This window comes from Mesorhizobium sp. ESP6-5 (assembly GCF_020164695.1).
Taxonomy (GTDB): domain Bacteria; phylum Pseudomonadota; class Alphaproteobacteria; order Rhizobiales; family Rhizobiaceae; genus Mesorhizobium; species Mesorhizobium australicum.
Genome location: NZ_JAIUGR010000013.1, coordinates 55,670 through 113,340, shown reverse-complemented (window position 1 = coordinate 113,340; position 57,671 = coordinate 55,670). Strand labels below are relative to the sequence as shown.

General features: G+C 62.7%; 54 protein-coding genes, 1 tRNA gene and 2 pseudogenes (2 of these 57 running past the window's edge). 43 read left to right on the top strand and 14 right to left on the bottom strand.

Translation table 11 applies throughout. The features are described 5' to 3' along the window. A protein-coding gene (gene aztA, locus LB524_RS21605; protein WP_224529942.1) for a zinc ABC transporter ATP-binding protein AztA crosses the window boundary here: on the bottom strand, positions 1-593 show its 5' portion. 220 nt of this gene lie to the left of the window's left edge; only the first 593 of its 813 coding nucleotides appear in the window; the start codon lies at positions 591-593; the stop codon falls past the left edge of the window. A 220-nt stretch (positions 594-813) separates the two neighbouring features. Here aztA and LB524_RS21600 point away from each other — a divergent pair, with 220 nt between their 5' ends. Then, positions 814-1,158, top strand: a complete 345-nt coding sequence (locus LB524_RS21600) for a RidA family protein (protein ID WP_023773346.1) — start codon at positions 814-816, stop codon at positions 1,156-1,158. Positions 1,159-1,199: 41 nt separating this feature from the next. On the opposite strand, the gene hutC is transcribed toward LB524_RS21600, so the two are convergent. Together hutC and LB524_RS21590 are read right to left on the bottom strand one after the other, a co-directional pair. After that, positions 1,200-1,940, bottom strand: a complete 741-nt coding sequence (hutC, locus tag LB524_RS21595; RefSeq protein WP_224529940.1) for a histidine utilization repressor — start codon at positions 1,938-1,940, stop codon at positions 1,200-1,202. An 11-nt stretch (positions 1,941-1,951) separates the two neighbouring features. Further along, a complete protein-coding gene (locus tag LB524_RS21590) occupies positions 1,952-3,307 on the bottom strand; it encodes a formimidoylglutamate deiminase (protein ID WP_224529939.1) in 1,356 nt (451 codons plus the stop codon). A gap of 98 nt (positions 3,308-3,405) precedes the next feature. On the opposite strand from LB524_RS21590, the gene hutI reads away from it, so the two are divergent. The 8 genes from hutI to LB524_RS21550 all read left to right on the top strand — a co-directional run bounded on the left by hutI (position 3,406) and on the right by LB524_RS21550 (position 21,165). Next, complete coding sequence (gene hutI / locus LB524_RS21585) at positions 3,406-4,641, top strand: imidazolonepropionase (RefSeq protein ID WP_140617106.1); 1,236 nt, start codon at positions 3,406-3,408, stop codon at positions 4,639-4,641. Further along, positions 4,638-6,179: a histidine ammonia-lyase gene (gene hutH, locus LB524_RS21580; RefSeq protein WP_015318308.1), complete on the top strand. Its 1,542-nt coding sequence runs from the start codon at positions 4,638-4,640 to the stop codon at positions 6,177-6,179. The genes hutI and hutH overlap by 4 nt, the downstream gene beginning before the upstream one ends. Beyond that, complete coding sequence (gene hutG, locus LB524_RS21575) at positions 6,179-6,997, top strand: N-formylglutamate deformylase (protein WP_224529938.1); 819 nt, start codon at positions 6,179-6,181, stop codon at positions 6,995-6,997. The genes hutH and hutG overlap by 1 nt, the downstream gene beginning before the upstream one ends. 28 nt (positions 6,998-7,025) lie before the next feature. Next, positions 7,026-8,696 carry a urocanate hydratase gene (hutU, locus tag LB524_RS21570; protein WP_224529935.1) on the top strand — a complete coding sequence of 557 codons (1,671 nt, stop codon included), beginning with the start codon at positions 7,026-7,028 and terminating at the stop codon, positions 8,694-8,696. 3 nt (positions 8,697-8,699) lie between these two features. After that, complete coding sequence (locus LB524_RS21565; protein ID WP_224529933.1) at positions 8,700-9,278, top strand: HutD family protein; 579 nt, start codon at positions 8,700-8,702, stop codon at positions 9,276-9,278. A 288-nt stretch (positions 9,279-9,566) separates the two neighbouring features. Next, a complete protein-coding gene (locus tag LB524_RS21560) occupies positions 9,567-18,155 on the top strand; it encodes a GH36-type glycosyl hydrolase domain-containing protein (RefSeq protein ID WP_224529931.1) in 8,589 nt (2,862 codons plus the stop codon). 371 nt (positions 18,156-18,526) lie between these two features. Next, on the top strand, positions 18,527-20,299 hold the full coding sequence (locus LB524_RS21555; RefSeq protein ID WP_224529930.1) for a glucan ABC transporter ATP-binding protein/ permease: 1,773 nt from the start codon (positions 18,527-18,529) through the stop codon (positions 20,297-20,299). Between the two features lie 104 nt (positions 20,300-20,403). Beyond that, positions 20,404-21,165 (top strand): heme ABC transporter permease, encoded by a 762-nt coding sequence (locus LB524_RS21550; protein WP_140792953.1) that lies wholly within the window; start codon positions 20,404-20,406, stop codon positions 21,163-21,165. Positions 21,166-21,173: 8 nt separating this feature from the next. On the opposite strand, the gene LB524_RS21545 is transcribed toward LB524_RS21550, so the two are convergent. Beyond that, complete coding sequence (locus tag LB524_RS21545; protein WP_224529927.1) at positions 21,174-22,232, bottom strand: D-TA family PLP-dependent enzyme; 1,059 nt, start codon at positions 22,230-22,232, stop codon at positions 21,174-21,176. 198 nt (positions 22,233-22,430) lie between these two features. Between LB524_RS21545 and LB524_RS21540 the strand changes: the two genes are divergently transcribed. Together LB524_RS21540 and LB524_RS21535 are read left to right on the top strand one after the other, a co-directional pair. Beyond that, positions 22,431-23,117: a D-lyxose/D-mannose family sugar isomerase gene (locus LB524_RS21540; RefSeq protein ID WP_015318300.1), complete on the top strand. Its 687-nt coding sequence runs from the start codon at positions 22,431-22,433 to the stop codon at positions 23,115-23,117. A 72-nt stretch (positions 23,118-23,189) separates the two neighbouring features. After that, positions 23,190-23,591, top strand: coding sequence for a hypothetical protein (locus tag LB524_RS21535; RefSeq protein WP_224529925.1), 402 nt, complete (start codon positions 23,190-23,192; stop codon positions 23,589-23,591). A 30-nt stretch (positions 23,592-23,621) separates the two neighbouring features. Here LB524_RS21535 and LB524_RS21530 read toward each other — a convergent pair. After that, positions 23,622-25,308 (bottom strand): annotated as a pseudogene (locus LB524_RS21530) (hypothetical protein). 134 nt (positions 25,309-25,442) lie between these two features. Further along, positions 25,443-26,075, bottom strand: a complete 633-nt coding sequence (locus LB524_RS21525; protein WP_224529920.1) for a hypothetical protein — start codon at positions 26,073-26,075, stop codon at positions 25,443-25,445. A gap of 545 nt (positions 26,076-26,620) precedes the next feature. On the opposite strand from LB524_RS21525, the pseudogene LB524_RS28910 reads away from it, so the two are divergent. From LB524_RS28910 to LB524_RS21510, 3 genes and pseudogenes are all read left to right on the top strand, one after another. After that, positions 26,621-27,071, top strand: a pseudogene (locus LB524_RS28910) (YidB family protein). Positions 27,072-27,080: 9 nt separating this feature from the next. Continuing rightward, on the top strand, positions 27,081-27,557 hold the full coding sequence (locus LB524_RS21515) for a hypothetical protein (protein ID WP_224529919.1): 477 nt from the start codon (positions 27,081-27,083) through the stop codon (positions 27,555-27,557). Between the two features lie 519 nt (positions 27,558-28,076). Next, positions 28,077-28,358, top strand: coding sequence for a hypothetical protein (locus tag LB524_RS21510; RefSeq protein ID WP_224529918.1), 282 nt, complete (start codon positions 28,077-28,079; stop codon positions 28,356-28,358). A 312-nt stretch (positions 28,359-28,670) separates the two neighbouring features. Here the strand turns inward: LB524_RS21510 and LB524_RS21505 are convergent, their stop codons facing one another. After that, complete coding sequence (locus LB524_RS21505; protein WP_224529917.1) at positions 28,671-29,231, bottom strand: EF-hand domain-containing protein; 561 nt, start codon at positions 29,229-29,231, stop codon at positions 28,671-28,673. Positions 29,232-29,808: 577 nt separating this feature from the next. Here LB524_RS21505 and LB524_RS21500 point away from each other — a divergent pair. The 22 genes from LB524_RS21500 (at position 29,809) to LB524_RS21395 (ending at position 47,113) form a co-directional block, all read left to right on the top strand. Next, positions 29,809-30,084 (top strand): hypothetical protein, encoded by a 276-nt coding sequence (locus LB524_RS21500; RefSeq protein WP_140617092.1) that lies wholly within the window; start codon positions 29,809-29,811, stop codon positions 30,082-30,084. 225 nt (positions 30,085-30,309) lie between these two features. Further along, the gene (locus LB524_RS21495) at positions 30,310-32,100 is read left to right on the top strand and encodes a site-specific integrase (RefSeq protein WP_224529916.1); all 1,791 of its coding nucleotides are present in this window, start codon (positions 30,310-30,312) and stop codon (positions 32,098-32,100) included. Positions 32,101-32,266: 166 nt separating this feature from the next. Next, positions 32,267-33,460: a phage portal protein gene (locus LB524_RS21490; RefSeq protein ID WP_224529915.1), complete on the top strand. Its 1,194-nt coding sequence runs from the start codon at positions 32,267-32,269 to the stop codon at positions 33,458-33,460. Continuing rightward, on the top strand, positions 33,460-33,873 hold the full coding sequence (locus LB524_RS21485) for a gene transfer agent family protein (protein WP_224529913.1): 414 nt from the start codon (positions 33,460-33,462) through the stop codon (positions 33,871-33,873). Before LB524_RS21490 ends, LB524_RS21485 begins: the two co-directional genes overlap by 1 nt. Beyond that, positions 33,870-35,396: a phage major capsid protein gene (locus LB524_RS21480; RefSeq protein ID WP_224529911.1), complete on the top strand. Its 1,527-nt coding sequence runs from the start codon at positions 33,870-33,872 to the stop codon at positions 35,394-35,396. The genes LB524_RS21485 and LB524_RS21480 overlap by 4 nt, the downstream gene beginning before the upstream one ends. Positions 35,397-35,401: 5 nt before the next feature. After that, on the top strand, positions 35,402-36,028 hold the full coding sequence (locus LB524_RS21475) for a hypothetical protein (protein ID WP_224529909.1): 627 nt from the start codon (positions 35,402-35,404) through the stop codon (positions 36,026-36,028). After that, positions 36,025-36,378 (top strand): HNH endonuclease signature motif containing protein, encoded by a 354-nt coding sequence (locus tag LB524_RS21470; RefSeq protein WP_224529907.1) that lies wholly within the window; start codon positions 36,025-36,027, stop codon positions 36,376-36,378. The genes LB524_RS21475 and LB524_RS21470 overlap by 4 nt, the downstream gene beginning before the upstream one ends. Beyond that, a complete protein-coding gene (locus LB524_RS21465) occupies positions 36,375-36,749 on the top strand; it encodes a hypothetical protein (protein ID WP_224529905.1) in 375 nt (124 codons plus the stop codon). The genes LB524_RS21470 and LB524_RS21465 overlap by 4 nt, the downstream gene beginning before the upstream one ends. After that, positions 36,742-37,155 carry a hypothetical protein gene (locus tag LB524_RS21460; RefSeq protein WP_224529904.1) on the top strand — a complete coding sequence of 138 codons (414 nt, stop codon included), beginning with the start codon at positions 36,742-36,744 and terminating at the stop codon, positions 37,153-37,155. Before LB524_RS21465 ends, LB524_RS21460 begins: the two co-directional genes overlap by 8 nt. Next, positions 37,152-37,457 (top strand): head-tail connector protein, encoded by a 306-nt coding sequence (locus tag LB524_RS21455; protein WP_224529903.1) that lies wholly within the window; start codon positions 37,152-37,154, stop codon positions 37,455-37,457. Before LB524_RS21460 ends, LB524_RS21455 begins: the two co-directional genes overlap by 4 nt. After that, the gene (locus LB524_RS21450) at positions 37,447-37,878 is read left to right on the top strand and encodes an HK97-gp10 family putative phage morphogenesis protein (RefSeq protein WP_224529902.1); all 432 of its coding nucleotides are present in this window, start codon (positions 37,447-37,449) and stop codon (positions 37,876-37,878) included. Before LB524_RS21455 ends, LB524_RS21450 begins: the two co-directional genes overlap by 11 nt. Beyond that, a complete protein-coding gene (locus tag LB524_RS21445) occupies positions 37,875-38,288 on the top strand; it encodes a DUF3168 domain-containing protein (RefSeq protein WP_224529901.1) in 414 nt (137 codons plus the stop codon). The genes LB524_RS21450 and LB524_RS21445 overlap by 4 nt, the downstream gene beginning before the upstream one ends. A 1-nt stretch (position 38,289) precedes the next feature. Next, the gene (locus LB524_RS21440; RefSeq protein ID WP_224529899.1) at positions 38,290-38,604 is read left to right on the top strand and encodes a phage head closure protein; all 315 of its coding nucleotides are present in this window, start codon (positions 38,290-38,292) and stop codon (positions 38,602-38,604) included. Beyond that, the gene (locus LB524_RS21435) at positions 38,601-39,233 is read left to right on the top strand and encodes a hypothetical protein (protein WP_224529886.1); all 633 of its coding nucleotides are present in this window, start codon (positions 38,601-38,603) and stop codon (positions 39,231-39,233) included. Before LB524_RS21440 ends, LB524_RS21435 begins: the two co-directional genes overlap by 4 nt. Then, entirely contained in the window at positions 39,230-39,634 is a 405-nt protein-coding gene (locus tag LB524_RS21430) for a phage terminase small subunit P27 family (protein WP_224529884.1), read from the top strand. Before LB524_RS21435 ends, LB524_RS21430 begins: the two co-directional genes overlap by 4 nt. Further along, positions 39,634-41,256: a terminase large subunit gene (locus LB524_RS21425; RefSeq protein WP_224529882.1), complete on the top strand. Its 1,623-nt coding sequence runs from the start codon at positions 39,634-39,636 to the stop codon at positions 41,254-41,256. Before LB524_RS21430 ends, LB524_RS21425 begins: the two co-directional genes overlap by 1 nt. A 10-nt stretch (positions 41,257-41,266) precedes the next feature. Then, entirely contained in the window at positions 41,267-43,930 is a 2,664-nt protein-coding gene (locus LB524_RS21420; protein WP_224529880.1) for a hypothetical protein, read from the top strand. 1 nt (position 43,931) lies between these two features. After that, positions 43,932-44,285: a phage tail protein gene (locus LB524_RS21415; protein ID WP_224529878.1), complete on the top strand. Its 354-nt coding sequence runs from the start codon at positions 43,932-43,934 to the stop codon at positions 44,283-44,285. A 553-nt stretch (positions 44,286-44,838) separates the two neighbouring features. Next, complete coding sequence (locus LB524_RS21410) at positions 44,839-45,312, top strand: hypothetical protein (RefSeq protein ID WP_224529876.1); 474 nt, start codon at positions 44,839-44,841, stop codon at positions 45,310-45,312. Positions 45,313-45,414: 102 nt separating this feature from the next. Beyond that, positions 45,415-46,005: a hypothetical protein gene (locus LB524_RS21405; protein WP_224529873.1), complete on the top strand. Its 591-nt coding sequence runs from the start codon at positions 45,415-45,417 to the stop codon at positions 46,003-46,005. Between the two features lie 534 nt (positions 46,006-46,539). Continuing rightward, positions 46,540-46,710: a hypothetical protein gene (locus LB524_RS21400; protein WP_224529870.1), complete on the top strand. Its 171-nt coding sequence runs from the start codon at positions 46,540-46,542 to the stop codon at positions 46,708-46,710. Between the two features lie 88 nt (positions 46,711-46,798). Further along, a complete protein-coding gene (locus LB524_RS21395) occupies positions 46,799-47,113 on the top strand; it encodes a hypothetical protein (RefSeq protein WP_224529867.1) in 315 nt (104 codons plus the stop codon). Positions 47,114-47,243: 130 nt separating this feature from the next. Here LB524_RS21395 and LB524_RS21390 read toward each other — a convergent pair whose 3' ends face one another. The 5 genes from LB524_RS21390 to LB524_RS21370 form a co-directional block, all read right to left on the bottom strand. Beyond that, a complete protein-coding gene (locus LB524_RS21390) occupies positions 47,244-47,489 on the bottom strand; it encodes a hypothetical protein (protein WP_224529865.1) in 246 nt (81 codons plus the stop codon). 194 nt (positions 47,490-47,683) lie between these two features. Next, positions 47,684-47,983, bottom strand: coding sequence for a hypothetical protein (locus tag LB524_RS21385; protein ID WP_224529864.1), 300 nt, complete (start codon positions 47,981-47,983; stop codon positions 47,684-47,686). A 285-nt stretch (positions 47,984-48,268) separates the two neighbouring features. Further along, positions 48,269-48,342: transfer RNA gene (locus LB524_RS21380), tRNA-Gln, on the bottom strand. A 13-nt stretch (positions 48,343-48,355) separates the two neighbouring features. Continuing rightward, positions 48,356-48,517 (bottom strand): hypothetical protein, encoded by a 162-nt coding sequence (locus LB524_RS21375; protein ID WP_181171197.1) that lies wholly within the window; start codon positions 48,515-48,517, stop codon positions 48,356-48,358. A gap of 3 nt (positions 48,518-48,520) precedes the next feature. Next, positions 48,521-49,453, bottom strand: coding sequence for a lysylphosphatidylglycerol synthase domain-containing protein (locus LB524_RS21370; RefSeq protein ID WP_140617091.1), 933 nt, complete (start codon positions 49,451-49,453; stop codon positions 48,521-48,523). Positions 49,454-49,748: 295 nt separating this feature from the next. On the opposite strand from LB524_RS21370, the gene LB524_RS21365 reads away from it, so the two are divergent. Continuing rightward, the gene (locus tag LB524_RS21365) at positions 49,749-51,167 is read left to right on the top strand and encodes a Ppx/GppA phosphatase family protein (RefSeq protein WP_263485708.1); all 1,419 of its coding nucleotides are present in this window, start codon (positions 49,749-49,751) and stop codon (positions 51,165-51,167) included. Between the two features lie 25 nt (positions 51,168-51,192). Further along, complete coding sequence (locus LB524_RS21360; RefSeq protein WP_015318290.1) at positions 51,193-51,990, top strand: RlmE family RNA methyltransferase; 798 nt, start codon at positions 51,193-51,195, stop codon at positions 51,988-51,990. Positions 51,991-52,119: 129 nt separating this feature from the next. Here the strand turns inward: LB524_RS21360 and LB524_RS21355 are convergent, their stop codons facing one another. After that, on the bottom strand, positions 52,120-53,541 hold the full coding sequence (locus tag LB524_RS21355; RefSeq protein ID WP_140617090.1) for an MFS transporter: 1,422 nt from the start codon (positions 53,539-53,541) through the stop codon (positions 52,120-52,122). A 239-nt stretch (positions 53,542-53,780) separates the two neighbouring features. On the opposite strand from LB524_RS21355, the gene LB524_RS21350 reads away from it, so the two are divergent. From LB524_RS21350 to LB524_RS21330, 5 genes are all read left to right on the top strand, one after another. Further along, a complete protein-coding gene (locus LB524_RS21350; RefSeq protein WP_140617089.1) occupies positions 53,781-54,026 on the top strand; it encodes a type II toxin-antitoxin system Phd/YefM family antitoxin in 246 nt (81 codons plus the stop codon). Continuing rightward, positions 54,023-54,478, top strand: a complete 456-nt coding sequence (locus tag LB524_RS21345; RefSeq protein WP_140617088.1) for a PIN domain-containing protein — start codon at positions 54,023-54,025, stop codon at positions 54,476-54,478. Before LB524_RS21350 ends, LB524_RS21345 begins: the two co-directional genes overlap by 4 nt. 135 nt (positions 54,479-54,613) lie before the next feature. Then, on the top strand, positions 54,614-56,116 hold the full coding sequence (gene guaB, locus LB524_RS21340) for an IMP dehydrogenase (protein ID WP_015318286.1): 1,503 nt from the start codon (positions 54,614-54,616) through the stop codon (positions 56,114-56,116). 31 nt (positions 56,117-56,147) lie between these two features. Then, positions 56,148-56,690, top strand: coding sequence for a hypothetical protein (locus tag LB524_RS21335; protein ID WP_015318285.1), 543 nt, complete (start codon positions 56,148-56,150; stop codon positions 56,688-56,690). 25 nt (positions 56,691-56,715) lie between these two features. Further along, entirely contained in the window at positions 56,716-57,135 is a 420-nt protein-coding gene (locus LB524_RS21330) for an MAPEG family protein (protein ID WP_224529863.1), read from the top strand. 46 nt (positions 57,136-57,181) lie between these two features. On the opposite strand, the gene rnd is transcribed toward LB524_RS21330, so the two are convergent. After that, positions 57,182-57,671, bottom strand: the end of a protein-coding gene (rnd, locus tag LB524_RS21325; protein ID WP_015318283.1) for a ribonuclease D. The gene runs 662 nt beyond the window's last position; only the last 490 of its 1,152 coding nucleotides appear in the window; the start codon falls outside the window, past its right edge — the gene reads right to left on this strand; the stop codon is at positions 57,182-57,184.

The following is a 57,671-nucleotide window of genomic DNA, read 5'->3' as shown; positions in this document are numbered from 1 at the left end:
TTCTGGCGCACCAGGTCCAGATCATGGACCACCACCATGATGGTGCGCTCTTCGCCATGCCAGCGCTTGATCAGGGCAATGAGGTCACCGACCGTCTTGGCGTCGACCGCGTTGAAGGGCTCGTCGAGCAGGATCAGGTCGGCATCCTGCAACAGCACGCGGGCAAACAGCGTGCGCTGCAGCTGGCCGCCCGACAGCGTGTCGATCGGCCGCTTCTCGAAGCCGCCGAGGCCGACGGCCATCAATGCTTGGCTGACGGCTTCGCGATCTTCCCTGGTGTAGCGGCCGAGCATGCCGCGCTTCGGCCACAGGCCAAGCGAGACCAGATCGACGACGCGGGCGGGAAAGGAGCGATCGAGTTCCGACTGCTGCGGCAGATAAGCTGCCCGCACGCCCGACGCGCGGATGACCTCGCCGGCCATTGGCTTCAGCACGCCGACAATACCCTTGATCAGCGTCGATTTTCCGGAGCCATTGGCCCCGACCACGGCCGTCAGCGAACCCTTGCGGATCGTGCCATCGAGGTGATGGATCGCGGGATGGCTGTTGTAGCCCAGCGTCAGGTCACGGAAGGTTAGGCAGGTCTGGGTCATATCGTTCCGTTGGGAAGTCGAGCCTGGCCGCGATAGTGGCCGTTGGATATGTGATGTTATTACATTAGTCAACAGGCCAATCCGGTGGATTTGCGACCCGGCGGCTCAACTTGCCGTGAGTTTCTTCCGCGCTGGTCCAAGGAGATTTGGCGCCGGCGGCCTTGCCCGAAGCCCACGCCGACTCTAAACAGGCGCAACCCTCAAACGAAGGAACCTCGCAATGAGCATTCGTCGCATCGATGTTGGCCCGCGCATGAGCCAGATCGTCATACACGGCAACACCGTCTATCTGGCCGGCCAGGTCGGCGAGCCCGGCGGCAACGTCGCCGCGCAGACCCGCGACATCCTCGCGACCATCGACGAATTGCTGGCCAAGGCCGGCACCGACAAGACCAAGATCGTCCAGGCGATCATCTGGCTGGCCGACATGGGCACCTTCGCCGAGATGAATTCCGAATGGGACAAATGGGTGCCGCAGGGCCACACACCCGCTCGCGCCACCGGCGAGGCGAAGCTCGCCGGCCCCGAATATCTGGTCGAGATTATTATTACGGCTGCGCTGTAAAGCGGCTGTAGGTGCCGATCTTCCCCAAGCGGGAGATCGGCTTACCCCTGCGACGGCGTGAACCTTGCCACCAGCGTGTGGCTTTCCGCCGGATAGATGAAGCGCACGTGTGTAACCGGGTGCTCCGCGCTCCAGGTGCGGCGCTCCACGACCAGGCAAGGCGCGCCAGGATCGATATCGAGCACGTCGGCGATAGTCTCATCGGCGGCCATGGCGCGTATCCGATGTTCGGCCTCGCTCCACGGCACGCGGCCGATCAGCCATGGACCCGCCGCGATTTCCAGAAACTCTTCGTCCCCGGCTTCCGCGACCGCCGAAAGATTGATCAGACGTTGCTCGAGTGCGAATGGCCGTTCGCCGGCAAAATGAAGGCCTTCGACCGCCAGTACCGAACCCGCTGCGGACAATCCGAGCAACGCCCTGTCCTCCACGTTGCTGCGCCGCCTCAGGCGTTCCAGCCGTTCGTAGCGATAGGGCAGGCCGAGCGCCTCGACCTCGATCCTGATGTCGTGAAGCTCCAGCACCGCTGCCTGCGATTGCGGGTGGCGGACAAAACTACCCGACCGGCGGCGGCGTTCAATCAGACCTGCCTTGGCCAACTGCGAGAGAGCCTTGTTCACCGTCATGCGTGAGCATTTGTATTCGGCGGTCAGCTCATGTTCGAACGGGATACGGTGGCCGGGCGCCCAGGTGCCGGACAGGATCTTTTCACGGATATCGGACAGGATGCGCTGATGCAGCGAGACGGTCTCGCTGTCGTCTATGTCCGTCCGTTCAGCCATGCTCATCTGCGTTAACCCTCGGAAAGCGCAGTCATCACGCTGCGAAACCGTGCGGCGATAGCCCCGCGCTTGGCGTGTCTGCCAGCGCTGACCTGTTTCTTGCCATGCACCCAGACGCAATCGACCTTGCTGCCATTGGCAAAGATCCAGGCATCGAGGATCGCGTCGCCGGTCTTGCCAGCCAGCGAGGGATTACCGACGTCGAGCGAGACGAGATCGGCGGATGCCCCAGTCGCGATTTGCGAGGCGCCGGCACCAAGGGCGACGCCACCGCCGTCAAGCGCTGCGTCGAACAGGGCGCGGCCTGTTGAGCCGCCGGCTACCGCAAGCACATTGCGGGCGCGGTGCGCGAGGCGCTGCGAATATTCGAGCTGGCGCAATTCGTCGGGCAGGCCGATCAGCACATTGGAATCGGAGCCGATGCCGAAGCGGCCGCCATGCTCCCTGAACAATGGCGCGGCAAAGGTGCCGTCGCCGAGATTGGCCTCCGTGATCGGGCAAAGGCCGGCAATGGCGCCGGTCTTCGCCATGCCGATGGTCTCGGCATCCGTCATATGGGTGGCGTGAATCAGGCACCAACGCTGGTCGACAGCGGCAGCCCCAAGCAGAAATTCGACCGGACGCGCGCCGGACCAGGCAAGGCAGTCCTCGACTTCCCTGACCTGTTCGGCGATGTGGATGTGGATCGGTCCGTTTGGCGCCATGGCGGTGACTTCGATCAGCTCTTCAGGCGTCGCGGCGCGCAGACTGTGCGGCGCGACGCCGACGACAGCTTGATTCAGCGCGCGAACCGATTCACGGCTTTTCTCCACAAGCCGGGCGAACCGGTTCACATCGTTGATGAATCGGCGCTGGCCCTCATTCGGAGCTGCGCCGCCGAAAGAGGAGTGGGCGTAAAACACCGGCAGCAGCGTCAGGCCGATACCCGTTTCGCCAGCCGCGGCAGCGATGCGCTCGGCCATCTCGGCTGGGTTGGCATAGGGTTGTCCATCCCGATCATGGTACAGATAATGAAATTCGCCGACGCGGGAAAAACCGGCCTCCAGCATTTCGACATAGAGCTGCGCCGCCACCGCCTCGACCTGGTCGGGAGTCATCGACAGCGCGAAGCGGTACATCACCTCGCGCCAGCTCCAGAAACTGTCGGCGGAGGGGCCTCGCAACTCGGCAAGGCCGGCCATGCCGCGCTGGAAGGCGTGGCTGTGCAGGTTGGGCATGCCTGGCAGCAGAATGGAATGGCGTTCATCACCGGGCAAGGCGGCGGCTTCAGGCTCCACGGCCGTAATGCGCCCATTGGCAAAAGTGATCCGCACATTGTCGTGCCAGCCGTTAGGAAGAAGCGCCTGTTCCGCAAAGATATCGGTCACTTTTCTCTCCGCTTTCCGGTCTCGTATGTGATGATGGCACTTGCAGTGCGTTTCAATATGTATATACATAATCGCCACCGATTGAAACGGAAAAGATGATGGCCGTAGAGAGCAGCAAAAACCACGCAGGGGGGCTTCGCCTGTGGCGCAATGCGCGTCTGGCGACCATGGCTGAAAATTCTGCCGGATTGGGTATCGTCGAGCATGGTGCGCTCGCCGCGCGCGACGGCCGCATTATCTATGCCGGTCCGCAATCCGAGATGCCCTCGGCTTTTGCCCAAGGCGAGATCATCGATTGCGAGGGCCGCTGGATTACGCCCGGCCTGATCGACTGCCACACCCATCTGATCCATGCTGGCAACCGCGCCAACGAATTCGAGATGCGGCTGGCCGGCGCCACTTATGAGGAAGTCGCCAGGGCCGGCGGCGGCATCGTCTCGTCGGTCAAATCCCTGCGTGCTGCCAGCGAGGGCGACCTGGTTGCCCAGACGCTGCCGCGCCTCGATGCGCTGATTGCCGAGGGCGTAACCACAGTGGAAGTAAAGTCGGGCTATGGCCTCGATCTCGAAAACGAGAAGAAATCGCTGCGCGCCGCGCGACAGCTGGGCAATGAACGCCCGGTGACGGTTCGCACCACATGTCTCGCAGCCCACGCGCTACCGCCCGAAGCCAAGGGCGACAAGGATGCCTTCATCGATCTCGTCGCCAAAACGATCCTTCCCGGCGTCGTCGAGGAAGGCTTGGCCGATGCCGTCGATGGGTTCTGTGAAGGCATCGCCTTTTCGCCGGAGCAGATGGCGCGCGTTTTCGATGTCGCCCAGGCGGCTGGCTTGCCCGTCAAACTCCACGCCGACCAGCTGTCCAATCTGCATGGCGCTGAACTTGCCGCCCGCTATGGCGCGTTGTCGGCCGACCATCTCGAATATACCGACGAGGCAGGCGCGGTGGCAATGGCCAAGGCGGGGACCGTGGCGACGATCCTGCCCGGCGCCTACTACTTCATCCGCGAGACCAAGAAGCCACCGATCGGCCTGTTTCGCCAGCATGGCGTCAGAATGGCTGTTGCCACCGACAACAATCCCGGCACATCGCCGCTGACCTCGCTGCTTCTGACCATGAACATGGCGGCCACCCTGTTTGGCATGACGGTCGACGAATGTCTTGCTGGCGTCACCCGCGAAGCCGCGCGTGCGCTGGGCCTGCTCGGCGAGACCGGCACGCTGGTATCAGGCAAATCCGCCGATCTGGCGATCTGGGACATCGAGCGTCCCGCCGAACTCGTCTACCGCATGGGCTTCAACCCGCTGCATGCCCGCATCTGGAGAGGACAATGACCGAACTGACCCTGAAGCCCGGCAATGCGACGCTGGCCGACTGGCGCGCCATATACCGTGGCGCCGTGCCGAAACTGGACGATGCCTGCCGTCCGAAAATCAAGGCGAGTGCCGAAGCTGTCGCGCGCATCGTTGCCAAGGGTGAGCCGGTCTATGGCATCAACACTGGTTTCGGCAAGCTGGCCAGCGTGCGCATCCCCGCCGACGATCTCGAGACGCTGCAGCGCAACATCGTGCTTTCGCATGCCGCGGGCGTGGGCGAGCCGATGCCCGTTGCCGTTGCCCGGCTGATGATGGCGCTGAAACTTGCGAGCCTCGCGCAGGGCGCCTCCGGCGTGCGCTCGCAGACCATCGAGCTGCTTGAAGCGATGCTGGCCAACGACGTCATCCCGGTCGTGCCGGCGCAAGGTTCCGTCGGCGCCTCCGGCGACCTTGCCCCGCTGTCGCATATGACGGCGGTGATGATCGGCGTCGGCGAATGCTTTACTCCGCATGGCCGTTTCCCGGCCAAGGTTGCCTTCGTCTCGCACGGGCTGGAGCCCGTGACATTGGGTGCCAAGGAGGGCCTTGCGCTGCTCAACGGCACGCAGTTTTCGACGGCCTATGCACTGGCCGCTTTGTTCGATGCCGAGGTGCTCTACCAGTCGGCGCTTGTCGCCGGCGCGCTTTCGACCGACGCGGCAAAGGGTTCCGACGCGCCGTTCGACCCGCGCATTCATCTGCTGAGAAAGCACCGTGGCCAGATCGAGACCGCGGACGCGCTGCGCGATTTGATGGCCGGCAGCGCCATCCGCGAGTCGCACCGGGTCGGCGACGAGCGTGTGCAGGATCCCTATTGCCTGCGTTGCCAGCCGCAAGTGATGGGCGCGGCGCTCGATGTGCTGCGCAAGGCCGCCGATACGCTCGAAACCGAGGCCAATGGCGTCACCGACAACCCGCTGATCTTCGCAGAAGACGATACTGCTCTGTCCGGCGGCAATTTCCACGCCGAGCCGGTGGCTTTCGCCGCCGACATGATCGCGCTGGCCGTCTGCGAGATCGGCTCGCTGTCGGAACGCCGCATCGCCATGCTGGTCGATCCCGCGCTGTCAGGCATGCCCGCTTTCCTGACGCCCAAGCCCGGTCTGAACTCCGGCTTCATGATCCCGCAGGTTACGGCGGCCGCGCTTGTCTCGGAAAACAAGCAGAAGGCCTATCCGGCCAGCGTCGATTCCATCCCGACCTCGGCCAACCAGGAAGACCACGTCTCGATGGCCGCGCATGGCGCACGCCGCCTGATCGGCATGGTCGAGAACGCAACCGCGGTGATCGGCATCGAGTTGCTGGCCGCCGCGCAAGGCTGTGATTTCCATCAGCCGCTGGCCTCGAGCGCAGCACTGGAAGCCGTGCGCAAGCTGGTTCGCGCCGAGGTGCCGCATCTCGATAACGACCGGCACTTCCATCCCGACATGGAAAAGGCGATCGCCATGGTGCGCAGTGGTGCGGCTGTGAAAGCCGCGAGCGCGGTGGCACTGCCCTCGATTGCCGGAGCGGCGTGATGACTGCCGCCCCTTGGCTCACGGTCACACGCGGCACGGCGCCGCTGCTGGTGTCGATTCCGCACACCGGTATCGACCTCGCCGGCCTCGAAAACCGGCTGGTCTCGCATTGGCTCGGCCGTCGTGATTGCGACTGGTGGATCGACAATCTCTATGATTTCGCCGCCGGTCTCGGCGCCACTGTCGTGCACACCGCGATCTCGCGCACCGTCATCGACGTCAACCGCGATCCATCCGGCGCCTCGCTCTATCCCGGCCAGGCAACCACCGGCTTGTGCCCGACCGAAACCTTCGACGGCGACCCGCTCTACCGCGACGGCGAAGAGCCGGGGCCATCGGAGATCGACGAGCGCCGGCTGAAGTTCTTTGCACCCTATCACGCCGCCTTGCAGGCCGAGATCGACAGGTTGCGCACCTTGCATGGCAAGATTGTCCTCTATGACTGCCATTCGATCCGCTCGGTGCTGCCACGCCTGTTCGAAGGCACGCTGCCGGTGTTCAATCTCGGCACGAATGACGGCAAGAGCGCCGATCCGACGTTGCAGGCGATGGTCAACCAGACCATGGCCGAAACCGGCGAGACTTTTGTCGTCAACGGACGCTTCAAGGGTGGGTGGATAACGCGCCATTTTGGCCAGCCGCTACAGGGCGTGCACGCGCTGCAGATGGAGCTCTCCAATCGAGGCTATATGCGCGAGCCCGAGGGGAAGGGCACGCCGGACAATTGGCCGGTGCCCTACGACGCCGCGTTCGCCGCTCCGATCCGCGCCACGCTGACGCGAATTCTTCAAACCGCCATTGACTGGGCCGGGCACTGACGCGCCGCCTCGTCCGAAAGGGACAATGATGAACAATCCCCGTCACAACATACGCGAAGTGCGCGCCCCGCGCGGCGACAAGCTCAATGCCAGGTATTGGACCACCGAAGCGCCGCTGCGCATGCTGATGAACAACCTGGACCCGGACGTTGCCGAAAACCCCAACGAACTGGTCGTCTACGGCGGCATCGGCCGGGCGGCGCGGACCTGGAACGATTTCGACCAGATCGTTGCTTCGCTGAAGATGCTTGGCGAGGACGAGACGCTGCTGGTGCAGTCGGGCAAGCCGGTCGGCGTGTTTCGCACCCACCCGGACGCGCCACGCGTGCTCATCGCCAACTCCAATCTGGTGCCGCACTGGGCGACCTGGGAGAAATTCAACGAGCTCGATAAAAAGGGCCTGATGATGTACGGCCAGATGACGGCCGGCTCCTGGATCTACATCGGCACGCAAGGCATCGTGCAGGGCACCTACGAGACCTTCGTCGAGGCCGGCCGCCAGCATTATGGCGGCAATCTCAAGGGAAAATGGATATTGACCGGCGGCCTCGGCGGCATGGGCGGCGCGCAGCCGTTGGCCGCCGTCATGGCCGGCGCCTGCTGCCTGGCGATCGAATGCAATCCCGACTCGATCGATTTCCGCCTGCGCACCCGCTATGTCGACGAGAGAGCCGAGACGCTCGACGAAGCCATGGAAATGATCGAGCGCTGGACCAAGGCCGGCGAGGCGAAGTCCGTCGGCCTGCTCGGCAACGCTGCCGAGATCGTACCCGAAATGTTCCGTCGCGGCATCCGCCCCGACATGGTCACCGATCAGACCTCGGCGCACGACCCCATCAACGGCTATCTGCCGAAGGGCTGGACAATGGCCGAGTGGCGCGAAAAGCGTGTCAGCGACCCCAGGGCGGTCGAGAAGGCGGCTCGCGCCTCCATGCGCGAACATGTCGAGGCGATGGTGGCGTTCTGGAACGCCGGCGTGCCGACGCTCGACTATGGCAACAATATTCGCCAGGTCGCCAAGGACGAAGGGTTTGAAAACGCCTTTGCCTTCCCCGGTTTCGTGCCGGCCTATATCCGTCCGCTCTTTTGCCGCGGCATCGGCCCGTTCCGCTGGGCGGCACTCTCCGGCGATCCGGAGGACATCTACAAGACCGATGCCAAGGTCCGCGAGCTCACCCCCGGCAACACCCATCTGCACAATTGGCTGGACATGGCCCGCGAGCGGATTTCCTTTCAGGGGTTGCCGGCGCGCATCTGCTGGGTTGGCCTCGGCGACCGGCACCGGCTGGGTCTCGCCTTCAACGAGATGGTGGCCAAGGGCGAACTGAAGGCGCCCGTCGTCATCGGCCGCGATCACCTCGATTCCGGTTCGGTCGCCTCGCCAAACCGCGAGACGGAAGCGATGAAGGACGGTTCGGACGCCGTGTCCGATTGGCCGCTGCTCAATGCGTTGCTCAACACAGCTTCGGGCGCCACCTGGGTGTCGCTGCATCATGGTGGCGGCGTCGGCATGGGTTTCTCGCAGCATGCCGGCATGGTCATCGTCGCCGACGGCACGCCGGATGCTGCAAGGCGCCTGGAACGGGTGTTGTGGAACGACCCGGCGACCGGCGTCATGCGCCACGCCGATGCCGGCTATGACATCGCCATCGAATGCGCCAAGGAGCACCAGCTCAACCTGCCTGGCATTTTGGGCTAAGCCATGCGCGTTCTTCGTGCCGCCGACTACCGCGTCATGCCGTGGAAGAACGGCGGCGGTACGACGACCGAGATCGCCGTCTCGCCCGCTGGCGCTGGGCTCGACGATTTCGACTGGCGCGTCTCGATGGCCCGGGTCGAGACGAGCGGGCCGTTCTCCAGCTTTGCCGGCATCGACCGCACCCTGTCGGTTCTGGAAGGCGAGGGGATCGTGCTTGACGTCGCCGGCCTTCTGCCCGAGCGGATGACAGCGGCTTCCCAGCCTTTTTCCTTTCCAGCCGACCAGCCGACGAGTGCCGCGCTGATCGCCGGCCCGATTACCGATCTCAACGTCATGACCCGCCGCGGCCGCATGTTGCATCAAGTCGAATGCCTGCCGGTTTCGGCGCCTGTGGAAATCTCGACCGAGGCCTGTTCCACCCTCATCCTTTGCCACAGAGGCCATGCCATTTTCGCCGGTGCCGCGCCTATCCGCCTCGGGCCGCTAGACACCCTGCTGCTCGGGCCGGATGTTTCTGTCTCGCGGGTTGAGCCCGCCCCGGATGCGACCCTTTTCGTGGTCCGTATAATCGGGGCCGCCTGACGCGTTTGCCGCCAACGGTTACCGCCTGTTTCCAAACATGATCGTGATGCCGGCGAAATATAGCGTAAGCTGACGGTGGCATCACGAAAAAGCCCGAATCCTCTCCGTCGATCGGTCCCGACGGGAGCGAGGGGCGCTCGTCTTTGAGTTGGTCGAAAGATGACGCTCCGTCGTGGTGCGGAAACAAACTTTCGGCATAGGGGTTGATGCAGCCGATTGCATTTGAACCGGTTTTAGGGCCATTGCCGTGGCGGTGACGCCGCTGAGTGCCCGCTTACGGAATTTTCAATGAATATTCAGACGAACCCAGCCCAGATCGAGAAGACAAGCGCGAGCTTCCCGGCCATCACGGAAGAGCCGATACGATCGGTATTCCTGCCGGAGGAACGGCTCCGGCTGCTCGGCGAGAGCCTGGCCAAGGGCGATCTGACGGATCTGTTCGGCTTGATCCCGTTCGACTTCCAGGCCCGCATCCGTGACAGCGCCAAGAAGATCCTCGAAGTCTACCGGTCGACCAATGCCGCGCAGGGGAGGGGCGAAACCATCACGCCGGCCGCGCAGTGGCTGCTCGACAACAACTATCTGATCGAGGAAACCATTTTCCAGGTCAAACGCGACCTACCGCGCCGCTTCTACCGGCAATTGCCAACGCTGAAACTGCCCGACGGCGGCACCGTGCCGCGCGCATTGGCTCTGGCCTGGACCTATGTCGCGCATTCCGACAGTTCCGTCTCGGCGACCATGTTCAAGTCCATCGTCCAGGGTTTTCAGTCGGTCGAGCCGCTGAAAATCGGCGAACTCTGGGCACTGCCGTCCCTTTTGCGCTTCGTGCTCATCGAAAACCTCCGCCGCCTGGCGGTCAGGGTCAACCGCACCCGCCAGATGCGCCAGATCGCCAACGACGTGGCCGACAAGGTGCTGGCGACCGACGACAATCCGGACCGGCAGGCGATCCTTGCCAATTTCAGCGCGCATGCACAGGACACCACCTTCGCCACTCAGCTGCTCTATCGCCTGCGTGACGGATCGCAGAATGCCGGCAAGGCGCTGGAGTGGCTGGAAGGCGAACTCGAAAAGACCGGCTCGGATGCCGAGGAAATCATCATTTCCGAGCACCAGACGCTGTCCAGCGGCAATGTGACCACCGGCAACATCGTTCGCGGCCTGCGCCTCATCAACGACGTCGACTGGACGGTGTGGTTCGAGGGCGTCAGTCGCATCGATACCGTGCTGCGCGAGCGCACGGATTTCGCCGCGCTCGACTTCTTCTCGCGCGATCAATACCGCACCGCGATCGAGGAACTGGCACGCCGCTCGAACCTGTCGGAGTACCGTGTCGCCGAAAAAGCCATCGAACTGGCCGGCCATGCTGTCAGCGAAACCGTCCCGGAGAGCGGTGAGGGGGTTGATGCCCAGGCTGCATCCGTTCACACCGATGTCGGTTTCTATCTCGTTGGCCCGCGTCGGCTGGAACTCGAAAAGACGATCGGTTATCGGCCCACGATCAGCCAGATCGTCAAGCGGACCTTCGCCAAGACCGGATGGCTTGGCATCGTCCTGCCCGTCTTCGCCCTGACCGTCCTGCTGCTCGTCCTGTCGGGCAACGCCCTTTCCAATCTCGGCCTGTCGGTGCCGTCCATCGTGCTGATGCTGGCCCTGTTTGCCGTGCCGGCCAGCGAAGGCGCGCTCGCTTTCTTCAACACCGTGGTCTCGCTCTTCCTCAAGCCGACACGCCTGATCGGCTATGACTACAGGCACGGCGTGCCGCCCGAGGCGCGCACCCTGGTGGTCGTGCCGTCGCTGATCGGCTCCCGTGACGATGTCGAGGAAAACATCCGTAACATCGAAGTGCATTACCTTGCCAATCTGGCGGACGAGATCCATTTCGCGCTGCTCTCGGATTGGCCCGACAGCAAGATCGAGATCGATGCGGCCGATACCGAGATCTTAGACTTCGCTCGCGCCGAAATCGCCCGCCTCAATGCGCGCTATCCCTCCGAAGGCGCGCCGCGCTTTTACATCCTGCACCGCCGCCGGCTCTACAATGCCGCTCAAGGGTCCTGGATGGGTTGGGAGCGCAAGCGCGGCAAACTGCACGAACTCGATCTCTTGCTGCGCGGCGACAGCGATACCACCTTCCTGCCGCTCGAAGTGCCGCTGCCGGAAAAAGTCGTCCATGTGATGACGCTCGACGCCGATACCCGCACCACCCGTGATGCCGTATCGAGCCTTGTCGGCAAGCTATGCCATCCGCTCAACCGCCCGCATTTCGACGCCACCAGGCGCGTCGTCACCGCCGGCTACACCATCCTGCAGCCGCGCATCACCGCTTCGCTCACCAGCGGCGACGAAGCCTCGTTCTTCCAGCGCGTCTTCTCGGCCAATCGCGGCCTTGATCCTTATGTCTTCGCTGTTTCGGATCTCTATCAGGACGTCTTCAGCGACGGGTCCTTCACCGGCAAGGGCCTCTATCATGTCGATGCCTTCGAGGCCGCTTTGCAGGGCCGCATCGAGGAAAACACCATTCTCAGCCACGATCTGCTCGAAGGCGCGCTGGCGCGCGCCGCGCTGGTCACCGACGTCGAACTGGTCGAGGATTACCCGACCCGCTACTCGGTCGATGCCTCGCGCCACCATCGCTGGGCGCGCGGCGACTGGCAGCTTTTGGGGTACATCTTCAACCCGCGCTCCGGCGTTCCGGCCCTGTCGCGCTGGAAGATGGTCGACAATCTGCGCCGCTCGCTGACGCCGATCTTCTGGGTGATGGCGGCGATCGCCGGCTGGACCTTGCTGCCCTTCACGCAGGCCGCGCAGTGGCAGGCCTTGCTGATCCTGAGCCTGTTCATGGCGCCGACCTTCGACGTCGTCAACGCCATCCTGCCCAAGAGCGGCGACCAGACGCCGCGCGGCCATTTCTCGGCGCTGGCGCGTGACGTCGCCTTCGGCACCGCCATGGTGGCGCTGAAGATCGTGCTGATGGCACATAACGCCTGGATGATGGGCGATGCCATCGTGCGCACGCTCTACCGGCTGTTCGTCAGCCGGCAGAACCTCCTGGAATGGCGCACCGCCTCGCAGGCGCACAAGGCCGGCGACAACGATGTCGGCTCCTATTACGGCATGATGTATGGCGCCGTGATCATCGGCTTTGTCGGCCTCGCCATTCCGGTGCTGGCCGATTCCACCGGTGCCTTCGTCGCCTTTTTCTTTGCCTTGTTCTGGATCGGCTCGCCGGCGATCGCCAGCTGGATCAGCCGCTCGGCTGAAACCGAGGATCGGCTGCGCATATCGCAAGCCGACATCCACACGCTGCGCACCGTGGCGCGCCGTACCTGGCATTATTTCGAGAGCTTCGTGACGGCAGAGCATCACAATCTGCCGCCCGACAATTTCCAGGAGAGCCCCGCGCCAGTCGTGGCGCCGCGCACCTCGCCGACCAACATCGGCGTCTACTTGCTCTCGGTCGTCTCGGCACGCGATTTCGGCTGGATCAGCCTGTCCGATGCCATCACCCGCATCGACGCCACCATGACCACCATCGAGAGTATGCCGCGTCATCGTGGCCATCTCTTCAACTGGTACGACACCACGACGCTGAAGCCGCTCTATCCGCTCTACATCTCGGCTGTCGACAGCGGCAATCTCGCCGGCCACCTGGTGGCGGTGGCGGCTGCCTGCGCCGAATGGGCGGAAGCCCCTTCCGTCCACCTGCAGGGCGATTTCGAAGGCATCCTCGATACGGTGACCATCCTGAGCGAAAGCCTCGATGAACTGCCCGACGACCGCCGCCAGTTGCGCCCGTTGCGCCAACGCCTTGTCGATCGCCTCGACGGCATGCGTCGCGCGGTTGAGACGATCAAGGCACAGCCGGAAATGGCCTCGATCCGCACCATCAACCTGGCGGTGCTGGCCGGCGAAATCCGCAAGCTTGCCACCGCCATTCACACCGAAGCCGCATCGCCGCAAAGCGACGTCATCGTCGACTGGACGGCAAGGCTCGAAACCACCTGCGAGGCGCACGTCCACGACGCCCACAGCGACGAGAACGCCGTCGAGGCTCTGCGTGCCAAGCTGCTCACCTTGCGCGAGCGCACCCGTCGTTTCGCCTTCGAGATGGAGTTCGCCTTCCTGATGCGGCCGGAGCGCAAGCTTTTGTCGATCGGCTACCGGGTCGAGGAACATCAGCTCGACGAAAGCTGCTACGACCTTCTCGCCTCCGAGGCGCGGTTGACCAGCCTGTTCGCCATCGCCAAGGGCGATCTGCCGACCGAACATTGGTTCAGGCTTGGCCGCCCGATCGTCGAGATCGGCTTCCAGGGTGCGCTGATGTCGTGGTCCGGCTCGATGTTCGAATATCTGATGCCGCCGCTGGTGATGAAGGAGCCGCAAGGCTCGATCCTCAACCAGACCAGCAAGCTGATCATCAAGCGCCAGATGCAGTATGGTCGCCAGAAGAACGTGCCGTGGGGCATTTCGGAAGCGGCCTACAACGCCCGCGACCGGGAACTGACCTATCAGTACACCAATTTCGGCGTGCCCGGCCTCGGACTGAAGCGTGGCCTTGGCCAGAACACGGTGATTGCGCCTTACGCGACTATCATGGCGGCGCAGTTCAACCCGCGCGAAGCGGTGCAGAACCTGACCCGGCTGCGCGAGATCGGCGCGCTTGGCCGTCATGGCTATTATGATGCGGTCGACTTCACGCCGCAGCGCGTACCGGAAGGCACCAACCACGCGGTCGTGCTGAACTACTATGCCCACCATTCGGGCATGTCGATCGCTGCCGTCGCCGACGCCATCTTCGAAGGTCGCCTGCGCGATCGCTTCCACAGCGATCCGGTCATTGAATCGGCCGAATTGCTGCTGCAGGAGAGGGCGCCGCGCGACATTCCGACCGCCACCGTCCGCACCGAGGCCGACGAGCGCTCCAAGGACGAGACGGAGACCGAGAGCCCCGACACCCGCATCGTGCTCGATCCCGCGCGGGCGCTGCGTTCGACCAATGTGATGTCGAATGGCCGCTATTCGGTGATGGTGACCGCGACCGGCTCCGGCTACAGCCGCTGGGGCGATCTTTCCGTCACCCGCTGGCAACCCGATCCGGTCGAGGATCGGCTTGGCTCCTACATCTTCCTGCGCGATGCCGCCACTGGCGACTGGTGGTCCGCGACTTCGGAACCCAGGCGCGCGGCCGAGGAAAAGACGCAGGCCCTGTTTTCCGATGACAAGGCGAGCTTCGTGAAGCTGGTCGGCACGCTGCGCTCCGAAGTGGAGTGCATCGTCATCTCCGAGGGCAATGGCGAAGGCCGTCGCATCACGCTCTACAATGAGAGCACATCCGACCGTCACATCGAGGTGACGTCCTTTGCAGAACTGGTCCTGGGTTCGGAAGCTTCCGACAACGCGCATCCGGCCTTCTCGAAAATGTTCGTGGAAACGGAAATCGCCGCCAACAAGGGCGCGATCTTCGCCACGCGCCGCAAGCGTGAAACCAGCGAACCGGATGTGACGCTGGTGCATTTCGTCACCGATCCGTCGGGACCGGCGCGTGATGCCGAGGCCGAGACCGACAGGCGCGCCTTCATCGGCCGTGGCCGCACCATCGTCGATGCCGCCGCCTTCGATCCAGGCGCCAGGCTTGGCGGCCATTCCGGCTTCACGCTCGATCCCATCGCCTCGCTGCGTCGTCAGGTGCGCGTACCCGCCAACAAGAAAATATCGCTGACCTTCTGGACCGTCGTCGGGGCAAACCGTGCCGAGCTGGAGGAGGCGATAAGCCGGCTCGACCATCAGGAGAGCTTTGCCCGGCAGGCGATGCTTGCCTGGACGCGTAGCCAGGTGCAGACCCGCCATATGGGCCTCAGTCTGACCGACGCGGCCAATGTGCAGAAACTGGCGCGCTATCTGATCTATCCCGACCCGTTTTTGCGGCTGCCGGCCGAGTCCATCGCTTCCGGGTTGGGCAAGCAGTCGAGCCTGTGGCCGACCAGTATTTCGGGCGATTACCCGATCTTCCTGGTCAGGATCGGTGACGTTGCCGATCTCGAGATCGTAGCCCAGGCGTTGCGCTTCCAGGAATACATGCGCACCCGCGGCATGATGATCGACTTCGTCGTCGTCAACGAGCAGGCTTCGTCCTATGTCCAGGATCTGCAGCGCGCGGTCGAGACGCTGTGCGAAAACAGCCGCTTGCGCGGCAAGGAACTCGGACCCCGCCAGCACATTTTCGCGGTGCGCCGCGACCTGATGGAGGAAACCACCTACAAGACGCTGCTCGCCGTCGCCCGGGTTGTGCTGCATACACGTAACGGCACCATCTTCGACCAGATCGAACGGGCCGAGGCGGCCGCGCTGCAGGCGCGCGATGGCTTGCAGCCGGCAGGATTGCCGGGTTCGCGCGAAATCGCGGCGCTCGCACCGCAGATGCATGCATTTGCCTCGCAGGCTGTGGCCGACGTCAGCGCCGATGGCTCCGGCCTAAGCCTGTGGAATGGTTTCGGCGGCTTCGACGGCGACGGGCGGCACTATGTGGTGCGCCTGGCTGGCCGGCGCACGACGCCGCAACCCTGGATTAACGTCGTCTCCAACGCGTCGTTCGGCTTCCACACCTCGGCCGAGGGAGCGGCCTTCACCTGGAGCCGCAACAGCCGCGATTACCAGCTGACGCCATGGTCGAACGATCCGGTGTCCAACCGGCCGGGCGAGGGCATCTATATTTACGACCAGGCCAGCGGCAAGGCGTTCTCTCCGCTCGCAGCGGTGGTGCGCGATCCCGCGATGACCTACGAGGCCTGGCATGGCCAGGGCTTCTCGACCTTCCGCTCGAAGCGCGGACCGTTGTCGATGGACCTGACCCATGTCGTCGATCCCATCGATCCGGTGAAGATCACGCGGCTGCGCATCCAGAATTCCGGCCCGGTACCGGCTCGGCTGCGCGTCTATGCTTACGCCGAATGGGTGCTTGGCGGGCATCGGTCGCGCACCGCGGCAACCATAGTGCCGTCCCGCGACGGAGCCACCGGCGCGTTGCTAGCGCAAAATCCCTACGGGCTCGATTTCAGCGAGCGGGTGGCCTTCCTCGCCGCCGACACCGGCGTCCACTCGGTGACGTCAGACCGGGCCGAATTCCTCGGCCGGCACGGGTCCAGCGAGCTGCCACAGGCGGTGCTGAGCGGTTCGGCCCTGTCGGGTCGCGTCGAGGCCGGAGATGATCCTTGCGCGGCGATCGCTCGCGACGTCGAGATTCCGGCCGGCGCCGACGTCACACTTATCTGGCTGCTCGGCGATGCCGATTCCGCCGCGCAGGCGAGCGCGTTGGTGCAGACGCACCGGGGCAAGGACTTCGACCAGCGCCTGGCCGACAATGAGCGCGAATGGCGCGCCTTCCTCGACACCATCCAGGTGGAGACGCCGGACAAGGCACTCGATGCCATGGTCAATCACTGGCTGCCCTATCAGAGCCTTGCCTGCCGCATCCGCGCCCGCTCGGCCTTCTACCAGGCAAGCGGCGCCTTCGGCTTCCGCGATCAGTTGCAGGACACGCTCGCCTTGCTGGCGCACGACCCGACGCTGGCGCGCGACCAGATCCTCAACGCCGCGCGGCGGCAGTTCCCGGAGGGTGACGTGCAGCATTGGTGGCTGCCGCGCACCGGCGCCGGCGTGCGTACCTTGATCTCCGACGACGTGGTGTGGCTCGCCCACGCCACGGCCCGCTATCTCATGGTGACCGGCGACGCCGCCATCCTGAAGGAGCAACTGCCATTCCTCGACGGACAGGCGCTGGGTGAAGGCGAGCACGACGCCTTCTTCACCCCTGAAATCTCGAAGAAGACGGTGTCGCTCTACGACCACTGCGCGCGTGCGCTCGACCTTGCCATCAAGCGCAGCAGTCCAGCCGGCCTGCCGCTGATCCTTGGCGGCGACTGGAACGACGGCATGAACCGTGTCGGCGAACACGGCAAGGGCGAGAGCGTGTGGCTGGGTTGGTTCCTGTTGAAGACGCTGGGCGACTTCGCCGCGGTCGCCAAGACCGAGGGCGACACCAAGCGCGCACAGGCCTGGGCAAAGCATGCCGACGCGCTGAAGCGGGCACTCGAAAGCACGGCATGGGACGGCGAATGGTACCGGCGCGGCAGTTTCGATGATGGTACGCCTTTGGGCTCGCGTACATCGCAGGAGTGCAAGATCGACTCCATCGCCCAGTCCTGGAGCGTGCTGTCGGGCGAGGGCGACCCGGCGCGGTCGACCACGGCCATGCAGCAGGCGACGAAGCTGCTCGTCGACGACCGTCTCAAGATCGTCAAACTGTTCACGCCACCCTTCTCGAAGACACAGAAGGACCCCGGCTACATCAAGAGCTATCCACCTGGCGTGCGCGAGAATGGCGGCCAGTATACCCACGCGGCGACGTGGTTCGTCATTGCGCTGGCCGAGATGGGGCAGACCGATGAAGCTTATCGCTGCTTCTCGATGCTGAATCCGGTCAACCACGCGTTCGACGAGGCCTCGGCCGAGCACTACCGCGTCGAGCCCTACGTGGTGGCGGCCGATATCTACGCCGGCGATGACAAGGGAGGTCGCGGCGGCTGGACCTGGTACACCGGCTCGGCGGGCTGGCTTTACCGGGCGGCGGTCGAAGGCATCCTGGGCATCGAACGGCGCGGCAAGCAGATCACATTCCGGCCGAAGCTGCCCAGCCACTGGGATGGCTACCAGGCTTCACTCAAGATGCTGGGCGCCGAGATCAAGGTCCAGGTCATTCGCGACAAAAAGGCCAAGACGATCTCGCTCGAAGTCAATGGTTCGAAGACAAAATCGACGTCCTTCGCACCCAAAGCTGGTGACCAGACCGAGGTCGTGGTCAAGATACCGGCATGAAATCAACCGTTTAGTGATTAGATCGCGCGTCCTCCGGGACGCGCGATGCCGTGCATTGTTTACTTGCGCGCGGGGTGCCGACGACGTTGGCCAGCCGCCCGGACGAAGTCGTGCCGGCCTGCCGTGATTAAAAATGTGGCACAGCTCGACCACTGCCATGATTTTGCCGCAAGGCTGACATTTCACCTTTTATCTCAAACTGTTAGGTGATCACGCCAGATTTCGTATCGTCGTCATCTTTTGTTCGCTAAATGGGAACGGAAGAGATAGACGGGCATTGTTTTGCGACGCATCAACCGTTACGTGTCAGGAAATGGTGCGGTGCACAATATTGGTATTGGGCACAATAGAACGTTGGCGGAGTAGCTGAAGTGTCACTTCTGCAGATCTATTGGAGAGCGCTGGGGTATCTGGCTGCCGACAAGAAGCGCGTCGCGCTGATCTGTTCGGCCAACGTCGCTCTTGCAGCCATCGCGATCCTTGAGCCGATCATGTTCGGCCGGGTCATCGACGCGATTTCCGCGCACGGTTCGGTTTTCTCCACGCTCGCCGTGTGGGCCGGCATCGGCGCCTTCAATGTCATGGCTTTCGTCCTGGTGGCGCGCGGCGCCGACCGGTTCGCGCACGCCCGGCGCAGCGAAGTGCTCTGTCAGTCGTTCGAGCGCGTCATAACCATGCCGCTCGCCTGGCATCATCAGCGTGGCACCTCGAATGCCCTCCACACGCTGCTGCGCGCCGTCGAGACTCTGTTCAGCCTCTGGCTTGAATTCATGCGCCAGCACTTGTCGACCGCTGTCGCGCTCGTTCTGCTGGTTCCGACGGCGCTCAGCATGGATGTGCGCATGTCGATGGTTCTGCTCGTGCTCGGCGTGCTCTATGTCGGCATCGGCCGCCTGGTGATGAAGCGCACCAAGGAAGGCCAGGCCGCGGTCGAGCGTCACTATCACAAGGTATTCGCGCATGTGACGGACTCGGTGAGCAACGTCGCCGTGCTGCAGAGCTACAACCGTCTCGGCTACGAGGCCGAGGCGCTGCGTGGCTACGTCAAGAACCTGCTCGACGCGCAGAACCCGGTGCTCGACTGGTGGGCTATCGCCAATGCGCTCAATCGGCTGTCGTCGACGATCTCGATGATGGTGGTGCTTCTGATCGGCGCTTACCTGGTCACTCATGGCCAGCTGCGCATCGGTGACGTCATCGCCTTCACCGGCTTCGCCACGCTGCTGATCTCACGGCTCGACCAGATGTCGGCTTTCGCGAACCAGATTTCGGAAGCTCGCGCCAAGCTCGAGGATTTCTACAAGCTCGAGGACTCGGCCGCCGATACCGCCGAGCCGGATGGTCTGCGCGACCTTGCCAACGTCACCGGCCATGTTCGTTTCGAGGATGTCAGCTTCGAGTTCGCCAATTCGGGGCAGGGCGTCAGCGACGTGTCCTTCGAGGTGCAGGCCGGCCAGACCGTCGCCATCGTCGGACCGACGGGTGCGGGCAAGACCACGCTCATCAACTTGCTGCAGCGCGTCTTCTCGCCGTCCAGTGGCCGTATCCTGATCGACGGCATCGATACCCGCACGGTGACCCGCAAGTCGCTGCGCCATTCGATCGCCACCGTGTTCCAGGACGCCGGGCTTTTGAACCGCTCGATCGAGGACAACATCCGCGTCGGCCGCGCCGATGCGACCAACGACGAGATCCATGCCGCCGCCACGGCGGCCGCGGCGCAGGATTTCATCCTAGCCAAGAGCAATGGCTACGACACGGTGGTCGGCGAACGTGGCGGCCAGCTCTCGGGCGGCGAGCGCCAGCGCATCGCCATTGCCCGTGCCGTGCTGAAGGATGCCCCGATCCTGGTGCTCGACGAGGCGACCAGCGCACTCGACGTCGAGACCGAGGACCGCGTCAAGGAAGCGATCGACGAATTGCGCCGCGACCGCACCACTTTCATCATCGCCCACCGCCTGACCACCGTCCGCGACGCCGATCTGGTCGTGTTCATGGACAAGGGCAGGGTGGTCGAGATGGGTGGCTTTGCCGAACTGTCGCTGCGCAACGGCCGCTTCGCCAGCCTGCTGCGCGCCGGCGGCCTGCTCAACGACGAGGAAGTCCGGCGCCTCAGCCGGTCGGTGCAGGGCGAGGCCGCCTGAGCCATTAACGGTTCCGCCTCCTCCCGAACGGGAGGAGGCAAGACCAGAGCTGCGACACCGCCGCTCGATTGCCCCAAACGCATCGGCGGTCTATGTAAAGTCGCATGAGTGACATCACCTCACGCCTGAGCGGCTTGACCGATCTCGCCAATCCAACGCGGTTCGTCGGGCTTGCAGACAAGCTTGTGCCGTGGCTGGCGGCGCTCGCCGCGCTCACCCTCGCGATTGGCCTCTATATGAGCTTCACCGCGCCCGAGGATTTCCAGCAGGGTATCACCGTTCGCATCATGTACATCCACGTGCCTTTCGCCTGGCTCGCCATGATGTGCTACACGCTGATGGCGGTCTCCGCGCTTGGCACGCTGGTCTGGCGCCATCCGCTGGCCGATGTCGCGCTGAAATCGGCCGCACCCATTGGAGCGGTGTTCACCGCGCTGGCGCTGATCACCGGTTCGATCTGGGGCAAGCCGATGTGGGGCACCTGGTGGGTGTGGGACGCCCGCCTGACTTCTGTCTTCGTGCTGTTCCTGATGTATCTCGGCATCATCGCGCTGACCCGTGCGCTGGATGATGCCAGCCGCGCCGCCTGGGCCGCCGCTATCATCACGCTGGTCGGCTTCATCAATATCCCGATCATCAAATTCTCGGTCGACTGGTGGAACACGCTGCACCAGCCTGCCTCGGTGTTCCGGCTCGGCGGCCCGACCATCGACCCGAGCCTGCTCTGGCCTCTGCTGGTGATGGCTGGCGGGTTTACCGTGCTGTTCTTCGCGCTGCACCTGATGGCAATGCGCACCGAAATCCGCCGCCGCCGGGTGATAGCCATGCGGCGGGTGGCAGCGCGGCAGGCGGAGCGTCCGGTCTAGCTAGAATCTCATGTCATCAGCCCGCGTGCCGCCACCGGCAGCGTTTCGAGAACCTTCTCACCGTCTATCAGATTGACCTCGTTGAACAGGTTGGTGACGACGCAGCAGTGGTCTGGCACGACGCGCACGCGTTCGCCAATGCGCAGCCTGCCGTCGGCGGAAAGCGTGACCGTGCCGTGCTCCTCGCTCAGGCCCGTCACCAGTGCTCCGGGGACGCCCATCAACTCTCCAAAATCCTTTAGCCCTAGCGTATCGCTGGACAGGGCCTTGCTGCCGCTATCGAGAATGGCGCGCGTCGCTGTCGGATGGCTGACCACGGTCGCAAGCACCGTCAGCGCGCAATCGTCGAGGCTGCCGACACCTTTGGCGACTTGGTAGCGGTCGAGATAGATGTAGGTGCCGGGCCGGTATTCGGTGACGACGGAGGTATCGGCGGAACGCCACATGTCGGGCGTGCCGCCGCTGGAAATGCGCTCACAGGCGAGCCCTGAAGCCGCCAACGCCTGTTTGGCGTCGGCAAGCCAGGCTTCGGCCTCCACTGCCCGGCCGGCGGCCGGATAGGTCATCAGCCCGCCAAGGGCAAGGCCGCCCGCCTTGTCGATCATCTTCGCCAGCGCTACCGCTTCATTGGCTGTCTGCACGCCGCAGCGACCCATGCCGGTATCGCATTCGACCAGCACGGGCAGAGGATGGCCGGCATCGGTGAAAGCTGCCGCGAGCCCTTCCAGCGTGTCCATGCTGTCGGCCGTCACCGACAGGGTCACGCGGCCATGCAGCGCCTTCAGCCGCTCGAGCTTGGCGCGTCCCAGGATGTTGTAGGGAAGAAAGATATCGGTCAGCCCGGCGTCGGCCATTACCTCGGCCTCGCCGATCTTCTGGCACGTGATGCCGACTGCACCTGCCGCCATTTGCTTCTTCGCCCAATAAGGCAGCTTGTGCGTCTTGATGTGCGGCCTGAGCTTCAGTCCGTTCTTGTCGGCATGAGCCTGTGCACGAGCAATGTTGGCTTCGGCGCGCGCGACGTCGATCAGGATCGAAGGCGTATCGAGGTCATGGATGGTCGGCATCGGCTATCCCTGTGCAATTCGCAAGGGTTATGAGCCTCAAAGCACGCGATGTCACGCGGCCAGCGGGCCGCGATCTGTTGGCCATGGGTGGCACGCGCAAGGCTCCAACAGGCAGGGCTCGATCAGGCAAGGTGGATCGACACCGCACCGGCGTTCGGCTATGCGATTGTCGGAAAAATCGACACGAGGGTCATCATCATGAAACGCTCCGCCATCAACGACATCATCCGCGAAGCCGACGCTTTCATCCGCTCGTTCGGCTATATCATGCCGCCCTTCGCCTACTGGTCGCCGGAAGAGATGAAGGCGCGCCAGGTCGATTCTTCGGCCATCTTCACCTCGCGGCTCGGCTGGGACATCACCGACTATGGCCAGGGCAAGTTCGACGATCTCGGCCTGTTCCTGTTCACCGTTCGCAACGGCCGCTACGAGGACATGAAGAAGGGCATGGGCATGCTCTATGCCGAGAAGATCATGATTTCGCGCAAGGAGCAGATGTCGCCGATGCACCGCCACAACATCAAGGCCGAGGACATCATCAACCGCGGCGGCGGCAAGCTGGTGCTTGAACTGTTCATGCATGATCGCGACGGCGGCATCGACCCCAAGGCCGAGGTTTCGGTGCCGGTCGACGGAACTATCCACAGGCTGCCGGCGGGCGGACTGCTGAAGCTTGATCCGGGCCAAAGCGTCACGCTCTTGCCCGGCGTCTGGCACGCCTTCTGGGCCGAGGGCAAGGATGTCCTGATCGGCGAGGTGTCGACCGTCAATGACGATCGCACGGACAACGTCTTCCGCGAGCCGATCGGCCGTTTCGCCGATATCGAGGAAGACACACCGCCGTTGCATCTATTGGTGGCCGACTATGACAAATGGCTGGGCTGACGGCATCCGTCCTCAACCCCGCTTTGACCCCGATTTGCGGGGCCAGCACCCAAGCCCGAGGAGAAATAAGTCTTGAAATCAGCTCTGGTTCTAGCCATTGCCGCCTTGGCGGCGCTCAGTTTCGGTATGCCGGTCCAGGCGGCGGGCTTCACCAATATCGTCCTTTCCGCGACGAAGGACGGGGGAACGCCTCAGAGCAACTTCCCTGTCGAGACACCGGTGATCTACGTCTCGGCTGACCTAGTGGATATCGCGCCAACCTCGAAAATCACATTCTCCTGGGTCTCGGTTGATTCCCACGGCGCCGCGCCGGAAAACTATACGATCGACAAGGTCGACCTCGACGTAGGAGCCAACAATCAGGCTGATTCACAGCTCAGCAAACCCACGGCGGGATGGCCGGAGGGCACCTATCGGGTTGATTTGGCCATTGATGGAACGGTTGCTGAATCGGTGCCCTTCAGCATTCCATGATTGAACTGCCCGGGAAGGGCGCAATGGGCATCAATGACAACAGCTGAGTGCCGATTGCACGCCCGTCCCGGCACAGGCACGATGAGCTGATCGGCACATCGGCCTTGGCCAGCGCCGTGGCGAGTTTTGCCTGCAGTAAAGGCAGCTCTTGGCTCGCGCCGCGCCGCGCCAAACATTCCACCAGCCCGTGCAGCGCCCAGACATTGTCCGGGTGCCGGGCGCAGCGCTGGACATTGCCGCTCAGGCCGAGATCGTCGCGATAGACCTGCTCGGCCTCTTGCGCGTGGCCCTGGTCGAGAAGCAGCGCCGCCAGCGCATGGCGCGGCGGGTGCATCCATGCCCAGGGCTCGGTGTAGGACAGATTGTCGTCCAGCTCGACCGCTTGCCTGAGATGGCCATAGGCCTGCTCGTGCCGGCCCTGATGGTAGGCAAGCTCGCCGTCGAGCAAGGCGGCACCGACGGCAAGCGAGGCGCGGGCCGGGTTGCTGAGAAAACGCCGCTCGGCTGGAATGCCTTCGAGATGCTGGTGGAAGCGTTCACGCTCGCGCTCGGCGTCGGTGAATTGCCTAAGCGTCGCATGCGCCACGCCCTTGGCATAATGCTGCATGGCCGCGGTCAGCACATAGAGGCCGGGCTCTTCGGTTGCCGGCTCGTCGATGATTTCCCGCCAGCGACCGAAGCGCACCAGCACGTGCGATTTCATCGCATGATAGCCTTCCACGGTCTGGGTGAGTTTGGGCCGATCCTGGATGGCGACCACGTCACGCGTCACCAGGCTGCGCACCTTGTCGGCGGCCCACAGCGCCGCCTGGTACTGGCCCGACAACATGCAGGTGAACATCATCAGGTGCAGATCGTGGCAGCAGCCGAGCAGATAATAGGTCGGCTCATTGGCGTAGGCGAGATAAAGGTCGTTGGCCCGAACCGCCTTTTCGCTGGCGAGCTTCGCCTTCTCATACTCGCCGCACAGCACATAGATATGCCCCGGCATGTGGTTCATGTGCCCGGCATCGGGGCACATCTCGCCGAGCAGATCGGCCGAGCGCATGCCGCGCTCCGGCTGGGTCGACATTTCCAGCAGATGGATGTGCAGGTGGACGATCGCCGGATGCTGCGTGATGCCGGCTTCGTCTGCGAGCCGGATTGACCGCTCGCAAACCTCCAGCGCCTCGACGACATCGGAATTCGGCGCCGGTTCACCGGTCTTGAGGTTCCACAGGCGCCGCACCGTGCGCATCATCAGCGCCTCGACGAGAAGCGCCATCACATCATGATCATCGGGAAAACTCTGATAGACCCGCCGCATCGTGGCGGCATAGGCGTCGTCCCATTGCTCGAATTCCTGTGGCGTCACCCGGTGCGGTTTCCGGAAGCGGCAAGCCAACGCCTCGATCAATTGTCTTTCGACCTCGCTGGCTGCAGCCGCACTGGCGCGCGCGAGCTGGACATGCTCGAAGCAACGCTTCGTCGCGCTGTTTGCCTCGGCCTCGCCATGCTCCTTCCAGGTCAGATTGTAGAAAGGCCCGGCTGCATAGGCGATTCCCCAATGAACCATCGGGCAGTCCGGATCGGTCTCCAGTGCCTTCTCAAAGCACTTGATCCCTTCCTCATGGTTGAAGCCGTAGCACCAGTTAAGACCGATATCGAACCAGCGCTGGGTCTCGGTGGAGCGGGTGGAGATCGGGCGGCGGTAGGCGCCGAGATTGAAGCGATCCATGGGGTCTCATTCAAGTCTGGTTCGCCACGAGCCAAGCCCTGGCCAGATTCTTCGCGATCAATGTGTTCCGAAATTCGTAGCCGTGGCAAACACCATGGTTTTGGGGTGAATGTGAAGAGCGGCAGCGCGCCGTCCTAGTCGGTTGCTTCGGGCGCCGCTTCGTCTTGCCAGCCGCCTAACTCCGGCAGGTCGTCAAGCCAACTTTTCTCGGTCATCACGGCATCGCCGGCCCGCGGGGCGGCCTCGGTGGCGTTTTGAATCAGCCAGTCCACCCACTTCCGATAGGCAACCGGGTCCATCTGGGGCGGCAGCACCTTGGCCTTGAGCAGCATCCTCTTGCGGAAGCTGGTTTGCCTGCGCAGTTTGGTCGTCGTGAACTTGATAGCCTTGCCTTGGTATTCAACCGTCCAGCGGTCGCCCCCATAACCGACAAGCCTGTCTACCGAGAAACCGGCATCGACCGGTCTCTCCCGCCAGGGAAGCTCGATGGCGTTCCTCCTCAGATCGATGGCCCATCGCCTGTAGTTGGCCCCGGGACGCTGGGGCGGCAGCACGCCGGCCTGTTCGAGCATCTTCCGTCGGAAGGTAGGCTGCTTCTTGAGCTGGCCGGTCGTCAGCTCGATGCGATGTCCACGGAATTCGACATGCCAGCGGATCCTCCCATTGCCGACATACTTTACCAATCTGTCGATAACGAACTCACCATCGGCAAGCATCACGCAGCCTTGGCTGATGCTTTCGACGATGAACTCGGTGTCAGTGACCATCAGGCGGCCTCATGCAGGATTCGTTCGCGAAGCGTAGCGACAGCGATGTGCCGGATTTATGCACCAGAAAAGTGTTCCGGTTCCGATTTTCGCTAAGGGACCATTTTCATTGAAAAATGCTTGGCTGGGGTTCCTGGAAGCTTTTCAAACTTTCTGGGTCGCGCCTCAACCTGAATTGCGGGTGCTTATGGACAAAGTAGGATACTAGATTCGGGTTTGTGAGGCATCGACTTCCTGGCGCGTTTGCCCACCTCATGTGCACGTCCGGAGGTATCCAAATGTGATTGGCAGCTTTGCGCCTCATCGGCCACTCAGCATCCCGTCGCACTGCCTGAAAGCGGACGTAGTCCGCAGCAGCTTGTAAGTCGCCTGCTCGACAGAGATCTGACCTATCAGTGTCCGCACCGCGAAGCCAAGCTCGGTGGATTTCCAAGCTCCACCTAAGGTTTGGTGGCCAATGCGGAACTTTTGGCAGGCCGAGAGCTTCTCCAAGCTCGAGACCACAGGAGGAACGAGTGGCCAATCTTGGAAGACTTGCGATCGCTATGCTGGGGGTCTTGGCTTATCAAAACCGCGACAAGATCGCAGAGATGATCCGTGGAGCGGGAGAGCGCGATGCAAACAATCCGCAAGGGGGGATACTGGACCAGGTGTCCAGGGGCGTTGCCGGCACCGCGCTTGGCGATATTCTCGACCGTTTTAAAAATGCAGGTGCTGGCCCGAAGGTGGACTCCTGGGTTGGCACCGGGCCGAACGAGCCGATCGAGCCTCATGAGGTGGAAAAGGCTATTGACGCGCAGACGCTGGAGGCACTTTCAGCGGACTGGCCTCTCGCGCGAAGAGCTCATTGCGAGGATCACCAGGGATCTGCCGGACGCCGTTAACCAGATGACCCCAAACGGCAAGCTGCCAGCAGATCACCGAACGAACGACTCGGTCGAGCCGACCCGACTAGACGACGTGCCACGGACCGGGAGCGGGACGCCGAAGCAATAGGAACAGGCTATGAGATATGGTCCCCATATTCTGCTGAGTTTACTTGTCACCATGGTGCCCACGTCGCTGCTCGGTGCTCAGGGATGGCAGGGCTTCGGGATCAAACATCTCGGCTTCGTGTTCGATGTCCCCCCGGGGTTTGTACTTACCCAGCGCTCCGACCAAGGGGCAGCCTTCGAGGGCAAAAACAAAGCGTTTCTCGCAGTATGGGGGGCGCAACTCGGCAAGGCGAGTTTTCGCACCGAGATAGAGCATCGCATGGCAGTGAATGAGCACGACGGCTGGAGGTTGACCTATAAGCGGGTGACGCCGCAATGGGCCAGCTATTCTGGGCTGAAGGACGGTCAGATACTGTATGTCCGCGCCGTCAAAGTATGCGAAGGCCGCGCGGCATTGTTTACGGCCACCTATAGTCGTGACGAAAAGCTCCCCTACGATCCGATTGTCGTTCGCATGGTAAGATCGCTAAGGGCCGATGGTTGTTAACCAACCAGTATACGACACGGCTGGATGGCGCTGCTTGCATGTCCTGCTGGTAGGGCATCGCATCGATCTCCAGAGGCCAGTCCGATCAAAGCGACGTCAACGGTTCTACGCCTCCTGGTTGTCCACGCTTGAGAGTCACGGCCCTGGACGCGACCGCTCGCCGGCGAGGCCCTTCGTTGCCGGCATCCGTCGAGACGGGTACGCGTGAGCACGGCATCGAAGCTCCAGGAACAAAGTGGTTCCGCTAATGTTGCGAGAAAAATTAGCGGAGACTAATATGAAATTCTTACCCGTTCTGGAACCGTGCGACACATGGGCGGTATTCGACACCACGAGCGACGAACCGGCCGAGTTTGCAGGTGAGTGCCTCATTGGTCTGACAAAGGCCGCCGCTATTTGGCTCTCGGCAAGAGCCAGCGACGATGAAAGAAGAAACCGTCGCCGGCATGCATCGAGCATCAGCGTACTGGGTAGCGGTGGGTTTCTTCAGCAGCAACCGCGTGAACAGTCGTGGGGGTGATGAGTGACGAGGCCATGGCCGCCGTATTGGCCTCACGCGATGATGAAGTGCAGGTCCTCGGTGTATTCGACGCAGCGAACAAGAAAGAAGCCGCCCTTGAACTTCGCCGTCTTGGAGAGGCAGTTCACTTTTTGGCCAACGCGTCGGTATTGGGCTACGACGTTCGTTCTGCGATAATCTTTCATGGAGTTGCGGGAGCGCCAAACTTGAGGGCGAAACAATGTGAGCAACTTTGGGCGAAACACGGCGCGCTGCTGGTAAAGTCGGACTGCAGTTCTTGAGGGGCGGCTTGTCGGTGACAGACTGGCCCGACTGTGTCTGCGAGTCCTAACGGCTGGCCCGGCCTCGCTCGATCAGACTGCTTTACGGATGACCGCCTTGAACGGATCCATGTGAGGACATCTGGCCGGATGCCCCGATCAACTTGACCTCAGGTCACTGGATGGACGATTGGGAACCGGCAGCGTGCTCGGGGGGAGAACGCGCCGGCGGCCGTATTGCCTCTCCCCAAAGCGCCTCATGGCGCCTGTGGCGTTCGCCAAACTCCGAGCCGCTTTTTGACTAGCCGGGTTTCAAGCTAAGACACTAGCCAATCACGGCATTTCTTCACGACCGCCAGAGCCATGCGAGAAGGACTGGATTTCATCCATGTCGATCTTCCCGTCACCGTTCTGGTCGATTGCAGAGAAGATTCTGCCGACAGCCTCCTGGACCTCGTTCTCGGACAGCGATCCGTCACCATCCGTGTCCAGAAGCGCCAGTACAAGTCGCATCCCGGTGCCGCGCATCATGCGAGGACCATGATTTCCGACCATTCCATGCTCACCGGCCGGGCCGCCATTGCGGTGCCGCTGCCAACCGTCTCGATGACGGGAAGCTTCCTCTTGACGGTTGTCACCCTCCTCTTGCCGATTGTTACCTTCGTTAGAGCTCCGATCCTGTTGCATTCTCTCCTGGACGGCTTGCTCAATCATCTGGCGAATCATTTCATGCGTCGGCCCACCCGTCTGTCCGCTCACATCCGGCAGTTGCCCAGCTCCGGGCTGTTGGGTCGCCGGGGTTGGTGCAGGTGTTCCGTTCGTCTGGGCGAGCGCAGGGAAGGCCGCGAACATCAAAGCGGCGGCCGCGGTGGTCGTGCAGCGTGGAAATCTCATGACAAGCTCCATTGGTTGGTCGTGGTCTGCCTCAAGCTGATTGGCTGGCCCCCAACTTGGAGTTCATTCCGATTGTTCCTCCCTGGAGATCGGGTCACGATGAAGTTACACGACTATGGAGTATGGGCTTCAACATACTGTGCCGACAGCAGCCGCACGTCATGGCCACGTGCAGTCAATTCTCGCCCAACAATGCAATGAGCTGCAGGCTTCGATCCCGACCAGGCAGCGTGGCAGGCCCTCGAAGAATGGCAGCACGCGCCCACGCGTCAGCTTCTTGCGAACGACAATCTCACCTCGTGGACTTGCGAATCGGCAGATGCGGCGGCCTCATGCGAGCCGGCCGGGGCGAAATCATCCGTAGGACATCCAGTTTGGCTGGGGAACCTGGATCTTCGGTAATCCGGCCGACGATGTGGTGACGCTGGAACCCTAACCGGCCGGATCCTCGACGCCGACCAGAAGCCCGCCGCTCGCCACGGCGGGCTTTTCACTTGCCTCGCCGTTCCCGTCATACTCGACCGGACCGAGGCGCTGCACGAAACCGAGAATTCATAATCTTGTTGCAGCGTAGGGAATGAACAAGAAAACGAAGATCATTTCTTATGCCGTGGTGCTGGCGTGCCTCGCCTTCGCAAGCTGGCGGCTTATTTTGCTTGTCTCGGCCGGCCAGTGGAAGGGAAGATTCGGCGGCTGGAGAGAATGTGAAACGTTTTGGTGCTATTCGACGGGCATGTTGTCTTATGCGAGCGTGGTTGCGTTCTGCCTCATCGCGCTCTACCTGTTGCGCTACCGCGAAAACTATGTCGCGAAGCTCTATCGAGACTACCACGAAATGAAGGGAAAGGGCTGATGCCCCGCGTGAGACATCCATTTGGGGTGTAACACCTAGCAATTTCTAATGTTCGCTAAGCAGCTGAAAAACAACGATTAAAGAGGTGTGGCTGGGGAACCTGGACAGAAATCCAACTCTCTATAAGCCGTTGAAACAAAACAACATATTGCATTCATTGACGTTTTCGGCATATATCTCCCCTATATTGGTCCCCTAGGTTGTAGGGGCAAACAGGGAACGAAAATGCCTCAAGTGTCCTACCTGAAGAAGCGTGGCGGCGGCGTCTACTACGCACAGATGGCCGTGCCGGTGGAGCTTCAGCCTATCGTTGGTGCAAAGATGAAGGAGCGCAGCTTGCGCACCAAAGACCCGCGCGAGGCGAAGCGGCTCATGATGCCGGTGATTGCGGAATGGAATGCGCGGTTCGATGACATTCGCGCTCGCCGGGCGCTTGCCGACTTGGACAAGGCGGATGCCGTGTGGAAGCACTACACCGGCACCCTCGACCGTGATGAGCAGGCCCGGCGCTCGATGCCGACCGCTGCCGACCTTGATGCGGCGACCGAACGGGCCGTCGAGCGCGTCCAGAGGGAAGGCATCGATGTGCGCGACCCGCTCGCCGCGCTCAACGCGAGCCTCGACGTGATGGTGCTGAAGCAGCGCCGGGCGCTCGACGCCTATGCCCGCCGCACGAAGCTCGACCACATGCGCAAGCATCTTGCGACCGGCGAAACCGCGCTGATCAACCATGAGGTTGACGCCTACGCCGCCGACAACGGGCTGATGATTGATACGCTATCCCCGGATCGTGGCGACCTCGCCGGCAAGATGATGCGCGCCGAAATCGAAGCCCTTGAGCGCACCCTTGAGCGCGACCGGGGAGATTATAGCGGCACCCCGCGCGACCCTATCGTGAAGCCCGCCACCGGCACGTCGAGGGAACAGGCAAAGCCGGGCGAAACCATCATGGAGCTTTTCGAGCAATACGCCGCCGAAAATCCGAAGGGCATCGCCACCGACACCATTGCACAGGCCCGGCGCGATGTTGGCAGCTTCCTCGACTATGCCGGCCACAACCTGCCGGCTCACCGGATCGACAAGAAGGCCGTCCGCGAGTGGAAGGCGCTCTTGATGAAGTTCCCGGTGAAGGCGACCGAAAGCAAGGAATTCGCCGGCAAGACCATCGCCCAAATCGTCCGGCATAATGAGAAGGTTGGCAAGCCGGTGATCACTCACCGGACGGTGAACCGCTATCTGTCCGGCTTCAGCGCCTTTTGCTCATGGCTGGTCAATCACGGCTATCTCGACCACAACCCGGCCGATGGCATGTTCCTCAAGAAGCCGAAGGACAAGACCACGGTTCCCTTCACGGCCGACCAGATGAACGCGCTGTTCAAGTCGCCGCTGTTCGCCGGATGCCAGAGCGCCGACGAATGGCGCAACGTCGCCAAGCCCGGCAACGTCATGATCCGCGATCACCGTTATTGGGTTCCGCTGATCATGCTCTACAGCGGCGCGCGGCCGGCAGAGATTGCGCAGCTTGCCGTCGCAGACGTGCGGGAGGAACACGGCCATTGGATTTTCCACATCACCGAAGAAGGTGACGGTGAAAAGAGCGTGAAGACGGCCGGTTCCATGCGCGTCGTGCCCGTCCACGATGAGCTTATCCGGCTCGGCTTCCTCAAGCATCACGACGCCATGAAGGCAAAGGGCGCGGCGCGCCTGTTCCCTGAAGCCGAGCGCAATTCGCGCGGGCAGATGATTGCGGAGTTCTCCCGCGAGTTCGGCCGCTATCTCACCCGGCTCGGAATGAAGAATGGGCGCGGCTTGTCGCTCTACAGCTTCCGGCACGGCGCGGCCGACGCCCTTCGCCGCGCCGGCCATCTGGACGAACAGTTCGGGTTCATCCTTGGACACTCCAGCGCCAGCATGACGGGCCGCTACGGCATCATGCCTCAAGGAATGCTTCAGCAGCGCGTCGAGCTTGTGAATTCGATCGCCTATCCTGGCCTGAAGATCGATCATCTTTACTGAACAAAATCCGCACATCGATCAATTTGCTTGATTTAAGGGATTCACAACAGAATCCGCCTGTGAGAGAATATATTCCTATTCGAGTTCTCTCACAGGTTTGGTTGCGTTGCGTAATGGGTTCGGCCGCGTAGTTAAGGCCCTCGGCTTCGGATCGGAACAGAAGGCTTTGCCCCTGTCCGATCCTGCCATCTTCGAACTGTTCGGCGTCATGCCGTCCGCGTCCGGCGTCACCGTGTCGGCTTCCACGGCCTTGCATGTGCCCGCCGTGCTTCACGCCGTCCGCCTCATTTCCGAAAACATCGGTGATCTTCCTTGCAAGCTCTACCGGGAGGAAGGTGACAGCAAGGAATCCGCCAAGGATCACCCCGGCAACCGCCTTGTGCATAGTCGGGCGAACCCTTGGACAAGTGCCGGCGAACTTCGCGTTGCCCTCACCATGGATGCGCTCATGCACGGCGCGGGCTATGCCGAAGTCGTGCGAGTCGACGATGGCCGGCCGTATCATCTTTTCCGCCTCACGCCCGGCACCGTCCAGCGCCGTATCGAGGATGACGGCGAACCCTATTACCTTGTCCAGCGCGAACGCGGCCGACAGGTGCGCTTGTCCTACCGTGACGTGCTCTATGTGCCCGCGTTCGGCGGCGTCTCGCCGATCACGCTTGGCAAGGATGCTATCGGCGTTGCCATGGTGCTTGAGCGCCATGCGTCCAAGTTCTTCGCTTCCGGCGCTCGCCCGTCCGGCGTCATCACCGACAAGGGCAAGATCACCGGCGACGCTGCCGGCGCTACTACGATCAACAACATCCTGAAGTCATGGCGAAAGTGGCAGGCGAACGATAACGGCGATCCGCTCATTCTCGACGCCGGACGCGAATATGCAGCGCAGACGATGCCTAGCACCGACGCGCAGTTCATCGAGAACCGCCTTGAGCAGATCAACGAGATTGCCCGCATCTTCGGCGTGCCGCCGCACATGCTCTATCAGCTTGAGCGCGCGACGTGGAGCAACGCCGAACAGATGGCGGCGAGCTTCCTTCAGCTTTGCCTTCGCCCTTGGCTCGACCGCTGGCAGGACGCTTATGCGACCGTCCTTCTGACCGAAGACGAACAGGACGACCTCTATTTCGAATTCGTCATTGACGACCTTCAGCGCGCCGACGCGGCGGGCAGGGCGGAAATCTTCGGCAAGCTTGTCGCCATGCGCGCCATGACGCCGAACGAAGTCCGCGCCGCCATGAACCTGCCGGCCATCGAAGGCGGTGACGAACTCGCCAATCCCTACACGGCGACCACGCCGCCGGCCGGGAAGATTCCGCCCGCCAGCAACGACAACGCCGACCCCGGCGAGGAAGCAGCCTAATGAAGCACACCGCCTTTTTCGGGGATGGCGAAAAGACCTTTGACCTCCCGGCCGAACAGATTCTTGAGCTTGAGCGGAAGACCGGCACGGGCGTCGGCACGATCTACAGCCGCACCATGACCGGACAGTTCCAGTTCGGCGACATCATCGAAGTGATCCGGCTCGGCCTTATCGGTGGCGGCACGTCGCCGAAGGAAGCACAGGCGCTTGTCGATGCCTACGCACGACCGACGCCGATCATCGAAGCGTTCCAGCTTGCGGCCGACATCCTTGAAGCCCGGTGGAGCGGCAAGGTCGAAGCGCCGGCACCCGACGCCCAGGACGAATTGCGACAGGCCGCCGCTACCGGCGACGCCTCGGCAATCCTCCGTGCCCGTATCGCCGAAGCCTATGCGGAGGATTACGCAGCATGAGCGAACGTCTCGAAATCAAGGCCGCGCTCACTGTTGACGATAGCGGCGAAATCACCGGCATCGCGTGGCCGTTCGGTTCCCCGGATCGTGTCGGCGACGTGATCGAAAAGGGCGCGATCACCGGCCCGGCCACGCTTCCCATGCTGTTCGCCCACGACCAGTCACAGGTGATTGGCGTTTGGGACAACATCACCGAAACCGCCGACGGCCTGACCGTCAAGGGCCGGTTGCTGGTCGATGACGTGGAACGCGCTCGCGAAGTGCGCGCCATGATCCGCAGCAAGGCCGTCACCGGCCTGTCCATTGGTTTCGTCACCAAGGCGAGCAAGCCCCGCCAGCGCGGCCGGACGATCACCGCGCTCAATCTTCATGAAATTTCCGTTGTCGCCGTCCCGAGCCATCCGGGCGCGCAAATCACCTCGATCAAGGCCGCCGATGGCACGGCAACTCAAAAGGAAAACCACATGGAAGATGAACTTGAGAATGCACCGGCCGGCAATGCCGATCCGGTGATTGAGAAGAAGGACTTCGACGCCCTCAAGGCTCGGCTCGACAAGCTGGAAGCCAAGGCCAATCGTCCGAAGGCGGCGAATGACAACCGTCAGCCCGCCGCCAACGACAACGATGAGCGCAAGGCGTTCGCGACGTTTGTCCGTTCCGGCGACGCCGGCGAAGTCAAGTCGCTCGGATATGCCACGCCCTCGACCGGCGGCATTCTGGCGCCGGAACAGGTTTCCGCGTCCATTCTTGAGAAGGTCGCGGAATTCTCGCCGGTGCGCTCGCTCGCGCAGACTATCAGCATGTCCGGCCCGCTGCTTCAGCTTCCCCGGCTGGTCGATGAGGTGACGGTCGGCGAGGTTGCCGAAACCGCTGCCCGGCCGGAAAGCGAACCGACCTTCGACCAGATCGACCTGAAGGCTTTCGAGATGGCCGTGATCGTCCCCGTGACGCGCATCCTCTTGGAAGATGCACAGATCGACCTCGCCGCCTATCTCGGCAACCACATCGCCCGGCGCTTCGGCCAGAAGGAAGCCGGCTGGTTTGTGAAGGGCAACGGCACGTCGCAGGCCGAAGGCGTTCTTACGTCGGCAGACGTGGCGGAAGTCGAGGCCGACATTGCGGCCGACGACCTCATTGACCTGTTCTACAGCATCAAGACCGCCTATTCGTCCAACGGCTCTTGGCTGATGAACCGCAAGACCATGGCGGTTGTCCGCAAGCTGAAGGACACCGACGGCAGCTACATTTGGCAGCCGGCGCTCACGGCCGGCCAGCCGCCGCTTCTGCTTGGCCGTCCGGTCTATGAAGGCGTGGACATGCCCGATCCGGTTGCCGGTAACAAGGCGATCGTCTTCGGCGACTTCGCTACCGGCTACGCCATCGCCGATCGCGTCGGTTTCGAGATCATCCGTGATGACCTCACCGGAGCCGCCAACGGCATCGTCAAGCTTCACGCTCGCCGCCGCGTCGGTGGCCGCGTGGTGATGGGCGAAGCCCTGACCAAGCTCAAGGTCGCGGCCTAATCGCCATGACCTTCGCCGCCCGCAACGATGAAATTGTGCTCGCGCTCGGTTCTCATGCTGCCGTGCGCTGCCGTGCATCGTTGCGGGCGGCTTCCCATTTCGTGCGCCTGGACGGCTTTGCCGATCTTCCCCGGCGCATCACCGAATTCCATCTCGGCACCATCCGCGACCTGATCACCGTCACGGCCACCGACCGGCAGGAAGCATCCGCGTTCCTCGACCAGATTGGCCGCACGCCTTTGCAGACTGTCGCCGATGCCGTCACCGTGCCGATGCTTGCCCTTGTCGCCGGTTTCGTCCCGGCATCCGATGACGATGCCAAGCCCGATCCGAAGGCCAAGCCGAAGCCTTGGCCGGACTTCTATCGTGAACACTTCCGTATCGCGACCGGCTGGCTTGGCTGGACGCCGGAAGCAGCATGGAATGCCACGCCGACCGAAATCAATGAGGCCGTCGCCGGCCTCTATGAAAAGCTGAAGGCCATTCACGGCGCACCTGAAAAGGACGCCGACCAGAAGCCCGACGCCTACAGCGCCGACCAGCTTCGCAAGATCGAGGAACAGGGCTTCGACCCTGCCTTTGACCGTGACGGCTTGCGCGCCCTCAAGGCCAATCTCGCGAGGGGTGCATGAGCCGCCCGCCGCACCTTTGCTCTTGCGGCCTTGTCGTCGCCTACGGCGCGCGTTGCGTGTGCCAGCGCCAAGCAACTCGCGAGCGCAATGCCCGCCACGATGCGCGCCGGCCGTCTGCCCGTGAACGCGGCTATGACGCCAAGTGGGACCGCGAGCGCGCCGCCTACCTCTATCTGCACAACACCTGCCGGCGTTGCGCCATGCGACCAGCAACCATCGTCCACCACATCATTCCGCACAGTGGCGACCGTTCCCTGTTCTGGAACCGCAGTAATTGGATGCCGGTGTGCCAGCCCTGCCACGATGGACCTATCCAGCGGCAGGAACGTGGCCGGAGGCACCGCCAATGACGCCCGCCGAACGTGCCCGCCTTATCGACAAGCAGGAGTTCGAGGCCGAATGCCGCGCCGTGCGCGAACGTGTCTTTGCCCGGCTTGGCGTCAAACAGCGTGAGGACCGCACCCATGTGTTGCACGCCATGGCGAAGCCTGTTCAGCCCGGACAATTCAAGCGTCCTTTCGAAGTGCAGCCTGCCGAACCGCCGTCGCATAAGCCGAAGCGGAATGGCCGGCCGCATACCGTTGCTGGCCGTTCCCTCACGCGCCGCCAATGGGCGGCCGAACTTGGGATCACCTACAACAACATGAATCAGGCCGTTCATATTCACGGCAGCGTCGAGGCCGTTGTGCGCCGCCGTTTAGGAGCTTCCGCCAATGGCTAAGCGCTATCGCTACAAGACCAAGCTCTACACCCTTGGACAACTTGCCGCCGTCGCATGTGTCTCGCGTGCAACCCTGTTCGCACGCATGAGGTATTACGGCTATTCCGTCGCCGATGCCGTGGAAACCCCGCCGTTGAAAAGGGGCAGGCCGTCGCGTCGTCTCGCCTATGCCGGCCGCGCTCTCACGGTTCGCGAATGGTCCGAATTGACCGGCGTTCCCGACAAGACGCTGGCAACGCGCCTCTATCACGGCTGGACCGTCGAGCAGACCCTTGCCACGCCGACGCCCGAACAGCGCAGGCGGGGGGTGGTCTCCAACTTTGAGACCTTGAGGGGGACCGGCGGGGGGAGGTTCCCACAAGAGAGTCCCGAAATAACTTTTTCAGAACAGGCCGAAAACGCATGAGCATCGTGACCCTTTCGCTCGCCAAGGCGCACATGAATATCGATGGCACGGCCGACGATGAGCTTATCACGCTCTACATCGGCGCGGCCGAACAGTGGCTTGGCAACTACACCGGCCGGCCGCTCGCCGACCTCGACCCGCTGCCCGACGACCTGAAGCTCGCGGTGCTGAAGCTGGTCGCGTTCTACTATGAGCAGCGCGAGGCCGTCGCCTTCGGCATCACCATGCAGATTGCGCCCTACGGCGTGACCAGCATCGCCGACGCCTACCGGGGAAGCTGGTTCGGCGACGATGGCGAGTAACGACAACGGCCTTGCCTCGACGCTCGCGGCCATCGAGCACGCCCGGAAGGCACCGCGCGCCGCCGTGCTGCCGGCGCTTCTGAAGTCGGCCGAAGAACTGGCAGCGGCGCAACGGGCGCTGGCGGAAACGTCTCGCGACACCGGCGCGCTGATCGACAGCATTGAGGTGACGCCGCCCGGCCACTCGACGCCGCCTTATTCTCAGCCCGGCGGAATGCGCGTGGCAGGTGAAACCGAAGTGCTTGTGACGGCCGGCAATGAGGACGTGCGCTATGCGCACCTTGTCGAGTTCGGCACGTCGAAGATGGAGGCCGAACCGTTCTTCTGGCCCGCCTTCCGTCTGCTTCGCAAGCGCCTTCAGAACCGTATCAACCGGGCGGCGAGGAAGGCCGTCAAGGATGCTTGGAGCGGCGGCCAATGATCGAACCGACCCTTGCCCTTCAGACTGCTATCCGGGCCGCGCTCATTGCCGCGCCGGCCGTCATCGCGCTTGTGCCTGCCGACAACATCCGCTCCGGCTCGACGCGGCCGGACAAGACGCCGTGCATCATCATGGCGAACGGCACCACGGCGTTGCACGGCCACGACTACACCGCTCAGCGGGCCGCATGGGTAAACCTCGACTTGCATGTGTGGACCCTCGACGCCGGGGAAGATGCCGCCAAGGAAATCGCCTTTGCCGTATCCAATGCCCTCGACCAGCGCTTGAGCATCGCGGGCGGCTATTGCGATCATTTCGAAGTCACCGGCGCGGTCTATCCGCGTGATCCCGACCCGGCCTACGGGCACGGCGTCCTGTCGGTGGAAGCTCTCATTCGGTGGATCATCTGACATGCGCGCCGGCAAGCTCGACCGCACCATTTCCATTGAGCGGAAGACCGAAACCGTGTCGCCGACCGGCGCGCCTATTGCCGCCTGGCTGAATACTGCCACGGTGCGCGCGGAGATCGTGACGCAATCGGCTTCCGAATTCCTGACCGGCTTCGGCGAGGCCGAAAGCGGCACCATCGTCTTCCGCATCCGCTACCTCGCCGGCATCACCACGGCTGACCGCGTGAGTTATGCCGGGCAGGTTTATGACCTGAAGGAAGTCACCGAAACCGGCCGCCGTCGCGGCCTTGAGCTTCGGGCGGTGGCTACCGGATGAAGCCTGTAGCCATCTTCCTCTATGAGCTTTCCGGCCAATCTGCCGAACCGTTCGCGGCGGCTGGGTGGGATTGCTATTGCATCGACATCGCGCACCCGGCCGACCGGAGCGACGGCAACGTGCATTTCATCCGTGCCGATGCCCGGCATTGGAAGCCTACGAAGGACATGGTGATGCGCTGCCGCTTCTTTGCAGCGTTCCCGCCTTGCGATCATCTTGCGGTTTCCGGTGCGCGCTGGTTTGCCGGCAAGGGCTTGCACAAGCTTTCGGAATCCGTCGGTCTTTTTGCCATCGCTGCCGAGTGGGCGGAATTCTTCGAAGTCCCGTATCTGATCGAAAATCCGGTTTCGACCATCTCGACCTATTGGCGGAAGCCGGATCATACTTTTGACCCTTGGCAGTTCACCGCTTGGGCGGCGAACGACAATTACACGAAGAAGACGTGTCTTTGGACGGGCGGCGGCTTCGTCATGCCCGAACCCCAGGCAACGTGCCAGTTGATCGATACTAGGCGGATTGTGGACACGAAGCGGGATGCAAACCGGGCAAACGTCCGTTCGGTGACGCCCATCGGCTTCATGCGCGCGGCCTTTGACGTGAATTTCGGCCGCAAGGCGCTTGCGGCATGACGCGCGGCCTGAAGCCCTCGACCATCGTTACCGGCACGTCGCCCGTGGCGCGCGTTCCGTCGGCGCCTGCCTATCTGTCGAAGGAGGCCAAAGCCGAATGGCGGCGCGTTGCACCGATCCTTGTGCGCGAGCGCAAGGTGCTCACCGTGGCCGACCTCGCCGCCCTTGAGAATTTCGTGATCGCCAGCGGCACCATGCGCGAGATGCACGTGCTGCTTCAGGCCGAAGGCTATGTGCTGCCGAACGGCAAGCGGCACCCGGCAGTCGGCATCCTCACCGCCATGCAGCAGCAACAGCTTCGGTGTGCCGGTGAGCTTGGCTTGACGCCTTCGGCCCGCTCGCGCGCCGCCATGATCGGCGGCGACGACGATGACGACGACAACCCGCTCGCGGTGACGTGATGGCGAGCACCTATCCCGCATGGATTTTCGACGGTTCCCCGATTGACGACCCGTTCGGCTATGGCGAGCGGGCGGTGACTTTCCTTCGCCGCCTGAAGCATCCGAACAGCAGCGCGCCGAAGTCGGCTTTCCAGCTTTACGATTGGCAGGAACGCATTATCCGCCGCATCTACGGGCCGCGCCACGCGGACGGCCGGCGCATGGTGGAAACCGTCTTTTGGATGATTCCCCGCGGGAACCGGAAGACCAGTCTCGCCGCGGCGCTGGCGCTGCTTCATACCATCGGCCCGGAGAAGGTTCCGGCCGGGCAGGTGATCTTCGCCGCGTCGGACCGCGAGCAGGCCGGCCTTGGCTTCAAGGAAGCCGCGAACATCGTGCGGATGGACAAGCGGCTTGTCGCCGCGACCCGCATCTATGACGCTCACAACAGCGCGAAGAAGATCGTCTTCAATGCGCAGTCCGTCGAGCTTCAGGCCATTTCCAGCGACGGCGCTGCGCAGCATGGCAAGACGCCGGCGTTTGTGCTGGTGGACGAAATCCATGTGTGGAAGGGCCGCGACCTTTGGGAAGCCCTGAAGTCCGGCATGGTGAAGACCAGCGGCACCCTCATGGTGATCGCCACCACGGCCGGGCGCGGTTCCGAAAACATCGGGTTCGAGCAGTATGACTATGCGCGGCGCGTGGCGCGCGGCGAGATCGTGAACCCGGCCTATCTGCCGATCATCTTCGAGGCCGCCAACGACAACGACTGGCAGGACGAAGACCTGTGGCACCGCGTCAATCCTGGCCTGAAGCACGGCTTCCCGAACCTCGACGCGCTGCGCACGGCGGCGAGGGAAGCGGAGCACCGGCCGGCCGACCGCCACGCCTTCAAGCAGTTCAACCTGAATATCTGGCAGGCGCATTCGCGGGATCCGTTGTTTGACATGGCGACCTATGACGCCGGCAAGATCCCGCTCGACCTCGCCGACCTCGCGGCGCTGCCGTGCTTCATCGGCGTGGATATGTCCGTCAACGGCGACCTTACGGCCGTTGTCGCGGCGTGGCGCGGCGATGATGGCACGATCTTTGTGCATCCGTGGTTTTTCGTTCCCGGCGACGACCTGAAGGGCCGCGCCGAACGTGACGGCGTGCCCTATGAGCAATGGCGTGACGACGGCCTGATTACGGTGATCGACGGCCCGGTGATCGAACCGGAGGAAGTCGAGAAACACATTCGCGAGATTTGCGCCGACAACGACAACGTGCGCGAGATCGCCTTCGACCCGCACCTTGCCCGCATGACCATGCAGCGCCTTTACGATGACGGCTTGCCGGCCGTCGAAATGCGACAGGCACCGCTCACCATGGGGCCGGCAATTGGCGTGCTCGAGCGCGTCGTGAATGGCCGGGCGCTTCGCCATAGCGGGCACCCCGTTCTTCGCCATCACTTCGATAGTGTCGTGGCGTCCCGCAACGACACCGGCCTTGTGCGGATGCACAAGGGCAAGAAGACCGACCGCATCGACGGCGCGGTGGCCGCCGTTATGGCCGTGGCGCGTGCAGCCGCAAACGACAACCGCAAGTCCATCTTCGACTTGCCCGAAGACGAATTCGACCGCGTTAGCGCGGAAGCAGCATAGGAACACCGGAATGTCCGACGATACTCAACGCCTTGTCGTTTCGCTTGAGGCCCGCCTCAACAAGTATGAGAAGGACATGGCGCGCGCCGGCAAGGCGACGAACGACAATTTCAAGCGCATGGAAGGCCGCGCCAAGCAGTTCGCCGATAACACCGAAAAGGCGCTCGGTAAGAGCTTCGGCGACCTCGCAGGCAAGATCGAAAGCGGCTTCGCACCCTTCCTTCGCGGCGGCGTGGTGTTCGCTGGCGTGGCCGGGGCTGCAATGGCCGTGAAGGAAATCGCCGACAGCATCGCCGAAGTGGACAGGGAAGCTCGCAAGGCCGGCGTGTCGGCCAAGACGTGGCAGCAGTGGAGCTATGTCGCCACCGCCACCGGCGCGAGCGTGGACGGGGTAACCGACGCGCTCAAGGAACTGAACATCCGCGCCAACGAATTCGCGTTGACCGGGAAGGGCAGCGGCGCGGAATGGTTCGTCCGGCTCGGCTACACCGCCGATGAGGTAGGCAAGAAGCTCGCCGACCCGAACCGCTTCCTTGATGAGATCATCGGCAAGCTTCAGAAGCTCAACGCCGGTTCACAGACGCGCGCCCTGGACGAACTGTTCGGCGGCACCGGCGCGGAGCAGCTTGCGAAGGTGCTCGGCCTGTCCGTCGAGCAAATCCAGAAGCTTCGCAGTGAGGCCGCGACCTTCACCGATGAGCAGATTGAGGCCGCGAAGAAGATCGACGCCGAATTCTCGACCATGTGGCGCAACTTCATCGTCTACGCCAAACAGGCCGCAATCGAAGGCGTCGGCGTGGCGCAGAAGATTTTCAAGACGCTCAACGGCGAATACCTGCCCGGCTACCAGAAGATGAAGGATGCGGAAGCCTATTACGCTTCCGACGCCTTCAGGCTGAAGCAGGCACAGAAGCAGCGCGAGCAGCTTTTGAAGGACATCGCCAATGTCGAAGCCGATCCGGCATTGAGCGGCGACGGCATGGGAACCCTCGACGCCCTGAAGAAGGAGCTTGAGGCCGTCGAGACCGAGATTGTGAACCTTGGCGGCGGGAGCGACCAGCTTAAGCAGGCGCTTAAGGAACTGTCCGATATCACCATGCAGGCGGGCGGCACGTTCAACAATAGCGCCGCGCAGGCCGCGAACTTCAAGGTGGCGCTCGCCGACCTGAAGAACCTCGTGCCGGAACTCAAGGCGGAGCTCGATGAGCTCGGCAAGCTCGACGCCATCGACGCGGCCTTTAAGAAGGCAGTCGGCAGCGCCACTACCATGTCGCAGGTTATGGGTGCGGTGGACATCGCGAACCGCGCGAAGACCATGGCGCGCTTCGGCAAGCACGACGATATTTTGAGTCTTATTCGCGCAACGGAGTCGGGCGGCAGCTACAACGCTACGCTCGACAATGGCCGGTGGACGGGCGGCGCACAGAACCTCACGGCCATGTCGCTCGACCAGATTCTTGCGCTCGGCGATCGGATGCGCACCCCGGAGAATCGCGCCCTTTATGGCGACGGCAAGGGTTCGTCCGCACTTGGCGCCTATCAGATCACCGGCGGCACCTTGCGCAGCCTTATGAAGGAACTCGGCTTAACCGGTGACCGGCTGTTTAATGAGGACACCCAGGACGAACTTGCCCGCGCGTTGCTTCGCCGCCGTGGCAACGATCCGGGGAACCTTCGCAACGAATGGGAGGGGTTGCGCCGTGTAGATGATGGCACGATCCGCGATGCCTATAACGGCACCCCGACCGCCGCGCAAAAGCTTCCGCCGACCGATGGGCAGCAGAAGCAGATTGACCTTGCTAGGCAGCAGACGGAAGTCCGCAAAAACCTGAATGCCACCATTCAGGAGGGGTTGGACAAGGCCCGTTTCGAGCAGCAGATTTCCGGAATGACCGCATCACAGAAGCGCGTCGAGATGCAGCTTTGGGAATATGAGCAGCAGGCTAAGCGCGCCGGCATCACGCTTACGGATGAAGAAATCCAGAAGATGCGTGAGAAGCTGGAGCTTACCGAAAAGCTCGATAAGGGGAACAAGCAGGCAGAACAGTCGCAGACCGCCTTACAGCAGGCCGGGCAGTTCTTCGCGCAGAACTTCACGTCGAGCTTGTCGGGCTTGCTCACCGGCACCACGACGCTCAATGAAGCGGTGCGCGGGCTGGTCAACAGCTTGATCGACGCCAGCTTGCAGGCGCTGCTTTTGGGCAAGGGGCCGCTTGCCGCCTTGTTCGGCACTGCGACGGGCGGCGGCTTGTTCGGCTTCCTCGGCTTCGCGGATGGCGGCTATACCGGTGACGGTGGCCGGACCCAGCCGGCCGGCATCGTCCACAAGGGCGAATATGTTATGTCCAAGCGGGCTACCGCTCGGATCGGCGTCGGCAATCTTGAGGCGCTTCACCGTGGCGCGCTGGATGGCTTCGACCGTGGTGGCTATGTCGGCAGCGCGCCGGCCGTGCGCCGCGCTCACATGCCGGCGAACCAGAACACGCCGGTTGCGCAGCCGATCCAGATCAATGCGCCGATCACGGTGAACGGCAGTGCCGGCACCCCGGCCCAGAATGAAGACCTTGCCAAGCGCATGTCCAAGCAGATGGAACAGACCATGCGCGGCGCGGTGGCGGATGAAATTCGTCGGCAGGCGCGGCCCGGCAATTTTTTGAACACCCGGAGCCGCTGATATGTCGATCCCGACCTTTGACCCGCCCGTCGGCCCGTCGCCGGGCACCGCGCACAAGCCGACCGTGAACCTTTGGGAAGCCGACTTCGGCGACGGCTATAACCAGCCGACGCCGAAGGGCTTGAACCATATCCGCCGCGCCACGTCGCTGAAATGGTCAGCGCTCACCTACGGGCAGATGCGCGACATCGTGGAGTTCTTCGAGCGGCAGGGCGGGAGCCTCCCGTTCTACTTCCGGCCCTACGGCGAGGAAGTCAGCCGGAAGTGGACTTGCAAGGATTGGAGTGCCACGGCCGACAACGGCGTGTGGAGCGTCACGGCCGAACTCTCCGAAAGCTTCACTCTGGCTGTTTGACTCAGGGAAGGCCGTGGAGAGGCTTCGGCTGCTTTCCGGTGTGCTCACCCATCCGGCACCCGTCGCGCGCGCTGGTGATTCTCTCTGCCCGTTTCTGGCGGTGGGCGGCATCGAGCGGAGCGAGTGGCCGGAACCTTGGCCACGTTCAACATGGGATAGCAAGGCTGGACGCGCCGCAGGCGCGGACGGCCGCAGCATCCCTTTCTTGATGCTGGTGGTTGCATCGCCGCACCCGGAGGGGTTCCGGCACAGGAAGACCAGAAACCCTAACCATCCTCCGGGATATCCCGCGAAGCGGTTCACCGGACGCGCGCGTCAGCGCGCGGCGAGCGCCGTCAGGCGCGAGCGTGTGCCGCATCTGACCTCTGGTGTGTCCGTCCACATTTCCGCGTCCAGTGTAAGGTGTATCTGTATACCTGCATATCTACGACTACACTACGAACCAAAATGTGGACGGACACCTGTTGCCAAAATGTGGACGGACATAGGAAGAAAATCCTTGCACGGCACGCGTTAACGTGTTAACGTGTATGGGTAAATCGGAGACTCTTTTATGAACGTAATGAAGCCGTCCACGAACGCCGTCCGCCTTGATCCTCGGCGCGTGGAACAGTTGAAGGCCATCGGCGCTAAGCTCGGCCTGTCCAATGCCGGTGTGATCGCTCGGATGATCCGCGAGCAGATCGAAGCCGGCGTGATCCCCGACGTTATTCCCGGCGTTACCGTGCGCCGCCTGGACGATGGCGTGCTTATTCAGATCGACGACAGTCAGCCGTCCACGGTCACCTTCGACACGGCCGGTAAGATCGTGGAAGCGCTGCGCAGCGTAGCGAACGGCGGCGGCGGGGTGGTGGAATTGCAGCCCTTCGACGCCAGCAAGAGCTTCAGCGTTGTGCGGCAGGGGACCGGCATCAAGTTTCAGGTGCCGTTCCATGGCCCGAATGCGCATCACTGGAACGACGGGCCCTCTTTCTCGCCTGACCTCGCCCGCGACCTCGCGGGAGTGATTGAACAGGCGGCCGGATGAAAAGACGCCCCGGCGGACGGGAATCAGCCGGGGCGAAAAGTTCTTTCTTCAACCATAAGCAGAATAGATCGATGGGCAGTGATAGTCAAGAAAATATGATCGATGGATGACGACCGCGTCCATGTTGAAATGCAGCGCGTGTTCGATGCCCTCGACGCAATCAAAGCACCGGGCGATCCCGAGCCGTCAACCGTCGCGGAGTTCGCCCGCACCCCGGAGACCCGGCAGGCCCTTAGTGACGTGTTGCCGCCTGACGAGCTTGAGGAACTTGGTCGCGACCTTGAGCGCCAAGAGGCGACCATAGACCGGCCGGCCACGCCCGATGTGGCGCTTCTAGACCTCGCCCGGCGCACCCGCGACGACCTGAAGGCCGATGCTACCGCGAACGGCTGGCAGGCACGGGCGCGCCGCGAGATCGACCAGCACCGGGCCGGCGTTGGCAAGGATGCCTACAATGAGAAGCGCCGCGCCGACTACGCAGACCAGAAGGGCAGTGCCGTGCGCGAGTATGAGAAGGCCACGCCCGAGCGCCGCAAGGAGCAATACAAGGCATCGAAGAAGAAGGCGCGCGCCGTCATGACGCCGGACCAGAAAAAAGCCGCCAACACCGCCCGCACCGAACGGCGGAAGGCGCACCGCGAGCGCCAGAAGGCCGAAGGTGCGGCAGCGCTCAAGAATGGCGCGATTTTCTGATCAATCGACCGCAGTCCAGTTGCGCGGTTGCTATAATGAAGATGCCGGGCGGTTTTAAGCACGCCCGACCCGGTAGGCCCCTCATGGTTTCAGTCTCCCATGAGGGGCCGATAGCGTCTCAGTTCCAAAATTTCTTTGAAATCTGCGTCGGCCCTGTCAAGCTAAGGCAGGGACGAATTTGAGGGCGGCCCGCATGCCTCTTAGACGCTATCGCGGAATATTCGAGCCCGCTGACCTAGACTTACTCCAGCGGGTGTTCGACCGGTTATGCAACGAACGTCATCTGGGCAAAAGAGACAAGGAACAGAGGGAAGCCCTCGCCCAGGAAGTCGTCACCGTCTTCGAGATCGGGGTTACGAACGAAGCGGAGTTGAGGCAGGCGCTTTCGAGGCATCACAAGACGCCTAAGTAAGTGCTTACTTATAATTAAAACAATGACTTAGAGGATTTTTCGCTTGCGCGGCGTGATTCCGCCGTGCGAATCTTCACCGCTGCTTGGGCAGCGCAGGCAACACCCTCAACATAGGAAACACTATGACCTCGCATTACCTTCCGCAGGACCAGTGGACCGCCCTTGTGGACGCGCTGGTTGAAGCTCGCGGCGACCACGATGCCCGGAACGCCGTAATCGTCGCCCTGGCTGAAGTCGGCTTCATCGTGCCGGACACCTGTCGGGAGGATGAACCGGCACCGCTGGCCGCTTGAAACAATTCGTGATCGCGACTTGATGCAGTCCCACAAGGCACATCGCTATAGGGCGAAAAGTAACGCCGCCTTAGAAGGAGAGACTGAAATGAACCTCAATCCCGCACTCGCCAAGATCGTCGCCGCCGCCAACACCAAGTATGAGGCCGCTATCGCTAAGATCGTCGCCGACGCTGAGGCCAATGCTGAGGCCAATAGCGAACAGGCCCGCGAGCTTTTGCTCAACCTGATTGGCAACACGCTTGAGCGCATCCACGCCACGCCGTCCGGTGAAGTGGTGGATTATCAGCAGGAGGCTACGGACCTTCTGGAAATGGTCGAGCGGTGGTGTCTATGGCAGCACGAAGACGGTTATCTGATCTTCCACAATCCCCGCGAGGGAGTGGTGACGCTGGAACCCTAACCGCCCGATCCTCGATGCCGACCAGAAGCCCGCCGCTCACCACGGCGGGTTTTTCATTCGCCGCCGTGCACCGGGCAATATCCACCGTCGAGATTCACCCATTCCTCGATAGTCCGCTGGATGCCGCCCCTTACTGACAGCGCGTTCCCTTCTTAGTGGTCGCACCACACCGGGGAGCGCCGTCCGTCTCTACCCAATCGAGATATTGTTGCCGGCTGACACCGAAGTGCTTTGCGGCGAACGAATCCCTATCTTCAATAAAGGCGGGCACGTCATTGGGCTCTAAAACAATCGTAGTGCTGCCTCCCGGCGCACGCACGTAGGACACAAAGCTAATGCCGGCCGCCCGCATCGCGGCGATTGTTTGCTTGTCCAACCTCACGGTCTTCTCCCCTAGCCATTTTTACCTACCGCTTAAAGTAGGTATCCTTCCAACTGTCAGTCTTCGGTAGCCCGCCATTCTCTGGGGGAAGGTGCGCCCTAGCCGCTGGACGCATGATCGACCATACGACAAAACCACCCAAAAGCATTCCTAAAACAAACTCCATATCCTCGCCTCCCACCCGAGCCTTAAAGCACGCAATCCGCCGACATCTTTTCAGCGACGTAATCACCAATCGAGATCATGGCCGGCGTCACGTCAAGCGTGCCGTCCTTCCGCCTGAAGGATAGCGTGTGGAACACCTGTGATCCGGTGTAGCCGCCGAAACTGTTCTTCGCATTGACCAGCCCGCAAATGGTGATGAGCTTTCCGCCTTGCGTGGACGTGGCGACGATGCTTGAGAACATGGCGCTGTTAGGGTCTTTCAATCGCGACTGGACGCCAGCTTTTACCATCGCCGTATCGGCAGCACTTAGTTGGACTGGCACCCTCGGCTTCGCCGGCTCGGCCGGCGCTTGATTAGTAGGCGCAGAAACGCACCCGGCGAGCACGAGCGCTGCCGCAACGATAGTCAGTCTTTTCAAGATAGTCCCCCAATGATGTTACCCAAGGGCAAGGAATCATAGGGCGGACTCCCCGTCAAGAGTCGGCGGGAACAGTGATTTCGTAGGGAGAACTCCCCTAGAAATTCCCCTAATTTGGTCCCCTAGAATCGCCTACATCAGGAAATTGAAATTCCCGTAACCTTTTGACTTTATTGAGAAAAAAAGACTTGGCTGGGGAACCTGGATTCGAACCAGGACTAACGGAGTCAGAGTCCGTGGGTCTACCGTTAACCTATTCCCCAGCAGGCGTGACTATCACTGTAAAAAGTGAAAACCGCGCGGGCTGAGCGGCTGAGCCGCTTGAGCGCTGCCTTGTAGCCGCCAGTGGAAAATAGTCAAGTCTGCTTTGCGGTTCAATTGCCAGGTTTCATCACCGGTTCCGAACACCAGCTTTTCCCGTGGCGTGCGAATCTCCAAGCCTCAGCTCTCCTTGCGGCTGAACTGCGAGCGTTCGAAGAACAGCACGATGCCCAGGCCCAGAAACAGCGGAACGATGAGATAAAACAGCCGGAACACCAGCAGCGCCGCCACCACGCCGACCGGATCCATCTCGGAAAGCCCGGCCAGGAACACCACCTCGAACACGCCGAGGCCGCCTGGCGCGTGCGAGATCTGGGCGACCGAGAAGGAGACCAGGAAGACGCCCAGCACGACGAAATAGCCGGGATTGTGCACCTCGGGCAGGGCGAAGAAGATGATCGCCGCGGCCGCGAGCAGCTCGATCGGGCCGATCAGCAACTGCCTGGCGACGATCGGCAGCGCCGGATAGTGCAACTGAAACCCGGCGATCCTCAGCGGGCGCAGGTGCAGCCAACTGCCGAATACATAGGCTGCGATGAGGACCAGCATCGCAATGCCTGCCGCCTCCGACAGGCCGTGATGGGCAATGCCGGAAAAGCGGTCGATGATCCGCGGCTCGAACACCAGCACAAGGCCGGAGGCGAGTAACGTCGACAGCACGAAGGTTATCCAGCAGATCGCCACCAGCACGCCGACTTCCTGGCCGGTCAGCCCCCTTGTGCCGTAGGCACGGTAGCGAATGACGGCGCCGGAGAACACCGAGCCGCCGATATTGTGCGACAGCGCGTAGGTGGTGAAGGAGCAGAGTGTCACGAACAGCCACGACACCTTTTTGCCAATATGCAGCAGCGCGATGTGATCGTAGCCGGCTAGCGCGGCATAGGCGACGACTGAGCTCAAGCCCGCCAGCATCCAGCCACGAGTTGGAATGGCCGCCAGCCCATCCCAGACGTCGTCGAGCGAGATGCCGCGCAATTCATGCCAGAGCAGCAGCAGCGAGAAGATCACCGCGCCGATGCCGACGACCGGCCAGAAATAGCGTTTCCAGTTCATTGCCCGACTGCCATGCGTTGCGTATCCGCTTCCTTTCCGTCGAGAGGCCGTCCGCCCTGGATTCCCCATTCATTTCAGAGATGCCTCATTGAAGCCGGCTATTCAACCGCGAACACTTGTCGCGCCTGACGCCGTCCCTGTTTGCCGCGCGCCGCGACGGTGTTTCGCTACTAGCCCAGCCTTGCCGGTACATTACGCCAGGGCAAAAACAAGCCCGCGCACCCGGTCGGCAAAATTCAGCGTGCGGCTCTTGGTGATCGGGCACGGCACTGTTAGTCTGGCGACAACTTGAAACATGCCAAAGCGCCTGCTGCGTCCTTCACCGGTTCGCGCGGCGCCGGAAGGAACGACAGTGGAAGACCGCGACACCGGCGCAGGCGCGCCGGAGGTGGGCGCGTCCAGCGCTTCCCTGGGGCCATCAGGCCCGGGGACAGCCGGTTGGCAGCAACGCCGCCCGACGGAGCCTCGCTCCGTGAATGGGCAGGCTGGCGACGCGACCCAGAAGGGCAAGCCCAAGAAACGGCGCAAGCGAAGGCGTGGACGCAAGGTTTTTGCGCGTGACGAGGCGCGCCCAGGGGACAATCAATCGCCGGTGCAAGGCAAGGCTCATGTTGCGGTGGTGGATTTGAAGCCTGTTGCCGCGGCGACAATCTCGCCCGCCGCTTCATTGCCTCGCCCCGAACAAGGCCACCGCCGGCCGCCGGTGCACGAGCTTCCCGTCTTCGCCGCGCTGGACCTCGGCACCAACAATTGCCGGCTGCTGGTCGCCGTTCCCACGCGTCATGGCCAGTTTCGCGTCATCGATGCCTTCTCGCGCATCGTCAGGCTGGGCGAGGGGCTCACCGCCAATGGCCGGCTCGGTCAGCCGGCGATGGACCGCGCGGTCGAGGCGCTGAAGGTCTGCGGCGATAAATTGCGCGGCCGCAAGATCAGGAAAGCAAGGCTGATCGCCACCGAAGCCTGCCGAACAGCCGAAAACGGCGTGGAGTTCCTCGATCGCGTCGAACGCGAAGCCGGCCTGAAGCTCGAGATCATCGACCGCCAGACCGAAGCCCGTCTCGCGGTTTCCGGCTGCGGTTCGCTGGTCGAGCGTGACACGCAGGGCGTCGTCCTGTTCGACATCGGCGGCGGGTCTTCCGAGATCGCGCTGATCGATCTCACCGGCCGCCGTTCGCCGCGGCTGGCCAATCACATCGTCTCGTGGACGTCGCTGCCGGTCGGTGTCGTCTCGTTGGCGGAACGCTTTGGCGGCCGCACCGTGACGCGCGAGATATTCACCGCCATGGTCGACGACGTCGCCGGCAGGCTGGCCGCTTTCGATGGCCGCGATCGGTTGAGCCATCTCAAGGCCAGCCCGAATTTCCATCTGCTGGGCACTTCGGGCACGGTGACGACGCTGGCCGGCGTCCATCTCGACCTCGAACGCTACGACCGCCGACGGGTCGACGGCCTATGGATGGACCGCGACAGCGTCGACCGCATGGTGGAGAAACTGGTCGGCTGGGACTTCCAGCAGCGCTGCGCCAACCCCTGCATCGGCGCCGACCGCGCCGATCTCGTGCTGGCCGGTTGTGCTATCCTCGAAGCGATCCGCGCCGTCTGGCCCTCGGAGAGGCTGCGCGTCGCCGACCGGGGCTTGCGCGAAGGAATATTGAGTGAGCTGATGGCCGATGACGGCGTCTGGCGCAATGACGGGCGTGCTAGGGCATCATGATCATGCTCAAACAAGAAATCAGGCAATGACGAAGAAACCGGAAAAGCCAGGGTCCGCCAGCATTCGCGTGCTGAAGACGCGGATCAAGAAGAAAAGCGGTCTGAAGGAATCGTCGCGCCGCTGGCTGCAGCGCCACATCAACGATCCGTATGTCCAGCGCTCCAAGGCCGACGGCTATCGCTCGCGCGCGGCCTACAAGCTGATCGAGATCGACGACAAGCACCACCTCTTGAAGCCCGGCATGAAAGTAATCGATCTGGGTGCCGCCCCCGGCGGCTGGTGCCAGGTCGCGGCCGCGCGCACGAAATCGACGGCCGAAAACCCGCATGTCATCGGCATCGATTATCTCGAAATGGACGCCGTGCCCGGTGCGCCGGTGCTGCTGATGGATTTCCTGGACGCCGACGCGCCGCAAAGGCTGGCCGAGGCGCTGGGCGGGGATCCGGATGTCGTGCTGTCCGACATGGCGGCGCCGACCACCGGCCACAAGCGGACCGACCATATCCGCACCATGCATCTGTGCGAGGTGGCGGCCGATTTCGCGCTCTCGGTCCTCAAGCCGGGCGGCCATTTCCTCGCCAAGACCTTCCAGGGCGGCGCCGAAAATGAGTTGCTCTCGATGCTCAAGAAGAATTTCCGCTCCGTCCATCACGTCAAGCCGCCGGCCTCACGCGATGAATCAGTGGAGCTCTATCTGTTGGCCAAGGATTTTAAGGGGCGAGAGTCCGGTCCGCCGCCAGGCGGATCGGAACGTCCAGTGGACGTTCCGAAGGACTCGAGCGCCCCGAGCCATAGCGAAGGGCCGGGGGACGCCGACGGCTGAAAGGCCAGCTCCCCGCCGGTCCGCCGCCAGGCGGATCGGAACGTCCAGTGGACGTTCCGAAGGACTCGAGCGCCCGGAGCCATGGCGAACGGCCGGGGACGCCGCGGCTGATCGCTCTACGGCGACTTATCACTCTCCCGGCGATCTGACGGGTTCCAGCGTCTTCGGCGTCGTCAGCCGGCCATGGCCGGAGACGGCGTTACCGGCGTCGGGCGCCATCCGCATGAACGACAGCGACGCCGCCGCCGACACCGCCGCCACGATGAAGAAGGCGGTATGGAAGTCGCGCAGCGTCAGCGGGCCGCCATGGATCGAGGTCGAGACTTCCAGAATGCCGCCGGCGAGCGCCACGCCGAGCGCGATCGAGAGCTGCTGGAACACCGCCGTGATCGGCGTTGCCTTGCTGGTATCCTCGGCCGACACCTCGGCATAGGAGAGCGCGTTGACGCCGGTGAAGAACATCGAGCGGATGAAGCCGCCGACCAGCAATATGGCCAGCATCAGCGCATAAGGTGTTTCAGGGGTGAAGAGGCCGTAGATGGCGATCGATGCGGCAGCGACTAGCGAGCCGACGATCAGCACGCGGCGAAAGCCGACAACGCGGAAGATCAGCGCGGTGACGAATTTCATGCCGATGGCGCCGATCGCCGAGACAAAGGTGATCATGCCGGACTGGAATGGTGTCAGCCCGAAACCGATCTGGAACATCAGCGGCAAAAGGAACGGCACGGCGCCGATGCCGATGCGAAACAGCGAGCCGCCAAGCACCGACGACCGGAACACCTGGTTACGGAAGAGTTCGAGCGCCAGCAGCGGATTTTTGGCGCGGCGCGCATGCATGAGATAGAGCGCGCCCGACAGCAGTCCCACGGCGATCGTGATGAAGCCGGTCGCCGGCGGCAGATAAGGCAGGCTGACCACCGACAGGCCAAAGACGACGCCTGAAGCGGCCAGCCCGCTCAGGACGAAACCGACGAAATCGAGCGGCGGCGTCTCGGTTGCCTCGGTTTCCGGCAGGAAGCGAGTGGCAAGCCAAATGCCGATCAGGCCGATCGGGACGTTGATCAGAAAGATCCAGTGCCAGGTGAAGTAGGTGGTGATGAAGCCGCCGATCGGCGGACCCACCAGCGGCCCGACCAGCGCGGGAACGGTCAGCCACGACATGGCGGCGACCAGTTCGCTCTTGGGCGTGGCGCGCACCAGAACCAGGCGCCCGACCGGGGTCATCATGGCGCCGCCAATGCCTTGCAGGAAACGCGCGACTACGAAGGCGGGCAGCGAACCGGAGAGGGCGCACGCCACCGAACCGGCAATGAACACTGCAATCGCGGCACGAAAGATGGTCTTGGCGCCGAAGCGGTCGGCCATCCAGCCGCTGATTGGAATGAAGATCGCCAGCGACACCAGATAGGCCGTCAGCGCCAGTTTGAGCGCGATCGGGCTGGTGTGGATGTCGATGGCGATCGCCGGCAGCGATGTCGCGATGACGGTCGAATCCATGTTTTCCATGAAGAGAGCGACCGCCAATATGAGCGGAATGGTGCGGTTCACAAGACGCGTCCGGACTGATTCTCTGTCGTCGGCTGAGGCAAGCCGGCACGCAGGGCGGTTATCACGGCCAGAGGGTGATGTCGTGTTAAATTGCTGTCACTTTTGTGCGACTGCAAGGATGCGGCCTTTCGCTTTGGCATGCCCCATGCCGGCAGAGATCCCTGCCAGGCAAGGGACACCTTGCATGGAACGACACACATCATTATTGTAGTGAATATAACTACTATGGGGACATTGCCATGGAAAAAGGTGTTTCGGCGGCCGATGCCAATCGCAGGTTTTCTCTCCTACTGCGCGGCGTTCGCGAAGGACAAAGCTACGTGGTGACCAGTCACGGGCGTCCGGTCGCTCGGATCGTGCCCGCGGATCATCAGGAGGGTGTGGCTGCCCGATCGCGCGCGGCGTTGTTGTCGCGCCTTGAGCGCCAGCCTGTCATGAATGCCGGGCAGTGGACGCGCGATGAGCTTTATGAGGACGAGCATTGAAGATCGCGCTCGATACGAATATCCTTGCTTACGCGGAAGGGGTGAACGGTGCGGAGAAGCGCGACATCGTTCTCGAATTGCTGCGCGATCTCCGGCAAGATGACGCGGTTATTCCTGTTCAGGTTCTTGGTGAACTCTTCAACGTTTTGGTCCGCAAAGCAGGAAGACCGCCCCTGGAGGCACGGGATGCCCTTCTGAGCTGGAGCGACGCATTTTCCGTTGCCGCGACGACGCAGGACGTGATGATGATGGCCGCTGATCTGGCTACCGATCATCGACTCAGCATTTGGGACTCGGTCATTCTCTCCACGGCCTCGCAAGCTGGCTGTCGGCTGCTGGTCTCGGAAGATCTGCAAGACGGCTTCACATGGGGCGCGGTCACTGTCGTCAGTCCCTTCGCAGCGCCGCGTCACCCATTGCTTGATGCTCTGGCGGGGAAGTCTGGCGACTAGAACGCGGAACGACGCAACGATCGGCTTTTCATCCGTCCCGCGACGTGTTACCAGCCACCGCCAATCCTGAAAGGGAATAACGAGTCGGCGCTGTCCATTCTGGTCCAGCGCTTTTTCGCATTCAAAGGGCTGGCCATGGCAAAAATCATCGAAACGTCCACCGGCGCACTGGCGCTGACCTTTGACGACGTGCTTTTGCAGCCCGGTCATTCCGAGGTCATGCCCGGCCAGACCGACATCCGCACCCGCATCGCCGGCGACATCGATCTCAACGTGCCGATCCTGTCGGCAGCGATGGACACGGTCACCGAGGCAAGGCTTGCCATCGCCATGGCGCAGGCCGGCGGCATCGGCGTCATCCATCGCAATTTCTCGCCCGCCGAACAGGCCGAGCAGGTGCGGCAGGTCAAGAAATTCGAATCCGGCATGGTGGTCAACCCGGTCACGATCGGGCCCGACGCCACGCTCGCCGACGCATTGTCGCTGATGCGCACCTATTCGATCTCGGGCATTCCGGTGGTCGAGAATGGCGGCGCCGGTGGCCACAAGACCGGGCGGCTGGTCGGCATCCTGACCAACCGCGATGTGCGCTTCGCTTCCGATCCGGCGCAAAAGGTCTACGAATTGATGACCCGTGAGAACCTGATCACGGTCAAGGAGAACGTCGACCAGGACGAGGCCAAGCGGCTTCTGCACCAGCACCGCATCGAGAAGTTGGTGGTGGTCGACAAAACGGGCAATTGCGTCGGGCTGATCACCGTCAAGGACATCGAGAAGTCGCAGCTCAACCCGCACGCCACCAAGGATGCGCAGGGGCGCCTGCGCGCCGCGGCCGCCACCAGCGTCGGTGATGACGGCTTCGAGCGCGCCGAGCGTCTTATCGAGGCCGGCGTCGATCTTTTGGTGATCGACACAGCGCATGGCCACTCGCAGCGCGTGCTGGACGCGGTGACGCGGGCGAAGAAGCTTTCCAATTCCGTGCGAATCCTGGCCGGCAACGTCGCCACCGCGGAAGGCACGCGGGCGCTGATCGACGCCGGCGCCGACGCCGTCAAGGTCGGCATTGGTCCGGGCTCCATCTGCACCACCCGCATTGTGGCCGGGGTCGGCGTTCCCCAGCTTTCGGCCATCATGTCGGCGGTCGAGACGGCGCACAAATCAGGCGCCTCGGTGATCGCCGACGGCGGCATCAAATATTCCGGCGATCTCGCCAAGGCACTCGCCGCCGGCGCCAGCGCCGCCATGATCGGCTCGCTGCTTGCCGGAACCGACGAAAGCCCGGGCGAGGTCTATCTGCACCAGGGCCGCTCCTTCAAGGCCTATCGCGGCATGGGCTCGGTCGGCGCCATGGCGCGGGGCTCCGCCGATCGCTACTTCCAGGCCGAGGTGCGCGACACGCTGAAACTGGTGCCGGAAGGCATTGAAGGGCAGGTTCCCTATAAAGGACCTGTGTCTGGCGTGCTGCACCAGCTTGCGGGCGGGCTGAAAGCCGCTATGGGTTATGTTGGTGGCCGCGACCTTGCCGATTTCCGCGACCGCGCCACCTTTGTGCGCATATCCAACGCCGGACTTCGTGAAAGCCACGCCCATGACGTCACGATTACCCGCGAAAGCCCCAACTATCCCGGCGGAGCCTGATTCTTCCGGACTTTGGGCGAACTTGACCTCCATGGTGCTGCGCTTGTCGCGCCATGTCGGGGCGTTCTGCTTCCTCTCGGCGGCGGTTTTTGTCGCCATGACAGGGATGGAGTTCTTCTATTTCCGTCGACTGAGCGGGGGCCTGGCCTCGCTCGACATGCGCTATTTCGGATTCACGCCCGACGAAGGCATGGCCTGGCTTACGGCGCTTGGCCGGCGCGGCAGCGAGATCATCCTAGTCTGGCACTACCTGACCTTCGATCTTCTGTTTCCGGCGCTGTTGTCGCTGACGCTGGTCAGCCTGATCCTGGCAACTGGCCGGCGCCTGAAGAATTTCCGCGTGCTGCCGGCGCAGATGCAGGCGGTCTTCGCGCTGGTCCTGGTGCTGCCCTATACGCTCGCCGACTACGCCCAGAACATCGCCGTGGCGCGCCTTCTGTCCGATTTCCTCTACGCCAATCCGGACTCGCTGTCCTTTGCCTCGGCGCTGATCGTCACCAAATTCGCGCTTCTCGCCGTCCCGGTCATCGTCATTGCCGCTTTCTGGCTGGCAGGCCAAAGACGTCGGAGTTGAAGCGGAGCAGGGCAGGGGCGGCTTCATGAACCAGACCACGATCTTCTGGCCTGTGCTGGCTCATGTGCTGCTGATCTACATCGTCTATATCGTCATGGGCCGGCGCCGCTATGTTGCTGTCAAGTCGGGTGAAGCCAAGGTCGGCCAGTACAAGGTTCGTTCGACCGAGCCGGCCTCTACTGCCACCGTCGCGAACAATTTGATCAACCAATTCGAACTGCCGGTGCTTTTCTACGTCCTGTGCCTGACACTGCACATGACCAACGGCGTCAATTACATCACCCTCGCACTGATGTGGATTTTTGTCGCGTCGCGCTATTTTCACGCCTGGTTTCACCTGACCAGCAATAAGCTGCTGGTGCGCAACCGCTCCTTCGTGCTGGGCGCGGTGGTGCTGGCGCTGGGCTGGATCTGGCTGGCCCTGCACTTGCTCGCGATCGTATGAGCTGCGCCAATCACATTCTCCAAAAGGGAAGGGGAAAGGCCGGCGCCTATAGATCGAACACCGCGATCTTGCGATTGTCGAACTTGATGCCGATCTCGCCGCGTACCAGCTTCAGCGCGTGTTCGCCGAACACGGCGCGCCGCCATCCTTGCAGCGCAGGCACATCGGCATCCTCGCCCTCGGCGGCGATGCGATCGATGTCATCGCTGGAGGCCAGCACCTTCGAGGCGACGCCCTGTTTTTCGGCGACGATCCTGAGCAGGACCTTCAACAGTTCCGCGGCCGCATTCGAGCCCTCGGGCGGCTGGAAGTTTTTCGGCAGTTTCGGCATCTGCTCCTTGGGCAGGGCGAGCGCGGTGTTGACCGCGCCGAGCAATGCCGTCGCCGTCGAGGAGCGTTCCCATCCCTTGGGAGTGGTGCGCAGCTTGGCAAGGGCTGGCGCATCGCGCGGTCCTTGCTGTGCGATCTCGTAGATCGCGTCGTCCTTGAGCACACGGCCGCGCGGCACGTCGCGCTCGCGCGCCTCGCGTTCACGC

Coding starts and splice junctions, on each gene's coding strand:
- LB524_RS21450 (WP_224529902.1), top strand. CDS start 37,447: ATGGCGAGTAACGACAACGGCCTTGCCTCGACGCTCGCGGCCATCGAG.
- LB524_RS21440 (WP_224529899.1), top strand. CDS start 38,290: ATGCGCGCCGGCAAGCTCGACCGCACCATTTCCATTGAGCGGAAGACC.
- LB524_RS21460 (WP_224529904.1), top strand. CDS start 36,742: ATGGCTAAGCGCTATCGCTACAAGACCAAGCTCTACACCCTTGGACAA.
- LB524_RS21415 (WP_224529878.1), top strand. CDS start 43,932: ATGTCGATCCCGACCTTTGACCCGCCCGTCGGCCCGTCGCCGGGCACC.
- LB524_RS21430 (WP_224529884.1), top strand. CDS start 39,230: ATGACGCGCGGCCTGAAGCCCTCGACCATCGTTACCGGCACGTCGCCC.
- LB524_RS21435 (WP_224529886.1), top strand. CDS start 38,601: ATGAAGCCTGTAGCCATCTTCCTCTATGAGCTTTCCGGCCAATCTGCC.
- hutG (WP_224529938.1), top strand. CDS start 6,179: ATGACTGCCGCCCCTTGGCTCACGGTCACACGCGGCACGGCGCCGCTG.
- guaB (WP_015318286.1), top strand. CDS start 54,614: ATGGCAAAAATCATCGAAACGTCCACCGGCGCACTGGCGCTGACCTTT.
- hutC (WP_224529940.1), bottom strand. CDS start 1,940: ATGGCTGAACGGACGGACATAGACGACAGCGAGACCGTCTCGCTGCAT.
- LB524_RS21330 (WP_224529863.1), top strand. CDS start 56,716: ATGAACCAGACCACGATCTTCTGGCCTGTGCTGGCTCATGTGCTGCTG.
- hutU (WP_224529935.1), top strand. CDS start 7,026: ATGAACAATCCCCGTCACAACATACGCGAAGTGCGCGCCCCGCGCGGC.
- LB524_RS21560 (WP_224529931.1), top strand. CDS start 9,567: ATGAATATTCAGACGAACCCAGCCCAGATCGAGAAGACAAGCGCGAGC.
- LB524_RS21545 (WP_224529927.1), bottom strand. CDS start 22,232: ATGCCGACCATCCATGACCTCGATACGCCTTCGATCCTGATCGACGTC.
- LB524_RS21395 (WP_224529867.1), top strand. CDS start 46,799: ATGAACCTCAATCCCGCACTCGCCAAGATCGTCGCCGCCGCCAACACC.
- LB524_RS21485 (WP_224529913.1), top strand. CDS start 33,460: ATGAAGCACACCGCCTTTTTCGGGGATGGCGAAAAGACCTTTGACCTC.
- LB524_RS21420 (WP_224529880.1), top strand. CDS start 41,267: ATGTCCGACGATACTCAACGCCTTGTCGTTTCGCTTGAGGCCCGCCTC.
- LB524_RS21505 (WP_224529917.1), bottom strand. CDS start 29,231: ATGAGATTTCCACGCTGCACGACCACCGCGGCCGCCGCTTTGATGTTC.
- LB524_RS21475 (WP_224529909.1), top strand. CDS start 35,402: ATGACCTTCGCCGCCCGCAACGATGAAATTGTGCTCGCGCTCGGTTCT.
- LB524_RS21410 (WP_224529876.1), top strand. CDS start 44,839: ATGAACGTAATGAAGCCGTCCACGAACGCCGTCCGCCTTGATCCTCGG.
- LB524_RS21365 (WP_263485708.1), top strand. CDS start 49,749: ATGCCAAAGCGCCTGCTGCGTCCTTCACCGGTTCGCGCGGCGCCGGAA.
- hutI (WP_140617106.1), top strand. CDS start 3,406: ATGGCCGTAGAGAGCAGCAAAAACCACGCAGGGGGGCTTCGCCTGTGG.
- LB524_RS21465 (WP_224529905.1), top strand. CDS start 36,375: ATGACGCCCGCCGAACGTGCCCGCCTTATCGACAAGCAGGAGTTCGAG.
- LB524_RS21525 (WP_224529920.1), bottom strand. CDS start 26,075: ATGGTCACTGACACCGAGTTCATCGTCGAAAGCATCAGCCAAGGCTGC.
- hutH (WP_015318308.1), top strand. CDS start 4,638: ATGACCGAACTGACCCTGAAGCCCGGCAATGCGACGCTGGCCGACTGG.
- LB524_RS21455 (WP_224529903.1), top strand. CDS start 37,152: ATGAGCATCGTGACCCTTTCGCTCGCCAAGGCGCACATGAATATCGAT.
- LB524_RS21405 (WP_224529873.1), top strand. CDS start 45,415: ATGGATGACGACCGCGTCCATGTTGAAATGCAGCGCGTGTTCGATGCC.
- LB524_RS21370 (WP_140617091.1), bottom strand. CDS start 49,453: ATGAACTGGAAACGCTATTTCTGGCCGGTCGTCGGCATCGGCGCGGTG.
- LB524_RS21360 (WP_015318290.1), top strand. CDS start 51,193: ATGACGAAGAAACCGGAAAAGCCAGGGTCCGCCAGCATTCGCGTGCTG.
- LB524_RS21500 (WP_140617092.1), top strand. CDS start 29,809: ATGAACAAGAAAACGAAGATCATTTCTTATGCCGTGGTGCTGGCGTGC.
- LB524_RS21445 (WP_224529901.1), top strand. CDS start 37,875: ATGATCGAACCGACCCTTGCCCTTCAGACTGCTATCCGGGCCGCGCTC.
- LB524_RS21400 (WP_224529870.1), top strand. CDS start 46,540: ATGACCTCGCATTACCTTCCGCAGGACCAGTGGACCGCCCTTGTGGAC.
- LB524_RS21470 (WP_224529907.1), top strand. CDS start 36,025: ATGAGCCGCCCGCCGCACCTTTGCTCTTGCGGCCTTGTCGTCGCCTAC.
- LB524_RS21550 (WP_140792953.1), top strand. CDS start 20,404: ATGAGTGACATCACCTCACGCCTGAGCGGCTTGACCGATCTCGCCAAT.
- LB524_RS21510 (WP_224529918.1), top strand. CDS start 28,077: ATGAGTGACGAGGCCATGGCCGCCGTATTGGCCTCACGCGATGATGAA.
- LB524_RS21600 (WP_023773346.1), top strand. CDS start 814: ATGAGCATTCGTCGCATCGATGTTGGCCCGCGCATGAGCCAGATCGTC.
- LB524_RS21495 (WP_224529916.1), top strand. CDS start 30,310: ATGCCTCAAGTGTCCTACCTGAAGAAGCGTGGCGGCGGCGTCTACTAC.
- LB524_RS21565 (WP_224529933.1), top strand. CDS start 8,700: ATGCGCGTTCTTCGTGCCGCCGACTACCGCGTCATGCCGTGGAAGAAC.
- LB524_RS21335 (WP_015318285.1), top strand. CDS start 56,148: ATGGTGCTGCGCTTGTCGCGCCATGTCGGGGCGTTCTGCTTCCTCTCG.
- LB524_RS21425 (WP_224529882.1), top strand. CDS start 39,634: ATGGCGAGCACCTATCCCGCATGGATTTTCGACGGTTCCCCGATTGAC.
- LB524_RS21540 (WP_015318300.1), top strand. CDS start 22,431: ATGAAACGCTCCGCCATCAACGACATCATCCGCGAAGCCGACGCTTTC.
- LB524_RS21480 (WP_224529911.1), top strand. CDS start 33,870: ATGAGCGAACGTCTCGAAATCAAGGCCGCGCTCACTGTTGACGATAGC.
- LB524_RS21515 (WP_224529919.1), top strand. CDS start 27,081: ATGAGATATGGTCCCCATATTCTGCTGAGTTTACTTGTCACCATGGTG.
- LB524_RS21350 (WP_140617089.1), top strand. CDS start 53,781: ATGGAAAAAGGTGTTTCGGCGGCCGATGCCAATCGCAGGTTTTCTCTC.